This is a genomic window from Bradyrhizobium sp. USDA 4503 (genome assembly GCF_054055815.1).
The window spans coordinates 5,023,504-5,081,174 of sequence record NZ_JBSRXS010000001.1 but is presented as its reverse complement, the minus strand read 5'-3'; the positions used below and the strand labels follow the sequence as shown (position 1 = coordinate 5,081,174).

At 65.4% G+C, this 57,671-nt stretch carries 47 protein-coding genes and 1 pseudogene (1 of these 48 running past the window's edge); 15 read left to right on the top strand and 33 right to left on the bottom strand.

The features are described from left to right. Positions 1-64: 64 nt before the first annotated feature. A complete protein-coding gene (locus ACVMIH_RS24435) occupies positions 65-1,858 on the top strand; it encodes a potassium/proton antiporter (protein ID WP_057019518.1) in 1,794 nt (597 codons plus the stop codon). A 9-nt stretch (positions 1,859-1,867) separates the two neighbouring features. Here ACVMIH_RS24435 and ACVMIH_RS24430 read toward each other — a convergent pair whose 3' ends face one another. The 6 genes from ACVMIH_RS24430 to mepA all read right to left on the bottom strand — a co-directional run bounded on the left by ACVMIH_RS24430 (position 1,868) and on the right by mepA (position 7,322). After that, positions 1,868-3,160, bottom strand: coding sequence for a hypothetical protein (locus ACVMIH_RS24430; protein ID WP_456863611.1), 1,293 nt, complete (start codon positions 3,158-3,160; stop codon positions 1,868-1,870). Positions 3,161-3,254: 94 nt separating this feature from the next. Then, the gene (gene modC / locus ACVMIH_RS24425) at positions 3,255-3,926 is read right to left on the bottom strand and encodes a molybdenum ABC transporter ATP-binding protein (RefSeq protein ID WP_057019517.1); all 672 of its coding nucleotides are present in this window, start codon (positions 3,924-3,926) and stop codon (positions 3,255-3,257) included. Positions 3,927-4,029: 103 nt separating this feature from the next. Further along, entirely contained in the window at positions 4,030-4,725 is a 696-nt protein-coding gene (modB, locus tag ACVMIH_RS24420) for a molybdate ABC transporter permease subunit (RefSeq protein ID WP_057019516.1), read from the bottom strand. A gap of 2 nt (positions 4,726-4,727) precedes the next feature. Then, positions 4,728-5,513, bottom strand: coding sequence for a molybdate ABC transporter substrate-binding protein (gene modA, locus ACVMIH_RS24415; RefSeq protein ID WP_057019537.1), 786 nt, complete (start codon positions 5,511-5,513; stop codon positions 4,728-4,730). A gap of 205 nt (positions 5,514-5,718) precedes the next feature. After that, positions 5,719-6,228, bottom strand: a complete 510-nt coding sequence (locus ACVMIH_RS24410) for a hypothetical protein (RefSeq protein WP_057019515.1) — start codon at positions 6,226-6,228, stop codon at positions 5,719-5,721. Positions 6,229-6,359: 131 nt separating this feature from the next. Further along, positions 6,360-7,322: a penicillin-insensitive murein endopeptidase gene (gene mepA / locus ACVMIH_RS24405; protein ID WP_057019514.1), complete on the bottom strand. Its 963-nt coding sequence runs from the start codon at positions 7,320-7,322 to the stop codon at positions 6,360-6,362. Between the two features lie 195 nt (positions 7,323-7,517). On the opposite strand from mepA, the gene ACVMIH_RS24400 reads away from it, so the two are divergent. Beyond that, a complete protein-coding gene (locus ACVMIH_RS24400; protein WP_225163662.1) occupies positions 7,518-7,955 on the top strand; it encodes a L,D-transpeptidase in 438 nt (145 codons plus the stop codon). A gap of 353 nt (positions 7,956-8,308) precedes the next feature. Beyond that, positions 8,309-10,510 carry a putative bifunctional diguanylate cyclase/phosphodiesterase gene (locus tag ACVMIH_RS24395; protein ID WP_156436469.1) on the top strand — a complete coding sequence of 734 codons (2,202 nt, stop codon included), beginning with the start codon at positions 8,309-8,311 and terminating at the stop codon, positions 10,508-10,510. A gap of 218 nt (positions 10,511-10,728) precedes the next feature. Here the strand turns inward: ACVMIH_RS24395 and ACVMIH_RS24390 are convergent, their stop codons facing one another. From ACVMIH_RS24390 to ACVMIH_RS24380, 3 genes are read right to left on the bottom strand one after another with little or no spacing between them, the layout of a single operon-like run. Next, complete coding sequence (locus ACVMIH_RS24390; protein WP_057019512.1) at positions 10,729-11,175, bottom strand: DUF1801 domain-containing protein; 447 nt, start codon at positions 11,173-11,175, stop codon at positions 10,729-10,731. 35 nt (positions 11,176-11,210) lie between these two features. Next, positions 11,211-11,993 carry a sulfite exporter TauE/SafE family protein gene (locus ACVMIH_RS24385; protein WP_456863608.1) on the bottom strand — a complete coding sequence of 261 codons (783 nt, stop codon included), beginning with the start codon at positions 11,991-11,993 and terminating at the stop codon, positions 11,211-11,213. Between the two features lie 11 nt (positions 11,994-12,004). After that, positions 12,005-12,610 carry a TetR/AcrR family transcriptional regulator gene (locus tag ACVMIH_RS24380; protein WP_456863605.1) on the bottom strand — a complete coding sequence of 202 codons (606 nt, stop codon included), beginning with the start codon at positions 12,608-12,610 and terminating at the stop codon, positions 12,005-12,007. A 108-nt stretch (positions 12,611-12,718) separates the two neighbouring features. Here ACVMIH_RS24380 and ACVMIH_RS24375 point away from each other — a divergent pair, with 108 nt between their 5' ends. Then, positions 12,719-13,630 carry a sterol desaturase family protein gene (locus ACVMIH_RS24375; RefSeq protein ID WP_456863602.1) on the top strand — a complete coding sequence of 304 codons (912 nt, stop codon included), beginning with the start codon at positions 12,719-12,721 and terminating at the stop codon, positions 13,628-13,630. A 21-nt stretch (positions 13,631-13,651) separates the two neighbouring features. Here the strand turns inward: ACVMIH_RS24375 and ACVMIH_RS24370 are convergent, their stop codons facing one another. From ACVMIH_RS24370 to lepA, 6 genes are all read right to left on the bottom strand, one after another. Beyond that, complete coding sequence (locus ACVMIH_RS24370; protein WP_456863599.1) at positions 13,652-15,619, bottom strand: methyl-accepting chemotaxis protein; 1,968 nt, start codon at positions 15,617-15,619, stop codon at positions 13,652-13,654. A 179-nt stretch (positions 15,620-15,798) separates the two neighbouring features. Then, positions 15,799-16,716, bottom strand: a complete 918-nt coding sequence (locus ACVMIH_RS24365; protein WP_168858349.1) for an NADP-dependent oxidoreductase — start codon at positions 16,714-16,716, stop codon at positions 15,799-15,801. A gap of 466 nt (positions 16,717-17,182) precedes the next feature. Next, entirely contained in the window at positions 17,183-18,355 is a 1,173-nt protein-coding gene (locus ACVMIH_RS24360; RefSeq protein WP_456863595.1) for an acyl-CoA dehydrogenase family protein, read from the bottom strand. Between the two features lie 161 nt (positions 18,356-18,516). Continuing rightward, positions 18,517-19,743 carry an MFS transporter gene (locus ACVMIH_RS24355; RefSeq protein ID WP_076831136.1) on the bottom strand — a complete coding sequence of 409 codons (1,227 nt, stop codon included), beginning with the start codon at positions 19,741-19,743 and terminating at the stop codon, positions 18,517-18,519. A gap of 254 nt (positions 19,744-19,997) precedes the next feature. Then, positions 19,998-20,327: a hypothetical protein gene (locus ACVMIH_RS24350; RefSeq protein ID WP_456863592.1), complete on the bottom strand. Its 330-nt coding sequence runs from the start codon at positions 20,325-20,327 to the stop codon at positions 19,998-20,000. Positions 20,328-20,427: 100 nt separating this feature from the next. After that, positions 20,428-22,239, bottom strand: coding sequence for a translation elongation factor 4 (gene lepA / locus ACVMIH_RS24345; protein ID WP_057019506.1), 1,812 nt, complete (start codon positions 22,237-22,239; stop codon positions 20,428-20,430). 182 nt (positions 22,240-22,421) lie between these two features. Between lepA and ACVMIH_RS24340 the strand changes: the two genes are divergently transcribed. Continuing rightward, positions 22,422-22,664, top strand: coding sequence for a M15 family metallopeptidase (locus ACVMIH_RS24340; protein WP_456863589.1), 243 nt, complete (start codon positions 22,422-22,424; stop codon positions 22,662-22,664). Between the two features lie 135 nt (positions 22,665-22,799). Next, complete coding sequence (locus tag ACVMIH_RS24335) at positions 22,800-24,413, top strand: glycosyltransferase family 39 protein (protein WP_057019504.1); 1,614 nt, start codon at positions 22,800-22,802, stop codon at positions 24,411-24,413. Positions 24,414-24,597: 184 nt separating this feature from the next. Here ACVMIH_RS24335 and ACVMIH_RS24330 read toward each other — a convergent pair whose 3' ends face one another. From ACVMIH_RS24330 to ACVMIH_RS24310, 5 genes are all read right to left on the bottom strand, one after another. Continuing rightward, positions 24,598-24,924 (bottom strand): HPr family phosphocarrier protein, encoded by a 327-nt coding sequence (locus ACVMIH_RS24330; RefSeq protein ID WP_157343710.1) that lies wholly within the window; start codon positions 24,922-24,924, stop codon positions 24,598-24,600. Then, complete coding sequence (locus tag ACVMIH_RS24325) at positions 24,921-25,322, bottom strand: PTS sugar transporter subunit IIA (RefSeq protein ID WP_021076632.1); 402 nt, start codon at positions 25,320-25,322, stop codon at positions 24,921-24,923. The genes ACVMIH_RS24330 and ACVMIH_RS24325 overlap by 4 nt, the downstream gene beginning before the upstream one ends. 214 nt (positions 25,323-25,536) lie before the next feature. Then, positions 25,537-25,977 (bottom strand): HPr kinase/phosphorylase, encoded by a 441-nt coding sequence (locus ACVMIH_RS24320; RefSeq protein WP_057019503.1) that lies wholly within the window; start codon positions 25,975-25,977, stop codon positions 25,537-25,539. After that, a complete protein-coding gene (locus ACVMIH_RS24315; RefSeq protein ID WP_057019534.1) occupies positions 25,974-27,782 on the bottom strand; it encodes a sensor histidine kinase in 1,809 nt (602 codons plus the stop codon). The genes ACVMIH_RS24320 and ACVMIH_RS24315 overlap by 4 nt, the downstream gene beginning before the upstream one ends. 110 nt (positions 27,783-27,892) lie before the next feature. After that, entirely contained in the window at positions 27,893-28,594 is a 702-nt protein-coding gene (locus ACVMIH_RS24310) for a response regulator transcription factor (protein ID WP_016843287.1), read from the bottom strand. 241 nt (positions 28,595-28,835) lie between these two features. On the opposite strand from ACVMIH_RS24310, the gene ACVMIH_RS24305 reads away from it, so the two are divergent. Then, on the top strand, positions 28,836-29,570 hold the full coding sequence (locus ACVMIH_RS24305; protein ID WP_076831125.1) for a HugZ family pyridoxamine 5'-phosphate oxidase: 735 nt from the start codon (positions 28,836-28,838) through the stop codon (positions 29,568-29,570). Positions 29,571-30,482: 912 nt separating this feature from the next. After that, positions 30,483-32,099 carry a phosphoenolpyruvate carboxykinase gene (locus ACVMIH_RS24300; RefSeq protein WP_057019501.1) on the top strand — a complete coding sequence of 539 codons (1,617 nt, stop codon included), beginning with the start codon at positions 30,483-30,485 and terminating at the stop codon, positions 32,097-32,099. A gap of 269 nt (positions 32,100-32,368) precedes the next feature. Here ACVMIH_RS24300 and rocF read toward each other — a convergent pair whose 3' ends face one another. The 3 genes from rocF to ACVMIH_RS24285 form a co-directional block, all read right to left on the bottom strand. Next, entirely contained in the window at positions 32,369-33,346 is a 978-nt protein-coding gene (rocF, locus tag ACVMIH_RS24295) for an arginase (RefSeq protein ID WP_076831116.1), read from the bottom strand. A 102-nt stretch (positions 33,347-33,448) separates the two neighbouring features. Beyond that, positions 33,449-34,270 carry an acyl-CoA thioesterase gene (locus ACVMIH_RS24290; protein ID WP_057019500.1) on the bottom strand — a complete coding sequence of 274 codons (822 nt, stop codon included), beginning with the start codon at positions 34,268-34,270 and terminating at the stop codon, positions 33,449-33,451. 134 nt (positions 34,271-34,404) lie between these two features. Then, positions 34,405-36,924 carry a glycogen/starch/alpha-glucan phosphorylase gene (locus ACVMIH_RS24285; protein WP_156436465.1) on the bottom strand — a complete coding sequence of 840 codons (2,520 nt, stop codon included), beginning with the start codon at positions 36,922-36,924 and terminating at the stop codon, positions 34,405-34,407. Positions 36,925-37,216: 292 nt separating this feature from the next. Here ACVMIH_RS24285 and ACVMIH_RS24280 point away from each other — a divergent pair, with 292 nt between their 5' ends. Continuing rightward, a complete protein-coding gene (locus ACVMIH_RS24280; protein ID WP_057019498.1) occupies positions 37,217-37,450 on the top strand; it encodes a hypothetical protein in 234 nt (77 codons plus the stop codon). A 280-nt stretch (positions 37,451-37,730) separates the two neighbouring features. Here ACVMIH_RS24280 and ACVMIH_RS24275 read toward each other — a convergent pair whose 3' ends face one another. Continuing rightward, positions 37,731-38,021, bottom strand: coding sequence for a GIY-YIG nuclease family protein (locus tag ACVMIH_RS24275; RefSeq protein ID WP_057019497.1), 291 nt, complete (start codon positions 38,019-38,021; stop codon positions 37,731-37,733). Between the two features lie 186 nt (positions 38,022-38,207). Here ACVMIH_RS24275 and ACVMIH_RS24270 point away from each other — a divergent pair, with 186 nt between their 5' ends. Continuing rightward, positions 38,208-38,639, top strand: coding sequence for a hypothetical protein (locus ACVMIH_RS24270; RefSeq protein ID WP_016843277.1), 432 nt, complete (start codon positions 38,208-38,210; stop codon positions 38,637-38,639). A 106-nt stretch (positions 38,640-38,745) separates the two neighbouring features. On the opposite strand, the gene ACVMIH_RS24265 is transcribed toward ACVMIH_RS24270, so the two are convergent. Both ACVMIH_RS24265 and pyrE read right to left on the bottom strand, forming a co-directional pair. After that, the gene (locus ACVMIH_RS24265; RefSeq protein WP_057019496.1) at positions 38,746-39,543 is read right to left on the bottom strand and encodes a DUF2865 domain-containing protein; all 798 of its coding nucleotides are present in this window, start codon (positions 39,541-39,543) and stop codon (positions 38,746-38,748) included. Positions 39,544-39,739: 196 nt separating this feature from the next. Then, complete coding sequence (gene pyrE, locus ACVMIH_RS24260) at positions 39,740-40,303, bottom strand: orotate phosphoribosyltransferase (RefSeq protein ID WP_057019495.1); 564 nt, start codon at positions 40,301-40,303, stop codon at positions 39,740-39,742. Between the two features lie 214 nt (positions 40,304-40,517). On the opposite strand from pyrE, the gene ACVMIH_RS24255 reads away from it, so the two are divergent. Then, a complete protein-coding gene (locus ACVMIH_RS24255; protein WP_057019494.1) occupies positions 40,518-41,144 on the top strand; it encodes a glutathione S-transferase family protein in 627 nt (208 codons plus the stop codon). 148 nt (positions 41,145-41,292) lie between these two features. On the opposite strand, the gene ACVMIH_RS24250 is transcribed toward ACVMIH_RS24255, so the two are convergent. The 6 genes from ACVMIH_RS24250 to ACVMIH_RS24225 form a co-directional block, all read right to left on the bottom strand. Next, positions 41,293-41,928, bottom strand: coding sequence for a LysE family translocator (locus ACVMIH_RS24250; protein ID WP_076831097.1), 636 nt, complete (start codon positions 41,926-41,928; stop codon positions 41,293-41,295). Positions 41,929-42,232: 304 nt separating this feature from the next. Beyond that, a complete protein-coding gene (gene polA, locus ACVMIH_RS24245) occupies positions 42,233-45,271 on the bottom strand; it encodes a DNA polymerase I (protein WP_229189679.1) in 3,039 nt (1,012 codons plus the stop codon). A gap of 256 nt (positions 45,272-45,527) precedes the next feature. Beyond that, on the bottom strand, positions 45,528-46,265 hold the full coding sequence (locus tag ACVMIH_RS24240) for a response regulator (RefSeq protein ID WP_076831064.1): 738 nt from the start codon (positions 46,263-46,265) through the stop codon (positions 45,528-45,530). Next, positions 46,262-48,010 carry an ATP-binding response regulator gene (locus ACVMIH_RS24235; RefSeq protein ID WP_057019490.1) on the bottom strand — a complete coding sequence of 583 codons (1,749 nt, stop codon included), beginning with the start codon at positions 48,008-48,010 and terminating at the stop codon, positions 46,262-46,264. Before ACVMIH_RS24235 ends, ACVMIH_RS24240 begins: the two co-directional genes overlap by 4 nt. Further along, a complete protein-coding gene (locus ACVMIH_RS24230) occupies positions 47,980-49,977 on the bottom strand; it encodes a sensor histidine kinase (protein WP_168859052.1) in 1,998 nt (665 codons plus the stop codon). Before ACVMIH_RS24230 ends, ACVMIH_RS24235 begins: the two co-directional genes overlap by 31 nt. A 103-nt stretch (positions 49,978-50,080) precedes the next feature. Continuing rightward, positions 50,081-51,037: a TRAP transporter substrate-binding protein gene (locus ACVMIH_RS24225; RefSeq protein ID WP_456863581.1), complete on the bottom strand. Its 957-nt coding sequence runs from the start codon at positions 51,035-51,037 to the stop codon at positions 50,081-50,083. A 216-nt stretch (positions 51,038-51,253) separates the two neighbouring features. Here ACVMIH_RS24225 and ugpB point away from each other — a divergent pair, with 216 nt between their 5' ends. Continuing rightward, the gene (gene ugpB, locus ACVMIH_RS24220; RefSeq protein WP_456863578.1) at positions 51,254-52,573 is read left to right on the top strand and encodes a sn-glycerol-3-phosphate ABC transporter substrate-binding protein UgpB; all 1,320 of its coding nucleotides are present in this window, start codon (positions 51,254-51,256) and stop codon (positions 52,571-52,573) included. A 158-nt stretch (positions 52,574-52,731) separates the two neighbouring features. On the opposite strand, the gene ACVMIH_RS24215 is transcribed toward ugpB, so the two are convergent. Continuing rightward, entirely contained in the window at positions 52,732-53,895 is a 1,164-nt protein-coding gene (locus tag ACVMIH_RS24215; RefSeq protein ID WP_057015126.1) for an IS4 family transposase, read from the bottom strand. Between the two features lie 330 nt (positions 53,896-54,225). Between ACVMIH_RS24215 and ACVMIH_RS24210 the strand changes: the two genes are divergently transcribed. The 3 genes and pseudogenes from ACVMIH_RS24210 to ACVMIH_RS24200 all read left to right on the top strand — a co-directional run. Further along, positions 54,226-55,194 carry an aminoglycoside phosphotransferase family protein gene (locus ACVMIH_RS24210; protein WP_456863575.1) on the top strand — a complete coding sequence of 323 codons (969 nt, stop codon included), beginning with the start codon at positions 54,226-54,228 and terminating at the stop codon, positions 55,192-55,194. A gap of 245 nt (positions 55,195-55,439) precedes the next feature. Next, complete coding sequence (locus ACVMIH_RS24205; RefSeq protein WP_456863572.1) at positions 55,440-57,062, top strand: ABC transporter substrate-binding protein; 1,623 nt, start codon at positions 55,440-55,442, stop codon at positions 57,060-57,062. A gap of 7 nt (positions 57,063-57,069) precedes the next feature. Next, positions 57,070-57,671: pseudogene (locus tag ACVMIH_RS24200) on the top strand (ABC transporter permease); it runs 413 nt beyond the window's last position.

The following is a 57,671-nucleotide window of genomic DNA, read 5'->3' as shown; positions in this document are numbered from 1 at the left end:
GTTGGCGTCCCAGTGTGGCGACGATAAGGATGCAATTGCAAGTATTTGAGACCTCCGAAGGCGCATGGCATCCCTCGACTCCGTCAGTATAGCGATCCTGCTCGGTGCGGTGCTGGTGATGGCCGGCATCCTGTCGAGCCTGCTGGCCTTGCGGTTCGGCGCTCCCTTGCTGCTGGTGTTCTTGCTGGTCGGCATGCTGGCGGGCGATTCCGGCCCCGGCCGGCTGCAGTTCGACGACGTCCGCACCACCTATCTGGTCGGCTCGGTGGCGCTGGCGCTGATCCTGTTCGACGGCGGATTGAAGACGCGGTTTGCCAGCATCCGCACCGTGCTGGTGCCCTCGATGGTGCTGGCGACCGCCGGCGTGCTGTTGACCGCGCTGATCACAGCGCCGGTCGCCCGTTTCGTGCTCGACCTCAACTGGACCGAGTCATTGCTGGTCGGCGCCGTCGTGGCCTCGACCGACGCGGCTGCCGTGTTCCTGCTGGTGCACACCCAGGGTCTGCGGCTACGCCCACGCGTCGGCGCGACGCTGGAGGCGGAATCCGGCACCAACGATCCGTTCGCGATCTTCCTCACCTTGATGCTGGTCGAGTTCATCTCGATCGGCCAGAGCTCGGCCTCGCACATCGCGCTGGAGTTCATCCAGGAGGCGGTGTTCGGCGCCATCATCGGGGTGATCGGCGGCCGGCTGGTGGTTATCGCGCTGAACTATGTAGCGCTGCCGCAGGGCCTGCATGCGCCGTTCGTCACCACCGCGGCACTGGTGATCTTCGGCGGCTCGCAGATCGTGCATGCCTCGGGATTTCTCGCGGTGTATCTCGCCGGTATCATCATCGGCAACCGGCCGACCCGCGCGCATAATTCGGTGGTGACGTTCCTCGACGCCGCGACCTGGCTGGCGCAGATCGTGATGTTCGTGCTGCTCGGCCTCCTGGTCTCGCCGCATCGCCTGCTCTCCAGCGCCGGCGGCGCCGTGCTGGTGGCGTTCGCGCTGATGCTGGTGGCGCGGCCGTTGGCGGTGTTGATCTGCCTCGCACCGTTCAAGTTCAACTGGCGGGAGAAGGTCTTCATCGCCTGGACCGGCCTGCGCGGCGCGGTCGCGATCTTCCTCGCCTCGATCCCGATGCTGGTCGGCCTGTCGAAGGCCTATCTCTATTTCGACGTCGCCTTCGTCGTCGTCATCATCTCGCTGCTGTTGCAGGGCTGGACACTGGCGCCGGCGGCACGGCGGCTGCACGTCGCGCTGCCGCGCGCCGAACGCGGCCCGCGCCGCGTCGAGCTCGATTTGCCCGGCCAGCTCGAGCAGCAGCTGGTCGGCTATCCGGTGCGGCCGAAGAGCCTGTACTTCCGCCGCGGGCTGATCCCGTCCTGGTCGAAGCCGACGCTGGTGATCCGCGACGAGCGGATCCTGACGCCGACCGAGGCCGATCCGGTCGCGCCCGGCGACTACATCTACCTGCTGGCGCCGCCGGAGCGCGCCGAGGCGCTCGACCGCTTCTTCGTCGACATGGCGCCGTCGAGCGCGCCCGATCCGCATCTGCTCGGCGACTTCATGGTGTCGGCGGAGCATACGCTCGGCGAACTCGCCGAGATCTACGGCGTCAAGGTCGACGAGCACCAGGCCAAGCTGACGCTCGCCGACTATTTCGACGTCAATCTCGACCGCGCGCCGAAGGAAGGGGCCGAACTGGCGCTCGACGAGATCGTGCTGGTGGCGCGCAGCATCAGCGGTGGCCGCGTTAACGTCGTCGGCCTGCGCCTGCCGGAGGAAGAGGAGAAGGTCGCGCCGCAAACGCGGATGCAGATCGTCAAGCGCAAGCTCGCCGATATCTGGGCGTCGGTGGCGGGGGTCTGAGGCGCGCCGTTACGTCTTGCGCAGGAAGCTCGAATCCGGCGCGAACTTCCTGATCATGTCGGATAGCCCGTCGTCGGCCGGCGGACCGGATGGGCCCTTGGACGCCGCGTCCGGCTTGGTCTCGCCCTTGATTTTCTGGCCGGAAATCTCGGCCAGCGCCGCGAGCAGCGTCTCGTCGAGATTGTCGGCCGCTGTCTTCGCAGGTGGTGTCGTCGCAGCTGGCGTCGTGGCGGGCGCAGCGGGAGCCGGCGGAGGTGGCGTCGGTGGAGTGGGCGCGACCGCACGGATTTCGGGCTCGCGCCGCGCCGGCGGCGCTGACTCCGGTGCCGGCTTGGACGCGTCCTTGAACGCATCCTTGGGGGCGTCCGCCCGCCGGGCGGCGGCCTCGCTGACGGCGGCGATCAACGATGCTTCGAGAGCGGCGGGCGTGTCGGCCGGCATGGGCGGCGGTGCAGCCGGCATCGGCGGCGTTGTGACCGGTACCGGCGGCGGCCCGGCGGGCTTCGCGTCCCGGGTGGCGCGACCGAACAGCGGTTCCCGCTGGCTCGCCGCCTGCGGTCGGCTGTCGGTGGCCTTGCCCGGCTCCTTTCCAGGCTCCTTGGCAGGCTTGAAGAGACCCGCGCGTTCGGCGGCCATCTTGGCGGAAGCCTCCTCGACCGTGGCGAGCAGGGACGCTTCGAGCGCGTTTGCGCGATTGCTTGGCGAAGCCGCCGCCTTGGCGGCAGGGATGATCACCGGCTTTGGCTGCGGCGGGGGCGGCAGCGGTGGCGGCCGAGATGCTTCGACTGGTGCGGGCGGCGGCGGGATCGGCTGACCGTCCCCGGCGCGCGCGATGATGCCGTCGACGATCGCCGCCAGGCGGCCCTTATCGGGGGCGGCCAGATAGCTCGCCGCCAGCTCATCGACATATTGCGGGCCGTAATCGGCGAGCACATTGGCGATCTGGGCGAGATCAGGATCGCTGTCGACAAGCCGGCGCCAGGCCTCGCGGTCGTAAGTCTCCCGGCCGTAGGCTGCGTCCCCCTTCTTGTCGGGCCAGGCCACCCGGCGCGACTGACGCTGCCCGGTATCCTGGCCTGCGATCGGATCGAGGGTCGGCGGCTGCAGCCCGTCGCTGAGGCGCGGCGGGGTAAATCCCGAGGCGCCGGCCGGCACGGCGGCATCGGCCGGACGCCGGGGCCGCTCGTCGACCTGCAGCGCGATCAGGCCGACGCCCATCAGCAGGAAGCCGAGCGCGGCCCACGAAATCGTGGCGCACAGCAGCCCGCCGATCAGCAGCAACACCCAGCCAGTCAGTCGCACAAATACACCCTTCCCTATGCCCGATCGGACGTCCCGACGCGGGCCTGGCAGACAAGATAGGCTATCTTATGCCGACTTTCGGAAAAACGGCCAGCTAGGCGCCCGCCGTCAGCACCTTGACACCGCCGAACGCGGTCACCTGGCCGCCGCGCAGCATCACGATCTGGGTGGCGAGCTGGCGCAGCTCGGCCGCGTCGTGGCTGACATAGACCATCGGGATGCCGGCTTCGTCGCGCAGCCGCACCAGATAGGGCAGGATCTCGAGCTTGCGGCTTTCGTCGAGCGCCCCCAGCGGCTCGTCGAGCAGCAGCAGCCGCGGCTTGGACAGCAGCGCCCGGCCGAGCGCGACGCGCTGGCGCTCGCCGCCGGAGAGCTTTCCGGGACGGCGGTCGAGCAGGGCGCCGATGTCGAGCAGGTCGACGACGCGCCGGTGTTGGGCGGGATCTTCGGTGAGGCCGTTCATGCGGCGGCCGTAGTCGAGGTTCTGGCGGACATCGAGATGCGGAAACAGCCGCGCGTCCTGGAACACGTAACCGATGCGGCGGCGCCAGCTCGGGACGTGGATGCCGGTCGCGGTATCGTCGACGGTCTCGCCGTCGATCACGATGGTGCCGCGGTCGGGACGCAACAGTCCCGCGATGGTGTTGATCAGCGAGGTCTTGCCGGAGCCGGACGCGCCGAACAGGCCGGTGACGCGGCCCTCGCTGGTGAACGAGGCTGCAAGCGAGAACTCGCCGAGCTGCTTGGTGATGTCGACGCGCAGCATGGCTAAAGCGCGATGAGATTGAGTTGAATCGTCATCGCGCTTTAGCTCCTTGTTTGAGCATGGCCTCTTCGCAAAACCGCTTCACACTTTTCCGGATCATGCTCTATTGCCCATGCAGGCGCGCGGTGGCGCGACGCGCGAACACTTCAGCCGCGACCAGTGCGCCGACCGCGAGCACGATCGAGATGATCACGAGCCGCGCGGCGGCGGGGTCGCCATCCGGCGTCTGGATCAGCGAATAGATCGCCGACGAAATGGTCTGGGTCTCGCCGGGAATGTTGGAGACGAAGGTGATGGTCGCGCCGAACTCGCCGATCGCCTTGGCAAAACCGAGTACCATGCCGGCCAGCACGCCGGGCAGCGCCAGCGGCAGCGTCACGGTTGCGAACACCCGCCACGGCGCGGCGCCGAGCGTCTCGGCCGCCTGCTCGAGGCGGCGGTCGACCGCTTCGATCGAGAGACGGATCGGGCGCACCAGAAGCGGAAACGACATCACGCCGCAGGCGAGCGCCGCGCCGGTCCAGCGGAATGCGAACACGATGCCGAGATGGTCGGCCAGCCAGCCGCCGACCAGGCCGCGCTTGCCGAAGGTCAACAGCAGCAAATAGCCGGTGACGACGGGCGGCAGCACCAGCGGCAGATGCACGGCGGCATCGAGCAGCGACTTGCCCCAGAAATCGCGCCGCGCCAGCAGCCAGGCGAGCGCTACCCCGAACGGGGTCGCCACCAGTGTTGCGATGACGGCGACCCGCAGCGACAGCAGGATCGCCGTCCATTCGGTCGGCGAGATCTCAAACACGCTTAGGTCGTCGGGCTGATCAGGAACTTGAAGCCGTATTTCTCGAGGATCGTCTTCGCCGCGGAGGAGCGCAGGAAGGCCAGGTACTCGGCGGTCTCCGGTTTCGCGGTCGTGGTTGCTGCGACCGGATAGATGATGGCCGGATGGGTGTCGGCCGGGAAGGTGCCGACGATCTTGACGCCTGGCTCGACCTTGGCGTCGGTCGAATAGACGATGCCGAGCACGGCTTCGCCGCGCGCCACCAGCGTCAGCGCGGCGCGCACGCTCTCGGCCATCGCGAATTTCGGCTCCGCCGCCTGCCATGCGCCGAGCTTCTCCAGCGCGGCCTTGGCGTATTTACCGACCGGCACCGCCTTGACGTCGCCGGTCGCGATCCTGCCGTCGCCGGCGAGCTTGGCGAGATCGAAGCCGGGTCCGATGTTGACGTTGTCGAGCTTGGAATCCTTCGGCGCGATCAGCACGATCGAGTTGCCGAGCAGGTTCACCCGCGTCTGCTCATTGATGTTCTTCTGCTTGATCGCATAGTCCATCCAGTCGGTGTCGGCGGAGACGAACACGTCGGCCGGCGCGCCCTGCTCGATCTGTTTTGCCAATGCCGAACTCGCGGCATAGCTGGCGGTGATCTTGACGCCGCTCTTGGCGGTATAGGCCGCGTCGATGTCGTCGAGCGCGTTCTTCATCGAGGCGGCGGCAAAGATGGTGAGCGTCTTGTCCTCGGCGCTCGCGGGCGAATGCATCGCACCGAGCAGGATGACGAAGGCGGTGAAAAGTCCGGCAAGCCTTGAAATTGAAAGTCGTGACATGGAAAGCGCTCCGTGCGGGTTCACGCGCGAACGGGCGCGCAAATCAGGCGTTGAGTGGGGTCTGGCCTGCGACGGACGGAAGCGCTGTTCCGCTGGTCCCCGATGGACTTACGGTCCTCAGGGATATCGCGCTGCAAACATAGCAGGTTGAGGCTTACGGTAAAGGCGACCGTTTGTCTAACCGCTCGTCCTATTCGTCCGCCGGCTGGATCGCGATCGACAGCGAGTTCTCTTTTGAGCCGCTGACCTGCAGCACGAAGGGGCTGGCGGCGAGGTCGTATTTCACGGTCTTGCGGATACCGTCGCAATCGGTCGCGCCGCTGAACGCCTTGGGCTTCAGGAGATGCCCGCCCTGCACCAGGTCGACCCAGGCCCCGGCCGACAGGCTGACGGTATAGAGCCCGGCCTTCGGCGCGGCCTTGAAGTTGGTGAAGCCGGCGGAGGTGCCTTCCTTCGGCGTGCGCTCCGGCGGGGTCGGCAATTTGGCGTCGCCGGGGGCCACCAGCGCCAGCGTGATCGCGGTCGCCGGCAGCGCGGCCTGCTCGCTTCCCGATACGACCCGGGCACGATTGGGTGCGGTCAGCGCGGCGCGTGCGCGCTCGATCGACCATTTGAACTTGTCACAACCGCTCGGCTCCTCCGCCGCGAAAGCGGAGGTCGAGACGAGTACGAGCGATGCGGCGAGGAGCGATTTGCGCATGTCTGGTCCATTCATGACGACGGATAGAATAGATCAGCCGCCCCGATCCATCGCCCGAACGCGCTTACGGCGCGACGGCACGAGATCATATCGCAGTTCGAGCCGGCCGGCATAGCCGCCTGACGAAGATGTCATTGCCCTGGCAGCTGCTGTTTGGCGTCGGGGGCGTTCAGCACCGTCCTGCAGTCAGCCGGCATCTGCGCGAGCGTCATCGGCGGGCGGGGTTTCGGCGGCTTCGGCGGAGGCTTCGGATGCAGCACCGAATCCTTGAACCAGAAGGCGAGATCGGACGGCTTGCAGCCTTCGCCCTCCGCTTGCGGCTTCTGTCCCTCGCAGCTAGGGCTGCCGGGCGGACATCGCATGCGAATGTGGAAGTGGTAGTCGTGGCCCCACCACGGCCGGATCTTCGACAGCCAGCCGCGATCGCCCGTGGCCTCGCGGCACAGTGCCTTCTTGATCGCGGGATTGACGAAGATGCGCTGCACCGCCGGCTCCCGCGCCGCGTCGCGGATGACGAGCACGTGGCCCGGCGTGAAGACGCGTGGATCGATGTCGAGCCGGTCGTCGCGCACCATCATCACCGCCGACATCTCCTCGCGGTCCTCGCGCGACAATTTGCGATCAGGCATCGGCGTCAGCCAGATGTCGGCGTCGAGTCCGATCTGGTGGCTGGCATGACCGGAGAGCGCGGGGCCGCCGCGCGGCTGGCCGATATCGCCGACCAGGATGCCCGGCCAGCCGGCGTCCTTGTGCGCGTTGGCCGCAAGCCGCTTCAGCAGCGCGATCATGTTGGGGTGACCCCAGTAGCGGTTGCGCGACAAGCGCATCACCTGCCAGGTCTCGCCGTTGAGCGGCATCTGCGCGGCGCCGGCGAGACAACCCTTGGTGTAGCCGCCGATCGACCGGGTCGGCAACGCCGCCGGCAGCACCTTGCGCGCGAACAGCTGCTTCGCCCCGATCTTTGGATCATTGGGGTTGGCGAGCGGCGGCAGCGGCTGTGGATTGAGCGAGCCCCTGTCCTGCGCCCGCGCGGAGATGGTGCAGGCGACGAGGGCTAAGATCAGGAGTGGGAAGAGACGCAGGCGGGGTGTCATTCGGATCACTCTGTCGGCGCAAGGCTAGCATGGATTCGGAGCAGGCGGACCGCGCTTTCATCCCATTCGCTTGATCGCCCACAGGGTGGATTAAGATTACCTGCGGCTTCCAGGCTCCGATGTGAGCCACGCCACTTTACAAGCGCACGTTGTGGGCGACATCATGTCCGCAATAATTTCAGGGTAGGCGTTATTGTGACGAGCGTATCGTGCGTACGGCTGGCGTTTGCCGCCGCGATTGCCGCGCCGATTTTGGCGCTCTCGCCGGCGCGGGCCGACGTCGTCGTTCACATCGATAAATCATCGCAGCGCATGGCGGTCAGCGTCGATGGCGCGAGACGGTACAACTGGCCGGTGTCGACCGGCCGCCGCGGCTATGGCACGCCGAGTGGGGTGTTCCGTCCGCAGATGCTGGCGCGCCGCTGGTACTCGAAGAAGTACTATAACTCGCCGATGCCGCACTCGATCTTCTTCCACCGCGGCTTTGCCATCCATGGAACATACGAACTCACGCGCCTTGGCGGGCCGGCCTCGCATGGCTGCGTGCGCCTGCATCCCTCGCACGCCGCAATGCTCTATGGGCTGGTCGAGCGCAACGGCCGAGGCGGCACGCGCATCGAAATCACCAACTAAGGTATGATCCGGCAAAATCCGAAGGCTGAGGCGCACCGCGGATTAACCGCGCGATAACCCTGCCGCACGCTGACGAACATTGATGCGCTTGAAGCGTCTTCGGCGCATTCATTGTGCAATCGCGCGCCGGTTTACGCTTCCTTCACCAAGCGCCGGCACTTCCACGCTGCGAATCTGTGCCGTGCGCCGCCGGCGCGCCGGGAGCAAACTCGCGCCCGGCGTGAATTCGCCTGCAAAGCAGGCATGCAAGGGTTTCTCAGGCACCGCAGCTACTCGCCAAGAGATACCAATTTTTCAGAGACTTATCGCAGATATATCGCCGAACTGGAATGCGCGTGGGGCGTGCGATACCGATGATGCGGCCGAAGAAAAAGACCAAGAAACCGAACCAGGCCAAACTGTCCCGTCCTCGGGGCCGTCGTCCCACACCGATGCCGAAAGTGTCGGGCAGATCGCGCCGCCCCGCGGTCGAGATCGGCGAACTGGTGCGCCAGCGCGCGCAGGCCGAAGCCGCGATCGCCGAGGCGCGCAAATCCAACGCGCGGCTGCGTGAGGCGATCGACATCCTGCCGCAGGGCATCGTGTTCCTGGATCCGGAAGGCCGCTACACACTCTGGAACAAGAAATACTCGGAAATCTACAAGCGCAGCTCCGACCTGTTCGAGCACGGCGCGCGCCTCGAAGACACCATCCGCATCGGCGTCGCGCGCGGCGACTATCCCGAGGCTGCCGGCCGCGAGGAAGAGTGGATCGCCGAACGGCTCAGGAAGATGTACCAGCCCGGCGAGCGGCACGAGCAGGTGCTGGCCGACGGCCGCGTGGTGTTGATCGAGGAGCGGCTGACCGCAGATGGCGGCATCGTCGGCCTGCGCGTCGACATCACCGAACTGAAGCAGCGCGAGGCGTCGTTCCGCCTGCTGTTCGACGGCAATCCGGTGCCGATGATCCTGTGCGCGCTCGACGGCGAGCGGATTCTCGCCGTCAACGACGCCGCGATCGCGCATTACGGCTACGTCCGCGCCGAATTCGAGCGGATGACGATCAGGAGCCTGCAGGCGTTCGATGCCGAGCTGCCTTGGGCGGCAGGCCGCAGCAGCGACGAGCAGGCGGCGCGGACCTGGAAGCATGTACGCGCCGACGGTACGCTGATCGACCTTGCGATCTATTCGCGCCAGCTGATGCATGGCGACCAGCCGGCGATGCTGCTCGCGCTGATGGACATCACGGAACGCAAGCGCGCCGAGGCGCGGCTCGCCTTCATGGCCCAGCACGACAGCCTGACCGGCCTGCCCAACCGCAATCTGCTGCGCCAGCAGATGGACGAGATGCTGCAGCACACCCGCCGCTCCACCGACAAGGTCGCGGTGCTGATGCTGGGTCTCGACAATTTCAAGGCGGTCAACGAAACGCTCGGCCACGGCATCGGCGACAAGCTGCTGCGCGCGGTCGCCAAGCGCCTGCGTTCGACGCTGCGCGAGGAAGATGCGCTGGCCCGTCTCAACTCCGATGAGTTCACCATCGTGCAGGGCGGCGTGATGCGGCCCGAGGACGCGGTGTTGCTGGCGCGGCGGATTTTGGACGCGATCGGCGAGCCCTATCTGCTCGAGGGGCACTCGGTGGTGATCGGCGCCAGCATCGGGATCGCGATGTCGCCCGGCGACGGCGAGGATTCCGAAAAGCTCCTGAAGAGCGCCGACATGGCCTTGTCGCGCGCCAAGAGCGAATTCCGCGGCACCTTCTCCTTCTTCGAGGCGGAGATGGACGCGCGTGCCCAGAGCCGCCGCAAGATCGAGATCGACCTACGCGATGCGATCCAGAACGAAGGCCTGCGGCCCTATTACCAGCCGCTGGTCGATCTTGCGACCGGGCGCATCACCGGCTTCGAGGCGCTGGTGCGCTGGCCGCATCCGGAGCGCGGCATGATCTCGCCTGGCGAGTTCATCCCGGTGGCCGAGGAGACCGGGCTGATCAATCCGCTGGGCGCGCTGATGCTGCATCGCGCCTGCATGGACGCGGCGCAATGGCCGGATGACGTGCGCGTCGCGGTCAATTTGTCGCCGCTGCAATTCCGTACCGGCAATCTGCTGGCGCTGGTCACCGACGCGCTGCGGCAATCCGGCCTGCCGGCGCGGCGGCTCGAGCTCGAGATCACCGAGACGCTGTTGCTTGAGAAGAGCAGCCAGGTGCTGGCGACGCTGCATGCGCTCCGCGCGCTCGGGGTTCGGATGTCGATGGACGATTTCGGCACCGGCTATTCCAGCCTCAGCTATCTGCGCAGCTTCCCGTTCGACAAGATCAAGATCGACCAGTCGTTCGTGCGCGACCTCGGTGCGAACCCGGACGCGCAGGCGATCGTGCGCTCGATCGTCAGCCTCGGCATCGGGCTCGGCGTCACCATCACCGCCGAGGGCGTCGAGACCGAGGCGGAGTTGAGCCGGCTGCGCGCCGAAGGCTGCCACGAGGGCCAGGGCTTCTTGTTCAGCCGCGCCCGGCCGAACCCCGAGGTCATCAGCCTGCTCAAGGCGCAGCGCGTCGCGACGGCGCTGGTGGCGTAGTGGAGCCTAGAGGCAGAGATGTTACCTCGATCGAGCGTCGGGCTCCCCTTACCTCGCCCCGCGTGCGGGGAGAGGTCGGAACGCATCGTTAGATGCGTTCCGGGTGAGGGGGATTCTCCGCGAACGCAGCTATTACCGAATGTGCGGAGACGGCCCCTCACCCAACCCTCTCCCCGTAAGAACGGGGAGAGGGAGCGCACCGCCGTCGCCTTCACGCCCTACGATTCTTTCTTGTTGAGATGATAAGTCAGCGCCAGCGCCACGCAGTGGCGCAGCGCGGGCTCCGGCAGCTTGCCCGCGACATCGAGCAGGATGGCGCGGTTGCCGCTGTAGCTGAGCTCGGGATAGAGCTCGCGAAAGGTCTCGACCAGATTGGTCTGGCAGTGAAAGTAGACCGCGACCTGGTCGGCGGCCGGTTTGACCTGATCGATCCGGACCGTGCTGCCGCTGCCGGTCTCCGGCGTGAGGTAGCTCGGCTGGCCCCACTTCAATGTCTCTTCCAGCGCGCCGACGCCTTTGGTTGCCTTCGCGGTCTCGAAGATCAGCCGCCGCAGCGCCAGCAGCTTGGCTCTGACCGGGGCAGGGTACGTGTCGAACAGCGCAGCTGCCGGTTTGGCGTGCGGCCGTCGCGCCGCCTTGCTGGTCGATGCTGCCGGCTTGCGCATAATGGGCTCCGTGAGGAGGACGTACCTATATCTATCTACCACAGCGCCTTGAAGGTCATATAGACCGCCATCAGCGAGACGAAGACGATCATCGCCCTGCGTAACCGCGCGCGGTCGATGCGGTTGGCGGCGCGGGCGCCGAGATCGGTGCCGGCCAGCAGGCCGACGATCACGCCCGCCAGCACCGGCCAGGACGCCAGCGAGCCCTCGCTCCAATAGATCCAGGCCGAGGGGATCGTGGTCGGGATCAGCGACATCACGAGGCTGGCCATCTGCGCCTGATGCTGCGATATGCCGAGCACGGCGCTTAAGCCCACTACGGTCGCCAGTCCGCCGCCGATGCCGAGAAAGCCCGACGACAGGCCCGCGAGCAGCCCGACAATGAGCAGCGCCGGCCAGGATATTTCGCGCGCGGTGCCCTTGTCGTCGTGCTTCACCTGGTCGCGTCCGCCGCGCAGGATCAGCATCGCGTCGAGCACGACGAGATACGCCACGTAGGTCCAGCGCAGCGCGGGCTCGGCGACATGGTTGGCGGCGAGCGCGCCGGCCGCGCCGCCGGCGACGAAGCCGAATGTCAGCAGCGCGATCCAGCGCAATGGGGTGCGGTTGCCGCTTTGCCAATAGCGCCGGATCCCGGTGAGGCTGGTCGGCGGCACTTGTGCGACCAGCGAGATGCCTTGCGCGACATGCTGCCCGGCGCCGAGCAGCAGCACCGAGAACACGACCAGTCCGCCGCCGGGGCTGACGCCGAGCAGCCCGGCGGTCAGACCGCCGGCGAGGCCCGTGCCGATGCCGGCGAGGAGGTCGGGGACGATCACCGCATCCCCCGTCAGCGCTTGGCGGCAAGGCCGGCAAGGAAGATGTCGAAGGCGTGCATCGCCTCCGCGGTCGAGACGGTTTCGCCCCACAGCCGTTGCAGCACGATGCCCTGGAACATCGCCACCATCGCCCGCGCCGCGCCGCGCGGCTGCACGCCGTGGTCGATCGCGCCGCTCTTCTGGCCGCGCCGCAGCAAGTCCACGATCAGGGCGATCGGCTGGCGGATTCCGCTCGTCACCTGGTCGCGGACCACGTCGTCGCGCAGCGCCTCGGCCCAGAGCTGCAACGCGACGCGGCGGGCGCGCAGGCCTTCTTCCTTCTGCAGGTCGCCGAGAAAGCCGCGGGCGATCGACCGCAGGCTCTGCAACACATCGTCCGATGGATCCTTGAGCGCCAGCAGCGCGCTGTCGCGGCCATGGCGGCTTTCGCCGATCGCCTGGATCAGCTCCTCCTTGCCCGTGAAATGCCCGTAGATGCAGCCGGCGCTGAGCCCGGACTGCTTGATCACGTCCTGGATCGTAGTCTGGTGAAATCCCTGGCGGGCAAAGCAGATCTCCGCGGCCTGCAGAATCTCCTCGCGGCGGATCGCGAGCGTCTCGGGTTTCACCTTCGGCATAGTCGGGTCCTTGTCAGGTCGCGGCCGGCCGATGCGGCGGGCTTGACGATCATTCGTTGCCATTATAAAGAACGAATATTCGTTTTGTAAAGAGGGGAGGCTGACGGCATGATCGGCTTTGCAAAGCTTCTGTGGCATCCGGGCGCGGCTGAGATGGCTCATGTCGAGCTGCCGTCGACCGGCGCGCGCATCGCGTTCCTGCTCGCGTCGTTCGCGATCGTGCTGCTGTTCGAGGCCGCGTTTCCGCTGTTCAGCTATGGCCGCAGCGACCGGCTGCGCAATATCGGCCGCAACGCCGCCATCACCGTGATCTTCGTCGGCGTGAACCTGCTGCTCAGCCCGCTGTCGCCGCTGGCCGCGCAATGGACGCTTGATGCGAAATTCGGCCTGTCGCACTGGCTCGGCCTGTCACCCCTGAACCAGCTCCTGCTCGGCATCATCGGGCTCGACCTGTTTGCCTATTTCGCCCACGTCTCCATGCACAAGCTCGGCTGGATGTGGCGCTTCCATCGCATGCACCATGCCGATCGCTTCGTCGACGTCACCACGGCGTTCCGCGAGCATCCCGGCGAGACACTGTGGCGGATCGGCTGGCACATCGCCGGCGTCTTCGTGTTCGGAACGCCGGCCTGGGTGCTGGTTACCTATCTGACGCTGTCGGCGCTGAACGCCCAATTCGAGCACGCCAATATCCGCCTGCCCGAGCGGCTCGACCGCTGGCTGCGGCTCGTCTTCGTGACGCCGAACATGCACAAGATGCATCATTCGCGTCATCAGCCGGAGACCGACAGCAATTATTCGAACCTGCTCTCGATTCGGGACCGGCTCGGCGGCACCTATAATCGTGGTCCACGCTTCGCGGAGCTGCGCTATGGCCTCGACGGCTTCGATGATCCCGAGAAGCAGTCGCTGCGCGGCCTGCTGAAGATGCCGTTCATGCGCGATTGGGGGCGGGTCGACGCTCGGCCGGACGACAAGTCCGACCGGTCCGCTCCGCCGCCCGTGCTGCCCTGGCCATGACTTGAAGCCCGGCGCCGCCGCTCAGGCGGCGTTGCGCAGTCCGGCGAGGAAGGTGTCGACGCTGTGCGACAGCGCGGCGGCATGATCGCCGAGCTGGCCGGACGTATCCAGCACATTGCCGGTGAGGGCGCGGGATTGGCTGGCGGCCTCGCTCGCGCCCGCGATATTGGCGGAGACCTCGACGGTCCCGGTGGACGCCTGCTGCACGCTGCGGGCGATCTCCCGCGTCGCCGAGTCCTGCTGCTCGACGGCGGCCGCGATCGCGGTGGCGATACCCGAGATCTCGCGGATGGTGCCGCTGATGTCGCCGATCGCGCTGACGCAGTTGCCGGTGGCGGACTGGATCGCGCCGACCTGGCCGGCGATCTCCTCGGTCGCCTTCGCGGTCTGGCTCGCGAGGTCCTTCACCTCGGCGGCGACCACGGCAAAGCCGCGGCCGGCCTCGCCGGCGCGCGCCGCCTCGATGGTGGCATTGAGGGCCAGCAGATTGGTCTGGCTCGCGATCGCGCTGATCAGGCGCAGCACGTCGCCGATCTTCTCTGCCGATGCGGCGAGGCTCGTCACCATCTCGGTGGTCTCCATGGCCTTGGTCACGGCGCTGTCGGCGACGCGGCTGGAATGGGTGACCTGGCGGCCGATCTCGGTGATCGAGGACGCCAGCTCCTCGGTTGCGGCGGCGACCGCGTTGACGCTGGCCGAGGCTTCCTCGGACGCGGCGGCTGCCGCCGAGGTCCGTTCGGAGGCGCCGTTGACGCTGGCGGTGATCTCGCCCGCGACGCGCTGCATGTCGCCCGAGGACCGCGCGACGGCGGCGACCATGCCCTTGACGTCGGCTTCGAAACGATCGGCCATCTGCCGCTGCAAGGCCTGCTTGTCGGCCTCCGCCTTCACCTTGTCGGCCTCCTGCGCCTCGCGCAGCGAGGAGGTTTCGACCATGCTGCGGCGGAACACGTCGACCGCCTTCGCCATCGTGCCGAGCTCGTCGCGGCGCTCGCTGCCGGGTATGGTGACGCTGGTGTCGCCGCTGGACAGGCGGTTCATGACCGCGGTGATCGCGGTGAGCGGCCGCGACAGGCCACGGCCGAGCAGGAACGCGAGCAGCACGGCGGCGGCCATGATCGCGACCACGCCGAGGATCAGATTGCGCTGCGCGCTTGCCGCGGCGGCTTCATAGTCGCTGGTGTCCTTGACGATCTCGAGCACGGCGACCGGTTCGCCGGCGTAGTTCTTGATCTGGCCGAGATAGAGCTCCACCGCATGGCCGTCGAGAACGGCGTCGCGCAGCAGCGCCGCACCGTTCATCACACGCTTGAGCTCGTCCTGGGTCGCGACCACGGTGTCGCCGAAGGTCGAGGACAGCCGCTTGAAGCTCTGGCCGTCGAAGGAGTGCACCGCGAGGTCGATGCCGAAGCGCTTCTTGGCGCGGTCGACGAATTCCTTGCCGAAGGCGGCGCCGACGTCGACATTGGCCAGCGTCTTGCCCTCGTGCATGATCGGGGTCATGCCGAAGATCGAAAGCGCTTCGCGGCCGGGCTCGACGCCGACGATCGGCTTGCCGGTCCTGTTCGATTCCACCACCGTGGTGCGCCGCGTCGAGGCGTCGTCGCCGAATACCTTCGGCGCGTGGACCCGGTAGAAGCCAGTTGCCGGGGGCTGCCAGAACGAGATCAGCGGGATGCCCTGCGCCTTCATCGCTGCCCAGGAGGCGCCGAGCAGCCTTCCGAGGCCGTCGCGGTCGCCCTTGGCGATAGCATCTTCGACCGGCGGCAGGGCGGCGATGACAGCCGAGACCGCAAGCGCGGCGCGCCCCTCGTAGTCGATCGCCGCAATCACGCTGTCATATTGCAGCTTGAGCTGCTGATCGAGCGCGAGCCGCGTCAGCGCCCGCTGCTGGCTGATGGAGAAGCCGCCGAGGATGGCGCAGGCGACCGCGACAGTCAGCGAAATCGCCAGAATCAGGCGGGCGGCAATCGATCGAAGCGTGAACATGGGACCAGCGAAACTCCAGGCATTAGCGCCGTCCGCAAAGTCGCAGAAAAAGCTTAACAACCGGATGTTGCGCCGCCGGTATTCGTGCCGCGACCATGGCCGCCGGTGCTACTTTCGTACTGTTCAACGTCCGGCCTGACAGGGCCGGCCGGCTGCGCGCATCAACAGGCATGTGTCACTCAGGGGCGAACGCGGATGATCGTACTCCCTTTGCGTCGACCGGTCGGATTTAAGGCAGCGACGGCCTCGTCGAGAGTCGTGACGTTGCCGATGTTCGTCCGCAGGCGTCCGTCCCGCACCCGCTGGACGATCTCACTCAGTTGGGAACGATCGGACTCGACGACGAAGTCGACCGCCAGGCCGTCGGAGGGTCGCGCCTCGGCCGGCCCAACGATCGTCACGAGTATTCCTCCGCCTCGAATCAGTTTTGCCGACCGCTTCTGGATTTCACCGCCAATGACGTCGAACACCAGATCGACTTTGCCGACGTCCTCAAGGGCGTCGTTGTCGAGATCGACGAACTCCTGCGCGCCGAAGTCGAGCACAGTCTGACGGTCGGCGGACCGCCCGGAGCCGATCACATACGCGCCGGCCTCTCGCGCGAGTTGCGTCACCATCGACCCGACCGCGCCGGCCGCGCCGTGTGCGAGGACACTCTGCCCCGCCTGGAGGCGGCCGTGCTGAAATAGTCCTTGCCATGCCGTCAGGCCCGAGACCGGAAGGCTTGCGCCCATTGTGAAGTCGACGTCGCCCGGTAGCGGCGCGAGGTTGCGCGCCTCGATCGCCACATACTCGGCCAGCGTGCCGTCGCGATACCAGTCCGCTAGACCGAACACCCGCTGTCCCACCGATAGCCCTGTAGTGCCATATCCGAGAGCGGTGACCACTCCGGCCAGCTCGTGCCCCGGGATCGACGGTGTTCGGTCACGATCGAGGCGATCGGTCCAGGTCGAGGGCCACGCCAGCTCAGTCGGGACAAATCTCGACGCATAAACCTGAACGACGACGTCGTTTATCGCTGCCTGCGGCTCGGGCCGGTCCACCAGCTTCATCCCGGCCGTTCCCGCGGCTTGGTCCGTTACAACGATGGCCTTCATGGGAATACTCCTTGTCTCTTGGTGGAACTGCTGCAGAGCGCGCGGACGCGCCGACTAACCAAGAACTGCCAAGGCAGTTCGGTTGCTTAGTACGAACGAATAGATGCGCTGCGCCTGCTCATAAAACAGCACCAAGATTGCGAATTTTGGCTGTACCAAGCGCGACGGCTGCCCTCTGCGAGCTCAATGCGTTACCGCACCGCTGAAAAATCCGGGCAGTCGACAGAATCCATTTTGCACAGTCGGGGACAGAATTCAGATTGCGAGGGCCGCCAGTCGTCATGCCCACTGTTGGGCCCAAAACCGACATGCCATGATTACCCGGCGATGTCGTGTTTTAGGGAGCAGAGCCGACACAGCGGACTTATGAGTCAACGCCCTGATGCAATCTGACTTGATCGCGCTTCAGTTCCTGTTCAAGTATGATCTTTTCGGAAAACCGCTTCGCACTTTTCCGGATCATGCTTTAGCGCGCGGTCGGCGGAGCGCCGAGATTGCCTGCCAAAATCGCCTTGCCGGCGTCCTCGTACTGGGTGTCGCGGGCCTGGATTTGCTGCGCGATTGCGTGCATGTCGCGAAACCGTCGCTCGAACGGATTCTTGGCGAACACCGCCGTTGCCCCCGACATGTGATAGGCGATGTCGACCACTGCGGCCGACTGGTGGATGGTCCAGGTCGAGGCGATGCGGATCGCGACGCGATGCGCCTCGGTGATCGGGTCGCCGCGGACGAGATCGTTCCAGACCTCGTGGGCCGTCGCGTACAGATAGGCGCGCGCGGCGCGCAGGCTGGCCTCGGTGCGCCCGATCTGGCCCTGCACGGCATTGTTGTCGCGCATCGCCTTGAGGCCTTGCGGGGTCTTGCCGCGGGCAAGCTCGGTCGCCGCGTCCAGCATGGCGCGGGCGACGCCGAGCGAGGTGGCGGCAAAGCCCATGCTGAACACCATGTTGGTGGAGAGCTTGTAGAGCGGGCCGCCCTCGCGGCACGCGGCGGGATCGTCGCGCAGCGCGGCGAATTTTTCCGGGATGAAGAGGTTGTCGACCGAATAGGAATCGGTGCCGGTGCCTTTCAGACCGATCACGTCCCAGACGTCGTACATCACGGCCTGCGACATCGGAAACAGGATGGTGCGGACCTCCGGCGAACCGTCAGGCTTCCTGCGCGGCGAGCCGTCGGCCTCGACGACGCGGACATGGGCGCCGAGCCAGCTCGCCTGCCGCGAGCCCGAGGCAAAATCCCAGCGCGCGCTGGCGCGATAGCCGCCGGGCTCGGCGCGCACCTCATGGGCGATAGCGCCCCAGGCGAGGATGCCGGGCGTGGTGTTGAAGATCTCGTTAGCTGCGTCGGGTTCGAGATAGGCCGCGGTCATGGCGCAGACGCTGCACTGGCCGAGGCACCAGGCGGTCGATGCATCGGCCTTGGCGATCTCCTCCTGCATCTGCATGAAGGCGTCCAGTGTCGCCTCGGCGCCGCCAAAACGCTTCGGCAGCAGCGCGCGATACAGCCCGTTCTCGACCAGTGCCGCGGTGACGGATGGCGTCAGTCGCCGTGTCCGTTCGATCTCGTCGGCTTCACTCGTGATCAGCGGCGCCAGCGCGCGCGCCCGCTCGACAAGGTCGAATCCCTGCGGCTTGTTCATGCGTGTCCTCGGCGCCTTCTGTCATTCTTGTTGGGCAGGCCGGGCGATGGTGGCTCATCCGGCAGGAGAGGGCAAGGGAAGGCAAGGCGGGACGGCGCCGATGCAGATCAGCTATCCATCCGCTGTGCCGGTGCGCGCGAGTGTGACGAATGCAGCCGCGCTCAGGCGGCGGCGCGGCCGAGATCGAGCGACGGCTGGCGCTTGGTCGAGAAACTCAGCGCCACGGCGACCGCGGCGAGGCCGATCGCAAAGGAACCGGCGTGCAGCCACGTATAGCCGTGGAACGTGTCGAACACGTAACCGCCGGCCCACGGCCCGAGCGCCATGCCGAGGCTCGCGAAGGCCGACACCGCGCCGAACACCGTGCCCATGATGCGCGCGCCGAAGAACTCGCGCACCAGCACGGCGTAGAGCGGCATCACTCCGCCATAGGCCAGCCCGAACACGACAGACAGCGCGTAGAACTCGCCGAGCTGCGCCACCGCGAGATAGGTCGCGATCGACAGCGCCTGCACCAGGAGGCCGCCGACCAGGACCGGCTTGGCGCCGAGCCGGTCGGCGAGCACGCCGAGCAGCAGCCGGCCGCCGAGCCCGGAGAAGCCGGCGAGGCTGTAGACTGTGACCGCGGTGAGCGGCGCGATGCCGCACACCATGGCGTAGGACACCATGTGGAAGATCGGTCCCGAATGCGCCGCGCAGCAGGCGAAATGCGCCAGTGCCAGCGTGATGAATTGCGGCGTGCGCAGCGCCTGCGCCGCGGTCCATTCAGTTTGCGGCACGTTCGCGGCGGTCGGGATTGCGACGTCCGTTCCCTGCGGCGCCGGGCGCACCAGGAACGATGCGGGGATCAGCAACGCCCATGCGGCGATGCCGATCACGAACATCGCAAAGCGCCAGTCATAGGCCGTGATCAGCCAGCTCGCGGACGGCGCGACGGTCAGCGGCGATACGCCCATGCCGGCCGACACCAGCGCGACCGCGAGGCTGCGATGCTTGTCGATCCAGGCGCTGGCGAGCGCCATCATCGGCGCATAGAAGCTGCCGGCCGCGATCCCGATCAGCACGCCGAAGCAGAGCTGGAATTGCCACAGGCTCTGCGCCTGGCTTGCCGTCACGAGGCCAAGCCCGAGCAACAGGCTGCCCGCCAGCACCACGATGCGGGTGCCGAAGCGGTCGGACAGCGCGCCCCAGGCGAACGCCGCAAAACCCATGCAGAGGAAATCCAGCGTCGCCGCCGCCGAGACGCCGGCGCGCGACCAGCCCATCGCATCCGAGATCGGCTGCAGGAACACCGCGAGCGACAGCATGGTGCCGAAGCCGACGCAGGTCATCAGCGCGCCCGCGCCGACGACGACCCAGCCATAGTCCAACCGAGCGGCCTTGCTCATGCGTTTCCCCGGCGTTGTTGTTTGTTGTGGTGCGCGCAGGGAGGATGCTGGCCTATCTGAGGTCCAGGGGCAACATGACGGGCAACATGCCTCTCATTCCGGGATCAGCGGATTGTGCGTTGCATGCGCAAGATGTCGCAGCCGAGGTGCGGCTAGAGCCTTTTCCGTTCCGATAGAATCGGAACGGGGCTCTAGATTCTTGCTTTGACGCGTTTTCTTCACGCGAACCGGGAGCCACTTCGCTCGAAAACGCTCTAGCCGCACTGCCAGGCGCGCCCGATCGGCGTCCAGGTCCAGCACGGGCCAAAACTGCCGCCATTGTAGCGGCCGCGGTAGAATCCGGGGCGGCCGAAATAGTACCAATCCCCGCCATACCAATATTGCGGCGAATAGTCCGGGTAGCCGCGGGCGGCGCCGCGCGGGCCGAACACCGGAGTGGTTTGGTTCGGCGGCTGCCGGTAGCCGGGCAGGAAGCCATAGCCGTGCCAGCGGGTGCCGTGCCGCTTCTTCGAGGAGGCGGCGGAGCTCAGGTCCGGCTGCAGCAGTGCGAGGATGACGATAAGGAGGAACAGGATGCGCAACATGATCGCAGTCTAGTCGGAGCGCGATGCAGTGGCGATTCAAATCATGGTGCGTTTTGTTGCTGGGACAAGAATGGGCAACAGTCGCGCCGGTAGCGCCGCCTCAGCTGTCCACCTTGAGCGCGGCGATGAAGGCTTCCTGCGGGATGTCGACCTTGCCGAACTGCCGCATCTTCTTCTTGCCTTCCTTCTGCTTCTCCAGAAGCTTGCGCTTGCGCGTGATGTCGCCGCCGTAGCACTTCGCGGTGACGTCCTTGCGCAGCGCGCGGACGGTTTCGCGCGCGATCACCTTGCCGCCGATCGCCGCCTGGATCGGGATCTGGAACATGTGCGGTGGAATCAGCTCCTTCATCTTCTCGACCATGGCGCGGCCGCGGCCCTCGGCGCGGGTGCGATGCACCAGCATCGACAGCGCGTCGACCGGCTCGGCGTTGACCAGGATCTGCATCTTGACCAGATCGGCCGGCTTGTAGTCGGTCAGATGATAGTCGAACGAGGCGTAGCCCTTGGAGACCGACTTCAGGCGATCGTAGAAGTCGAACACCACTTCATTGAGCGGCAGGTCGTATTTCACCATCGCGCGGGAGCCGACATAAGTGAGCTCCTTCTGCGAGCCGCGGCGGTCCTGGCACAGCTTCAAGACGCTGCCGAGATATTCGTCGGGCGTGAGGATCGTCGCCTCGATCCACGGCTCCTCGATCTCGGCGATCTTGACCACGTCGGGCATGTCGACCGGGTTGTGGATCTCGAGCTCGGTGCCGTCGGTCAGCTTCATCTTGTAGATCACGCTCGGCGCGGTCGCGATCAGATTGAGGTCGAATTCGCGCGACAGCCGCTCCTGGATGATTTCCAGATGCAGCAGGCCGAGGAAACCGCAGCGGAAGCCGAAGCCGAGCGCGGCGGAAGTTTCCATCTCGTAGGAAAAGCTTGCGTCGTTGAGCCGCAGCTTGCCCATCGCCGCGCGGAGCGTTTCGAAGTCGTTGGCGTCGACCGGAAACAAGCCGCAGAACACGACCGGAATCGCCGGCTTGAAGCCCGGCAGCATCTCGCTGATCGGCTTCTTGTCATCGGTGATGGTGTCGCCGACGCGGGTGTCGGCAACTTCCTTGATCGCCGCGGTGATGAAGCCGATCTCGCCGGGGCCGAGCTCCTCGACCTGCTCCATCTTCGGCGTGAAGAAGCCGACGCGTTCGATATCGTAGGCCGCGCCGGTGCCCATCATGCGGATGCGGCTCCCCTTCTTCATCACGCCGTCGACGACGCGGATCAAGACGACCACGCCGAGATAGACGTCGTACCAGCTGTCGACCAGCAACGCCTTCAGGGTCGCGTCGCGGTCGCCCTTCGGCGGCGGCAGGCGGGTGACGATCGCTTCCAGCACGTCAGGCACGCCGACGCCGGTCTTGGCCGAGATCATCACGGCGTCGGACGCATCGATGCCGATCACGTCCTCGATCTGCTGCTTGACCTTCTCGGGCTCGGCCGCGGGCAGGTCGACCTTGTTCAGGACCGGCACGATCTCGTGATTGTTGTCGAGCGCCTGATAGACATTGGCGAGCGTCTGCGCCTCGACGCCCTGGCTGGCGTCAACCACGAGCAGGGAACCCTCGCAGGCCGCCAGCGACCGCGAGACCTCGTAGGCGAAGTCGACATGGCCGGGCGTGTCCATCAGGTTGAAGATGTAATCCTTGCCGTCCTTGGCGCGGTAGTTCAGCCGGACGGTCTGCGCCTTGATGGTGATGCCGCGCTCGCGCTCGATATCCATCGAATCGAGCACCTGCTCCTTGCCCGCCATTTCACGATCCGACAGGCCGCCCGTCATCTGGATCAGGCGGTCGGCAAGGGTCGATTTGCCATGGTCGATATGGGCGACGATGGAGAAGTTGCGGATGTTCGAAATCGGGGCAGTTGTCATGGGCGCGGGATAGCATCCGCACCCCCGCGCGGGCAACCAAATTGCGGTATTTTGCAGCGGTGTGACGACGAATCACGGCGCCGTTTCCGGCTGGGTTGCCGTGACCGATTCCCGGGCATGTTCCTGCCAGGTTCGGCGGCCCGAAAATCGTCTTTCGCGTCGCCGACACCGGGCGGATGAGCATGCACGGCTACGCCGCCGCCATCGACCTCAACCTGAAAGTTCGGGATGACCGGCTGTGGGCCGGCAAAGGCAAGACCATCCCCTGCAACAACTGGATGCCGCGCGAGATCGTCGACATCTTCGAGCGTCACGGCTTCATCTGGGCGGCAAATGGTGTCACTACGATACCATGCATTTCGAGCACCGGCCGGACTTCCCCGAAAGTGAATCCGCTGGCTGGAGGCGTTCTCACGCCAAGCTGATTTCACTGGCCACAAAAACGCGCTAAAGCGCGCTGAAATGCGGATGAGCACTCATCGCGCTTCCGCTTTCATTCGGGCATGATCCTTCCGGGAAACCGCTTTCCACTTTTCCGGGGCATGCCTCAGGCACAGGCCATGTCGACCGCCTCCACGCTCCCCGCCGCCCGGCGCACCAAACGCAAGCTGACGATCCGGCGGATTGCCGCCTGGATCGCCTCGCGCGCCACCGATCCCAGGACCAGCCTGTGGTTCGTGATCGGCTTCGCGCTGGTTCATGCGGTGCTGTGGACGCTGATCCTGGTCAAGCTCAAGGCCGCACAGGACATCCATATGGATGTTGCGGAAGCCTATGCCTGGGGCCAGCGCTTCCTGCTCGGCTATGGCAAGCACCCGCCGCTGTCGGGCTGGATCGCCGGGGTCTGGTTCAGGATTTTTCCGGTCACCAACTGGTCGACCTATGCGCTTGCGATGACGACGGTCAGCTTCGCGCTGGTGGTGTGCTGGCTGATCGCGCTGCGTGTCGTCGATCGCCGCCGCGCGTTCTTCATGGTGGTGATGCTCGCGCTCTACCCGATCTTCAATTTCAAGGGCTTCAAATACAACGCCGATCTCGCGCAACTGGTGCCGTTGCCGCTGCTGGTGCTGGCCTATCTGAACGCATTCGAGAAGCGCAGCTTCAAGTCGGGTCTCTGGCTCGGCTTTGCCGGCATGCTGGCGCTGATGACCAAGTACTGGGTGGTGACGATGATCGGCGCCGTCGGGCTGGCCGCGCTGATCCATCCGCAACGGACGCAATTCCTGCGCTCGCCGGCGCCATGGGTTGCGATCGGCACGATGGCGGTGGCGATGATCCCGCACCTGGTGTGGCTGGAGGAGGTGGACTTCGTGCCGTTCACCTATGCCGGTGACGTCTACGCGCTGTCGAGCCGCGCACTCAATGTGCAGCTCGTGATCGGCTATGTCGTGCACAATGTCGGGCTGCTCGCGATTCCCGTCGTGCTGGGCCTGGTGGCGCTGCTGCTGGGCTCGGTGCCGTGGCGGCCGTCGGACGTGCTGGCGCGGGTCTGGTCGCGCGGACCCAATCCCGCCGTCAACCTTCCGCAGGCGCTCAACGTCTGGATCATCCAGCTGATCGTCGCGATCGGGCCGCCGCTCGGCGCGCTGGCGTTCACCGTCTATATCAAGACCGATTGGGGCATCCCGCTGTTCTTCCTGGTGCCGCTTGCGCTGGTCGCGATTCCCTCGCTTCGCTTCCCGCGCATGGCGCTGTTCTCGATCACCGCGATCTGGTTCGTGGCCACGATCGCCACGCTGATCGCCGCGCCCAGCATCGCCACGCAGGAGATCGCGTCCAACCATGTCGGCGGCTCGACCTACGCCGCGCGCTCCGAGCTCGCGCGCGAACTCACCCAGACCTGGCAGGACAGATTCCATTCGCGCTGGGCCGTGGTCGTCGCGCGGTCCGATATCGGCGAGCCGATGACGTTCTACAGTCCGGATCATCCGGCATCGCTGGTGCCGGGCGAAGCCTGGTCGTCGGGGCTGACGTCGCTCGACGAAGCCAAGCGTCTCGGCTTCATCGGCGTCTGCGACACCACCGATCCGGTGTTCCTGAAGCCCTGCGAGGCGTGGATGGCGGAGCACGCCAAGGACGCCGAGCCGCTGGTGATGACCACCATGCGCTTCTTCAACGGCCATCCCGGTCCGTCGACGGTCTGGAAGGTCTATCTGGTGCCGCCGGCGAAGTAGCTGTCGCTCCCTCGCCCCGCGCTTGCGGGGTCGAGACGAGCGAAGCTCGCTCTTAGAGGGTTGGGGTGAGGGGCTCTCGCCGCGATGGCGATCTATCGATAGACCTGTACCCCTCACCCGGATCGCATCGTTCGATGCGATCCGACCTCTCCCCGCAAGCGGGGCGAGGTGAGAGGTGACTGCCTTACGTGCCTTCCTCGTTGAACTTGCTGGCGACGAGCTCGGCGATGGCGTCGAGCGCCTGCTGCGCTTCCTCGCCCTTTGCCGAGACCACGACCGTGGTGCCGGGTCCGGCAGCGAGCATCATCAAGCCCATGATCGAGGTGCCGCCGACGGTCTCGGTGCCGCGGGTGACCCAGATCTCGGCGTTGAATCGCTCGACCAGCTGGACGAACTTGGCCGATGCCCGCGCATGCAGGCCGCGCTTGTTGACGATCAGGAGCTCACGGGAAATGGCGCCCGCTGGCACGCCCGGGCCGACCTGATTTCCGCCCGGGGCCTCGTCGCTCATTTGCCTGCGAGAACGCGGCTGGCGATGGTGACGTATTTGCGGCCGGCTTCCTGGGCCATCGCGATCGCGTCGGGCAGCGAACGCTCCTCGCGAACCTTGGCAAGCTTGACCAGCATGGGAAGGTTGATGCCTGCGAGCACTTCCACCTTCGGGCGGCTCATGCAGGAGATCGCAAGGTTTGACGGCGTGCCGCCGAACATGTCGGTGAGGATCGCAACGCCGTCGCCGCTATCGACGCGGTTCACCGCCTCGATGATGTCGCTTCGACAGAGATCGGAATCGTCCTCGGCCCCGATCGTGATCGCTTCAATTTGTTTCTGCGGACCCATGACGTGTTCGAGCGCCGCTCTGAACTCGTCGGCAAGGCGCCCATGGGTCACCAGCACTAGACCAATCATTGGAAACTCCTCGCGGGCGCCCTTTGGTGCACCGCACGAACGCGCCACTTTGACCATCCAGAGGCCCTACGCAAGAGGGCATCTTGGCTAGTCTCCCGGTTCCTGGCGGTAGAGAGGGGAGGCTGCGCCGGCAAAATCCGACGCGATAGTGGATGTGATATGGTTACCAATTCCCTTCCCACAATTGGCCGCAAGATTACGGGAACATGAACTTTCAGGTTGTCGTCAGCGCGGCGACAACCAGCGGCAGGGGTTGGAAGCCAACGCCGACGGGAATTCGCGGTAACAAAACACCATTAAGGCGAATCGTGAGCGCCTCCGGCGGCGGCAGTCGCTCGGCGTCGTCAGCGGCGAGGTCGACGATCAGCCCCACCACGGCTTCGTCTGCGAACGGACAATGGCGGATTCCGAGGCCTCGGATCTCGATCAGACCAGCCAATTGCTGGACCGGACGAACCCACAATTGTTCGCCGGCTGTGTCGAGACGGACACGGTCATCCCCCACCAAAATGGCCGGCGGAAGCGCTCCGGTGCGCCCGGCGAGAATCAGGTCAAAGGCCAGACGCGACTTGCCGGCGCCCGACGGGCCGCGGATCAGCACCGCACGCTCGCCGACCAGAACGGCGGATGCGTGCACGCTTGAATTGTCGCTCATAGTGTCGGCAGCCTGACCACGAAGCGTGCGCCGGCGATGGTGGGCTTGCCGTCTGCGTCCGCAGGGCCAGCGCGGTTCTCGGCCCAGATGCGTCCGCCATGGGCTTCAATGATCTGCTTGGAGATCGCAAGCCCGAGGCCGGAGTTCTGGCCAAACCCTTGGTGCGGCCGGTCGGTGTAGAAGCGCTCGAAGATCCGCTCCAGCGCGTCCTCGCCGATGCCGGGCCCGTCATCGTCGACCACGATCTCGACCTCGCCGCGGTTGCGGCGGCAGACGATGCGCACCTTGTCGCCCGGCTTGGAGAATGATTGCGCGTTCGACAGCAGGTTCGAGATCACCTGGCCGAGCCGTGAATCATGGCCGGGCACAGAGAGCGTATCGGTCGGTCCGCGGCCCTCGAAGCGGGCTTCGACGGCGACGTCGTGGCCGAGCCTGGTCTCGTTGGCGACGCCGGTCAGCGTCGTCAGCAGCCGCCGCAGATCGACCGGCGCCATGTCCTGGCGCTGCAATTCGGCATCGAGCCGGCTGGCGTCGGAGATGTCGGAGATCAGGCGGTCGAGCCGCCTGACGTCATGCTCGATCACGGCGAGCAGCCGCGCGCGGCTGTTGTCGTTGCGCGCCAAAGGCAGCGTCTCGACCGCGGAGCGCAGCGAGGTCAGCGGATTCTTCAGCTCATGGGCGACGTCGGCGGCGAACATCTCGATCGCCTCGATGCGGCTGTACAGCGCGTTGGTCATGTCGCGCAGCGCGCCGGAGAGATGGCCGATCTCGTCGCGGCGCCCGGTGAAGTCGGGAATCTCGACGCGGGTCTGGATGCGGTGGCGGACGCGCTCGGCGCCGTCGGCGAGCCGTCGCACCGGGCCAGCGATCGTGCTCGCCAATAGCAGCGACAGCATGATCATGACGGCGGAGGCGACGCCGCCGATCTTGAGGATGGCGAGGCGCTCGGACATCACCAGCTGGTCGATGTCGTCGCCCTGCGTGGTCAGCATCAATGCACCGCGCACGGCGCGGAAATGCTGCACCGGGACGGCGACCGACACGATGATCGCGCCGCGCTCGGTGACGCGCACGGCGCTGCCCTTCATGCCCTCGAGCGATTGCGCGACTTCGGAATAACCCTTGCCGCCTTCGGGACCGAGTTCGCGATAGATCGGCAGGTCGCCGCGGTTGAGCCAGGTCTTGATGGTGGCCTTGGTCCTTTCATAGAGCGACGGCTTCTCCGACGGCGGCGGCAGCTCCATGCGCAGCACGTCGCCGCGCGCGAACAGATTGCGGCTGTCGAGGATCAGGCCGCCATCGCGGTCGAAGATGCGGGCCCGCGTCTTGGTCGGCGCGATCAGGCGGCGCAGGACCGGCGCGACCCGCTCGGGATTGATCGGGAAATCCGCCGATTCATCCGGCTGGCCATAACTTTCGCCGGGCTTGAGGTCGAGCAGGCGATCGGGGTCGATCGTGACGGTGTTGCCTTCGACGGTGGCCGAGGCCGCGATCGCCTCCGAGATGATCTCGGCATAGACTTGGAGGCTCTGCGTGCGCGCCTCGATCAGGCCAGCGCGGAATTGCGAGAGATAGAGGATGCTGGCGACCAGCGCGACGAGGCCGGCGAGGTTGAGCGAGACGATACGGCGCGTCAGGCTCGAGAACGACAGCGCGAAGAAGAACTGACCGGCGCGGCGCAGCCAGCCGAGCGGACGGCGCCAGCCCTTGTCCTGCGCCACGTCTTCGGCAACGGCGTCCTGATCGAGGAGCTGTGACGCGTCCTCGGTGTTCAGGCCTTGCTCGAGCTGCGTTCGATCAAGCACTGGCAAAGCTGCCGGTTGGTATGGATGTCGTCCCGCGAAGCAATCGTTCGCCCGAGCTTACCCCAGCCGTGCGGAGCCTGTCAGTTAACAAGCCGCCCGGGAAGCGCAGATCAGGCTTCCTTGAAGCGATAGCCGACGCCGTACAGCGTCTCGATCATCTCGAAGTCGTCGTCGACCACCTTGAACTTCTTGCGCAGCCGCTTGATGTGGCTGTCGATGGTGCGGTCGTCGACATAGACCTGGTCGTCATAGGCCGCGTCCATCAGCGCGTTGCGGCTCTTTACGACGCCGGGGCGGGTGGCGAGCGCCTGCAGGATCAGGAATTCGGTCACGGTGAGCGTCACCGGCTCGTTCTTCCAGGTGCAGGTGTGGCGCTCCGGATCCATCCGCAGCAGGCCGCGGTCGAGCGCGCGGGCGTCCGGCTCCTTCGGCGCGGCGGTCGGATCCTTCGGCTGGCCGCGGCGGAGCACGGCCTTGACCCGTTCGACCAGCAGGCGCTGCGAGAACGGCTTGCGGATGAAATCGTCGGCGCCCATTTTCAGGCCGAACAATTCGTCGATCTCCTCATCCTTCGAGGTGAGGAAGATCACCGGCAGGTCGGACTTCTGGCGCAGCCGGCGCAGCGTTTCCATGCCGTCCATGCGCGGCATCTTGATATCGAGGATCGCAAGATCGGGCGGCGACGTGCGAAACCCATCCAGCGCCGACGCACCGTCCGTGTAGGTCATGATGCGATAGCCTTCGGCTTCGAGCGCGATCGAAACCGAAGTGAGAATGTTGCGGTCGTCGTCGACCAGGGCGATTGTGGGCATGTGCTGCTTTCACAATGAGAGTGGCTTAGACGGCGGGCACTCTGGCGACGCGCCGTAGAATTGGGCTTCGAACGCGGTCAACGAGCAATGCAAGCTGGGCTGAAGTGTGACCGAGTTCCGCAAAAATCCGCTTCTGCGACCCACGCGATGGGTCCCCATATAGCACCCTTAGACCATGAGAAAAGGCCCTTTTTTCATAGGGAACCCACCCGATTCGCCCATAAAATGACCCGATAGGCCCATGCAACCGACCGCCGACTTCGATCCTGCCCACCTTGCCCGCTCGCTGCTCCGCCGCAGCCGCCAGGGCGCCCTCGCCACGTTGATGGCCGGTACCGGCGATCCCTATTGCTCGCTGGTCAATCTGGCCAGCCATCCCGACGGCTCGCCGATCCTGCTGATTTCCCGGCTGGCGCTGCATACCAAGAACGTCCTGGCCGATAGCCGGGTGTCGCTGATGCTGGACGAGCGCGCCGAGGGTGATCCGCTGGAGGGCGCCCGGATCATGCTGGCGGGCAAGGCGGAAGAGGTCGGGGAGGCCGGGCGGGAGCTCGTCCGAAGGCGCTATCTCGCTGCCCATCCGTCAGCGGAAGCCTTTGTGGAATTTAAGGATTTCTCGTTCTTCCGGATCAAGCCAAGCGGTGCCCATCTGGTCGCCGGGTTCGGCCGCATCGTGGACCTCAAACCCGCGCAATTCCTGACCGATCTCGGCGGAGCCGAGGCGCTGCTCGAAGCCGAGCCCGGCGCGGTGGCGCATATGAACGAGGATCACCGCGAGGCCATGAACCTTTACGCGACGCGGCTGCTCGGCGCGGAAAGTGCCGACTGGCTCTGCACCGGCTGTGATCCGGATGGCATGGACATGCAGGCCGGCCGCGACACGCTGCGGCTGGATTTCCCTGAGCGCGTCACCACCGGCACCGAGCTGCGCAAGATGCTGGTGCGGCTCGCCGGCGAGGCGCGCGCCAAGGGATAGCAAGGATAGGAGAAAGACCTGTCCTCACGGCGGCGCTGCGGCTGTGGCGAGGCATGGTGTCGCATGGCTGCGGCGGCGCGATTGCGCGATCGCCGAGGTGAAGTGTCCTTCAGCCGCGCGTCGCTTCCTGCTTGCGTAAGGTTTGACAGCGCGATCATTTCGCGCCGGCGTGTCTCGTCATCGCCTTGTTGGCTCGATCCGCGTGCAAGAATATCTGGCGCTGCTGCATCGGAAAATCATCCGGATCGCGATGTCGACCGATGACGCGCGCGCGTGCGACGCGCTGATTGCGTTATCATCGATCGCCAGGGTCAGCGATCGCCTCGCCGCCGTTGCGGAACGTTCACCGCAGTTGAGCGTTGTATCAATCGGGCTTCGACGAAGGTGTGTTGAGCGCAGTCGAAACTGCTCATCAGCAGCTTCTCACTTGCAGCTCAATGCCGATCAGGTGGTGCCGCGTGCAACACGATGGTCATGCTCGGCTCTGCAGCGCTGCGTCAACGCGCGGCGGCTCATCTCAACGATACATCCTCAGCGCGAAATGCATACCCGGCATTCTCCGCGCCGTCCGCCTCGATCGGCGAACGCGCCGCCCGCCGGCTGGCACTTTTTGTGCATCGCAAAGCTCCGTGCGCGGCGGGAAAGGCGATGAAACGTCGCCCGACTGCCGGCAAAACAACGAGAAAACGAAAGCAAGACGAAAGGGTTTCGCGCTGCGGTACTTGCGCCAGATGATGGGCCTGCCTTGGAATCAGCCAAAAGCCGTTCGATTGGCTTGGCAAGCTTGGCGATCCCCACTATTAGGTCGCCGGACCGAAGCCGAGAGGCTATATTCTGATCACGGTCACCGCGGCGGGGCGCGATTGGCGACATTCGCGCGAACAAGGATACGCGGGTTCGAGGAGGTTCTTCGTGCAAGAGACGGGCGTACATAACGGTGCCTTCGGCGCCGACAAATTCGGCTTAAAAAATCTCAAGGGCGTGCATTGGAATTATGGCGCACCCCAGCTTTACGAGCATTCGCTGCGTAATGGCGAAGCGGTGCTGTCGGCCGATGGCGCGCTTTGCGCGGACACCGGTGTGTTCACCGGGCGCAGTCCGAAGGACAAGTTCACGGTCCGCGACGATCTCACCGACAAGAACATGTGGTGGGCCGGCAACCAGTCGATCACCTCGGAGCAGTTCGCCATGCTCCATGCCGACTTCCTCAAGCATGCCGAAGGCATGACGCTGTTCGCGCAGGATCTCTATGGCGGCGCCGATCCGAAGCATCGCATCAAGACCCGCGTCTTCACCGAGCTTGCCTGGCACTCGCTGTTCATCCGCACGCTGCTCATTCGTCCCGAGGCGTCGGAGCTCGCGAGCTTCGTGCCCGAACTGACGATCATCGACCTGCCGAGCTTCCGCGCCGATCCGAAGCGTCACGGCTGCAAGTCGGAGAACGTCGTCGCGATCGATTTCGCCCGCAAGATCGTCCTGATCGGCGGCTCGCAATATGCCGGCGAGATGAAGAAGAGCGTGTTCACCACGCTGAACTATTACCTGCCCGAGAAGGGCGTGATGCCGATGCACTGCTCGGCCAATGTCGGCTCCGACGGCGACACCGCGATCTTCTTCGGCCTGTCCGGCACCGGCAAGACCACGCTCTCGGCCGATCCCAAGCGCACGCTGATCGGCGATGACGAGCATGGCTGGAGCGAGGACGGCGTCTTCAATTTCGAAGGCGGCTGCTACGCCAAGTGCATCAAGCTGTCCGGCGAAGCCGAGCCGGAAATCTACGCCGCCAGCAAGCGCTTCGGCGCGGTGCTGGAAAACGTCGTGCTCGGCGCCAATGATCGCGTGCCCGATTTCGACGACGGCTCGAAGACCGAGAACACCCGCTCGGCCTATCCGCTCGATTTCATCCCGAACGCTTCGCGCACCGGCTGCGCACCGCATCCGAAGAACGTCGTGATGCTCGCCGCCGACGCCTTCGGCGTGATGCCGCCGATCGCCAAGCTGACGCCGGCGCAGGCGATGTATCACTTCCTGTCCGGCTACACCGCGAAGGTCGCCGGCACCGAGCGCGGCCTCGGCAACGAGCCGCAGCCGGAATTCTCCACCTGCTTCGGTTCGCCGTTCCTGCCGCGCGATCCGTCGGTCTACGGCAACATGCTGCGCGAGCTGATCGCCAAGCACAATGTCGATTGCTGGCTGGTCAACACCGGCTGGACCGGCGGCAAGTACGGCACCGGCCGCCGCATGCCGATCAAGGTGACCCGCGCGCTGCTCACCGCGGCGCTGAACGGCTCGCTCCGCAACGCCGACTTCCGCACCGACAAGTATTTCGGCTTCGCGGTGCCGACCTCGCTGCCGGGCGTCGAGCCGCACATCCTCGATCCGATCAAGACCTGGGCCGACAAGGTCGAGTTCGACAAGACCGCGCGTGCGCTGGTCGGCATGTTCCAGAAGAACTTCGCCAAGTTCGAAGCGCAGGTCGACGCCGAAGTCCGCGCCGCCGCGCCGGAAGTGAAGCTGGCGGCGGAGTAGTTCGCGCAAGCGATACGCGATTTGAAAAGGCGGCCCTCGTGGCCGCCTTTTTGATTTTTACGCAGTCAACGAAGCGCGCACCTTTTCGATCCGGCAAGCTGAGCAGCCAACGGCGCCACATACTCCAGTGTCGTCCCGGCGAACGCCGGGATCCATACTCCGCAGCGGATGTTGTGGTTGGGACTCGTCATTCCACCGGTGCGCAACAATGACCATCGGTGGTTATGGGTCCCGGCTTTCGCCGGGACGACATCGCGCGTGTTGCTCCACTACTCCCCCATCTCCGGCAGCACCGCGTTGCTCGGCGTCTGCCGGTCGGTGATCTGCAGGCCGAACAGGCTGCCGATCAATTCGACGGCGACGCGCGCGGTGCGGCCGCGCTCGTCGAGGAAGGGATTGAGCTCAACGATGTCGAGCGAGCGCACCAGCCCGGAATCGTGCAGCAGCTCCATGATGAGATGGGCTTCCCGATAGGTCGCGCCGCCGGGCACCGTGGTACCGACGCCGGGCGCCACCGCCGGATCGAGGAAGTCGACATCGAACGAGACATGCAGCACGCCGTTCTTCGCCCTGACGCGTTCGATGACGCGGCGCGTGAGCACGGCGACGCCGAACTCGTCGATCTGGCGCATGTCCGCGATCGACACGTTGCGCTGCCGCAGCAGCTTGCGCTCCAGCGGATCGACCGAGCGCGTGCCGATCAGGTCGAGCTGATCAGGCGGGATCGAGGCGCGCGGCAGTCCGCCGAGCAGATCGTCGAGACCGGGCTCGCCGCACAGGAACGCGGCCGACATGCCGTGCATGTTGCCGGTGATGGTGGTGGCCGGCGTGTTGTAGTCAGCATGCGCGTCGACCCACAACGCAAACAGCGGCCGGCCCTTTTCCTGCCAGTAGCGCGCGACGCCGTTGATCGACCCCATCGACAGCGAGTGATCGCCGCCCATGAAGATCGGGATCGCGCCGGAATGCGCCAGCCAATAGGCGCGCTCGGAGAGCGCGCGGGTCCAGGTCTTCACCTCGTCATAGAACCTGGTGTTGGCCGGCACCGGGCCGTCGGCGACCACGGCGGGGATCGCAAGGTTGCCGTGATCATCGACCTGGAAGTCGAGCTGCTCGAGCAGGCGCGCGATGCCCGCGGTGCGCAGCGCGTCCGGTCCCATCAGCGGGCCGGCCTGCGATGCGCCGATCTCGATGGGAACGCCAAGCAGGGCGATGCGCGAGGGCTTTGACGTGTCGGCTTCGGACATGCAGCAGTGCTCCCAAAGGTGTGGAACAGAAGCGACGTGCCAATGTTCCCTCAACCCTTGAAATAGGCAATGCGGTCGTAACAGACCAATGTGGATATTTGGCTACGCCTTGAAATAAGCGATCTGCGTCGTGGTCGCGAGCAGCCGGCCGGACGGCGACCACAATTCGCCCTGCTGGTCGCCGTAGCTCTTGTGGAAGCTCTTGGCGTCGGCGGTGGCGAGCACGCGGGTGGTATCCTCCGCGTCCAGGTCGGCCGCGTCGGCGTGGAAATAGGTGGTCAGCGACACGGTGCCGAACGGCACCAGCTCGTGCCTTGCGTGGAAGACGCGGCCGAAGAACGCGTCCGACATCGACATCAGCGACAGCGCATCGAGCTTGCGCGGCACACGGTCGGCGATCCAGAGCTTTGAATACGGGCTCGACGGCTGTTTCGCGCCGCCGCCGCCGGCGAACTTCGGCTCGCCCTCGGCGAAACGGAAATCGTACTGGTTGGCCCAGGTCATCTTGAGCTTTGGAAAGGACCGCAGATGTTCGAACGGCACGGCGCCCGGAAACCCGGCCGGTTGGTGCGACCAGGACGGGCGGCGCTCGGCGAACACGGCGGTTGCCAGCGTCGCGACATCGCCGCCGCCCTGCGTCATCTCGACCGACCAGTGCTGGCTCGAGCGGTTGGCCTTGACCAGGCGGACATCGAGATCGAACGCGCCCTCGGCGACCGGCGCGCAGTAGTTGACCGTCAGCGCCAGCGGATCGCCCGCGCGCTGCGGGTGCTGCATCAGCGCGCGCAGGATGGTCGCGGCCGTGCAGCCGCCGAACGGGCCGACGAACGCCCAGTAATCGGGACTGGTCCGTCCCTGCCAGCGGCTGTCGCCGGCGGTCACGGCGGTGGCTTCATCGAAAAGGTGCGGGGTCTTGGTGAGCATGCAGGTCTTTCAATATCGACTGGCGCTTCCGTATCGCCATACGCAATGACGAGCAATGACGTTCGTCATGCAATATCGCGAGCATTGCGCTGATTTCAATGACGTCGGGCGTAATCGATTTCCGCGTCCCGGGATTATCCCTTCGCCTCGCGCTGGTTGCCGAGCTGCGGCGAGGCACCCGGATGCATCGGCACGTGCCAGATGTCCTCGGCATATTCGCGGATGGTGCGGTCGGAGGAGAACCAGGCCATGCGCGCCACATTGAGGATCGAGGCGCGGGTCCATGCCGGCGCTACCATCCAGCGGGCGTCGATGCCGCGCTGCGCGTCGTAGTAGGAATCGAAATCGGCCGAGACCATGTAGTGGTCGAGGTAGCGCAGCGCGTGCCCGATCGAGGCGAAGCGTGCGGGATCGCCGGGCGAGAACTCGCCGCTCTCGATGGCGCGGATCGCGCGCTCCAGCCGTGGCGATTTGCGGATCGCGTCGCTGGCGTCGAGCCCCTGCTTGCGGCGGACCATGACGTCGCCGGCCTCGAGGCCGAAGATCGCGATGTTCTCCTCGCCGACATTGTCGCGGATCTCGATATTGGCGCCGTCGAGCGTGCCGATCGTCAGTGCACCGTTCAGTGCGAGCTTCATGTTGCCGGTGCCGGACGCCTCCATGCCGGCGGTCGAGATCTGCTCGGAGAGATCGGCGGCCGGAATGATCACCTCGGCGAGGCTGACATTGTAGTCGGCGAGAAAGGCGACCTTCAGCCTGCCGCCGAGCGAAGCGTCGTTGTTGACGACCTCGGCGACGTCGTTGATCAGCTTGATGATCAGCTTGGCGTAGCGGTAGCTCGCCGCCGCCTTGCCGGCGAAGATTTTCACGCGCGGCACCCAGTCGCGCCGCGGATCGTCCTTCATCGCGTGATACAGCGCGATCGTCTCCAGGATGTTGAGCAGTTGCCGCTTGTATTCGTGGATGCGCTTGATCTGCACGTCGAACAGCGCCGACGGGTCGACCTTGATGTGGTTGCGCTCGCCGATCAGCCTTGCCAGCGCCAGCTTGTTGTGATGCTTGACGTCGCGGAAGCGCCGCTGGAATTCCAGATCGCTCGAATGGGTCTCGAGCCGCTCGAGCAGCGAGAAGTCGTCGAGCACGGCCTCGCCGCAGGTTTCGCGCAGCAGCGCGGTCAGCCGCGGATTGGCCAGCATCAGCCAGCGGCGGAACGTGATGCCGTTGGTCTTGTTGGTGATGCGCGACGGATAGAGATGATGCAGGTCGTGGAACACGGTCTCCTTCATCAGGTCGGAATGCATCGCGGAGACGCCGTTGATGCGGTGCGAGCCGACGAAGGCGAGCTGGCCCATCCGCACGCGGCGGCCGCTGCGCTCGTCGATCAGCGAGACCGAGGCGCGATATTCGATGTCGCCGGGGAAGCGTTCCTCGGCGAGCGCGAGATGGGCCACATTGATGCGGTAGATGATCTCGAGATGCCGCGGCAGCAGCCGCTCGAACAATTCGACCGGCCAGGTCTCGAGCGCCTCCGGCAGCAGCGTGTGGTTGGTGTAGGACAGGGTCGCGACCGTGATCTTCCAGGCCTCGTCCCAGCGGAAATTGTGCAGGTCGACCAGGATGCGCATCAACTCGGTGACCGCAAGGCTCGGATGGGTATCGTTGAGCTGCACGGCCGCCTTCTGCGCAAGGTTGCGCAGGCCGCCGTCGGAGGCGAGATGCCGCTTGACGAGATCCTGCAACGAGGCCGAGACGAAGAAATATTCCTGGCGCAGCCGGAGCTCGCGGCCTGCCGCGCTCTCGTCGTTCGGATAGAGGAATTTGCAGATTGCTTCCGCGCGCGCCTGCTCGGCGCTGGCCGAGACGTAGTCGCCGGTGTTGAAGACGTCGAGCTCGAGCGGATCGGGTGCATGCGCCGACCAAAGGCGAAGCGCGTTGACGTGCTGGCCGCGCCAGCCGACGATCGGCGTGTCATAGGCCATGGCCTCGACGGTTTCCGCCGGATGCCAGGTGGCGCGGTCGCGGCCGCGCTCGTCGATGTGCTCGACGTGGCCGCCGAAGTGAACGTTGTAGACCACCTCCGGCCGCTGGAATTCCCAGGGATTGCCGAAGGCGAGCCACTCGTCGGGATATTCCTGCTGCCAGCCCTGGTTCATGATCTGGCGGAACAGGCCGAAATCGTAGCGGATGCCGTAGCCGGTCGCGGGGATCGCCAGCGTCGCCATGCTCTCCATGAAGCAGGCCGCGAGCCGGCCGAGGCCGCCATTGCCGAGCGCCGCATCCGGCTCGCATTTGCGCAGGTCCGAAAGATCGACGCCGAGGTCGCCGAGCGCCGCCTCGAACAGCGGCAGCAGTCCCATATTGTTGAGCGCGTCGGTGAACAGGCGGCCGATCAGGAACTCGAGCGAGAGATAATAGACGCGCTTGGCGCCGGCGTCGTAGCTCTGCTTCTCGGCCGTCAGCCAGTGGTGCACGATGCGGTCGCGCAGCGTCAGTGCCGCGGCCTTGTACCAGTCGCGTCTGGTCGCAACGGTGGCGTCCTTGCCGATCGCAAGCCGGAGCTTGGCCAGGATCGCGCTCTTGATCTCGGTCAGCGCCAGCTCGTCGATCGGCTGGTTCAATGCCGGGTAGTTTGTCTGTTCCTGCAACGCGCCCAATCCCTGCCGTTCAACCGGAACATGATGCGGTGATGCGCATCATGACCCCATCTCATTGGTGGAGCATGGTTCCCCGGAGATCCCGGTTCCGCGGCCTTCCGATTACGCTCCAGCGCAATGATACCCGCCTTGCAAGGCAATCGAAACCGTCAGGGACGATGCCATACACAGCGCTGCCGTGATTTTATGCAAGGACCGGGCCGCTTCGGGAACCTTCCTGACCAGCCGTCATGGGTGTTACGATGGCGCTGCAGAAGCCGGGATTTCGCGACAATTGACCGGAGGATGCGTGATGAGACTCTTGATCGAAATCGCGGCCGCGGCGTTGCTCGTGGTGTGCATCACGGCGACCAGCGCAGCCGATGCCGCGGGCAGACCGGGCCGCAGCGCCGACGGCCTGAATTGCGGCTTCAGCGTGGCGCAGAACGCATCGCCCGCCGCGCGCTGTGCCGCCATCAAGCGGCAATGCGGCGGCAAGTTCTACGCAAATGCCTGCGGCGACAAGCTGCTCTCGGCGATGAATTGAGCGGCCGCGCAACGCGCTTTCACGCTCAATCGGGACACCGTGGTGATACGGATTTCCAAGCCTTAACGGAGCCTTTACAAACACAGCTGTCGCTCGTGGGGCGGGCACATTTTTCAGCTCCGACGCATTTCATTCCGAAGCCATTTTCAACGGGCCGCTGACCTGGTCAGCGGCCCGAATTGCTTTTTGGGGCCTTTCATGGCCACCGTTTTTTCATGAGGCGAAGACAGTCACCGCAATGCGTCGCCCCGGCGAAGGCCGGGGCCCATAACCACAGCCGTCAGAGAAGATGGGACAGGTCGCCCCACTCCGGATTGTCTTTCTCGATCAGGCGAATCTTCCAGTCGCGGCGCCATTCCTTCAGCGCTTTTTCCCGTGCGATCGCTTCGTGCGGTGTGGCGTAGACCTCCATGTAAACCAGCCGGGTGACGCCGTACTTCTTAACGAATTGCGATCCGCGCCCGGAGCGGTGAAGCGTAAGCCGATTGCAAAGATCGTTGCTGACGCCGACGTAGAGTGTCCCATGGCGGCGGCTCGCGAGAATGTAGACGTAATAGACTGCGGCATTCATTTCGGGGCACCGATCACGTGAGATGTCCGATAGCGGTGGTTATGGGCCCCGGCCTTCGCCGGGGCGACGTCTACTGATAGCATCAGAACGAATTAAGAACACTTTAGCAAGTCTTTGATATATCATTGTGATTCGGCGGCTGCGCCGACACAATATCTATGGTCTTTCAGTCTCTGCGAGGACTACATGTCCACCATCGCCTTCGATCAATTCGCCCTGACCCGGATTGCCGATTTCGCGCGGTCGCTGTCGCGGCTGCACCAGGCCTCGCGCCGCCAGCCGATCGACGACGACCAGCTCGATCGCGAGTTCAACGCGGTCTGCATGTCGATCTGGGGCTACACCACGGATGATTTCAGCGACGAACTGTTCTCGGACGAGGATCACGCCTGGCTCGACTCGCTCGATGAAGCGCATGCGCGGATCTTCGCCGGCGAGCAGGGTTATGATCTCGTCGACGACCACGGCATGCTGACGGACTGGTGGGGCTATTGCTGGATGATCCTCGCCGAGAAGCGCGGCATCCTCAATCCGGAGAACCGCGCGGCCGCGCGGGCCGCGATCGAGGAGAAATACATGGCCGCGCCGAACGTGATCGGCGTGATCGTGGCGCGCTGATAGTTGTCGCGATGTCATTCCGGGGCGATGCGAAGCATCGAACCCGGAATCCGAGATTCCGGGTCTGGTGCTTACGCACCATCCCGGAATGACGGGCTGACGCCCGTCAGTTCGCTTCGGCGCGCCTTGCCGGCTTTGCGGCGTTGCCCTTCGGCGCAACAGACGACGGCGGCGACGGCGCGACATCGCTTCTGGTTTCCGGCAGCGGCGCGTCGCCGGCGATCTCGGCGCTGACCGGGGCGACCTTCATTTCGCCGAGCCGCGCGCGGACCGCCGAAGTCAGTCCGGGATAGGAGGCAACCGGCGTGAAGTCGAACGACTGCTCGTTGCCGACACGGATGCCGGTATAGGCGACGAGGCCGTCGGTGGTCGCGATCACGTCGCCGGCACGCAGCGAGGCATCGAGCGCGAGGTCGACCGGCGCAAGCCCAGCCGGGTCGCGGCCGTTGCAGGTGCAGTCGGCGCGCAGCGCCTTGCGATAGGCGAAGGCGTTCTCGCTGTCGGCGTAGCGTTCGCCGGCGGTCGATGCGGCGCTGTCGATATGGCTGCCGTAATAGACCTTGGTCGCGCTCGCCGGACAGAACGCCTGGCAGAGCTGCGCGGGCGTGGCGTTGCCGCGCATCGTCAGCGGAAAATATTTCCCGTCGCAGCTGCGCACGCAATACGCCGGTCCGGAACCGGCCACCCGCGGCGCCGAGATGGGCGCGGACGGTTGCCGTTCAGCCTGCTGATTGAGGCCGAACGGATCGGCGAAGAAATTGGCCTGCGGCGGCGCCTGCCGGCCCTGTTGCTTCTGGGAACCACCGAAGAAGAAGTCGAACAGCCCTTCGGCCGAGACAGGCGCGGGCACCACCAGGACGGAACCCGCAAAGGCTGCGGCGGCCAGCATCACGCGGCGCCGCATGCGCCGATCACTCAACTCTGTACGCAACGCCAACTCCACCCGACGCGCCACGGCGACAAGCTGCCCCGGCGGCTTCACCCTAGTGCGCGATGGTAAACGAGCGATTGATTTGGGGTGACGGCGTCACACGAAGGCGAGGTCGCGCGAACCGCCCCTTCCACCTCGCCCCGCTTGCGGGGAGAGGGAGGGAATAAACTCAGTCCTTCAGGAACTCGCCGGCCTTGTACAGCGCGCGGAATTGGAGCCCGGCTTCGGCGAACGTCTCGGTGGCGCCTTCCTCGCGGTCGACCATGGTGAAGACCAGGGCGATCTCGCCGCCGGCCTCGCGCACGGCTTCCACCGCCTTCAGCGCCGAGCCGCCTGTCGTGGTGACGTCCTCGACGATCACGATCCGCTTGCCCGCAAGGCTTTCGCCCTTCGCCAGCCCTTCGACGGACAGCTTCGCGCCGTGCTCCTTCGGCTTCTTGCGCACGAAGAACGCCGCGATCGGGTGGCCCTTCAGCCAGGACAGTTGCGCGATGGCGCCGGCGAGCGGCACCGCGCCCATCTCGAGCCCGCCGACGAAATCAAGCTTGTCATCCTTCAGCGCTTCATAGGTGAGCTCGGCGAGCAGCGCCGCGCCCTCGGGATCGAGCATCGTCGGCTTCAGGTTGAAATAGAAGTCGCTCTTGCGGCCCGACGCCAGCGTGATCTCGCCGCGGCCGAACGAGCGCTTGCGGATGATCTCGGCGAGGCGGGCACGGGAGGCTGATTTGGACAAAGACTTTTTCCCTTGAGGGTTTGAGGCGGGCGGCAATCTATCCACGCTTACCGGCACATTCCAGCGTGGAAATCGGGCCGTCAACAGTGCCCAAGCCGCGATTTCCGCGGGCGTGCTTTCCGCAAAGCGCGGTTGTGCGGCCGTTCCGTTCCCCGTAAGCAGGCGCCAAACACTCGGCCGAACACTTGCCCAAACACTTGCACGGGAAGCGGAAATGACCATCGAGCTGCACACCTGGAACACCCCCAACGGCCGCAAGATCTCGGTGGCGCTGGAGGAAATGGGGCTGCCCTACAAGGTGATCCCGGTGAACATCAGCAAGGGCGAGCAAATGGCGCCCGCTTTCCTCGCGATCAGTCCGAACAACAAGATCCCGGCGATCGTCGATCCGGATGGGCCGGGCGGCAAGCCGGTTAGCATTTTCGAGTCCGGCGCGATCCTGCTCTATCTCGGCGAGAAGACCGGCAAGTTCCTGCCGAAGCCGCTGGCGGAGCGGATCCCGGTCTATGAGTGGCTGATGTGGCAGATGGGCGGCTTCGGCCCGATGCCGGGCCAGGTGCACCATTTCATCGCGCTGGAGAACGAGCAGGACCGCGCCTACGGCCTGAAGCGCTACATGGCCGAGACGCGGCGGCTCTACGGCGTGCTCGACCGCCGGCTTCAGGAGCGCGAATTCGTCGCTGGCGATCTCTCGGTCGCCGATTTCGCCATCCTCGGCTGGGCCTGGCGCCATCCGCGCCACAAGGTCGAGCTATCAGACTTCCCCAACGTCAAGCGCTGGTACGAGACGCTGATGGCTCGCCCGGCGACGAAGCGGGGCATGGAGGCGAAGCTGGATTGATCTTCTCCCTCGCCCCGCCCTTGCGGGGAGAGGGGTGGGGTGAGGGGCTATCTCCCCGATAACGGTGGGAATTGAATTTGCGGATGCGCCCCTCACCCGGCGCTACGCGCCGACCTCTCCCCGCAAGAGCGGGGCGAGGTGAAGAAAGCTAGGCCCGCCGCGCTTCGAGCGCCATCTTCATCGCCAGCCCTGCGAGCACCGTGCCCATCAGCCAGCGCTGCACCAGGAGCCAGGTCGGGCGAGTGCCGAGAAACACCGCGATCGAACCGGCGGCGAGCGCGATCATCGCGTTGACGCTGACGCTGATCACGATCTGGATCGAGCCGAGCGCGAGCGACTGCGTCAGCACGCTGCCGCCGGTGGGATCGATGAACTGCGGCAGCAGCGCCAGATAAAGCATCGCGATCTTCGGGTTGAGCAGATTGGTGACGAAGCCCATCGCGAACAGCTTGCGCGGGCCGTCGACCTTCAGCGCCTTGACCTGGAACGGCGAGCGGCCGCCGGGCCTCACGGCCTGCCATGCCAGCCACAGCAAATAGCCCGCGCCGGCAAAGCGCAGCGCGTCATAGGCGTAGGGAATCGCAAACAGCAATGCGGTGATGCCGAACGCCGCGCACAGCATGTAGAACACGAAGCCGAGCGCCACGCCGCCGAGCGAGACGATGCCGGCCGCGGGCCCCTGCGTGATCGAGCGCGAGATCAGGTAGATCATGTTCGGCCCCGGCGTCAGCACCATGCCAAGGCAGATGAGCGCAAAGCCGAGCAAAGCGGAGGTGTGGGGCATGACGGGTCTCGCGAGGGATGCGCACGCTTCTAGCGTGCCGTCCGCCGCGCGGCCATCGCGGAATTGCTCTCGGAGCAATGTGGCGGGGCGGTGGTGCGCTCCCTCGCCCCGCTCTCTTGTCCGCCGGAGCCCGCCTTCGGGCGAAGGCGGATGCGGGGTCGAGACGAGCGAAGCTCGCTCTGAGAGGGTTGGGGGTGAGGGGTTCTCTCAACGTGCAAGGACCGAGGTGAGACCTGTACCCCCTCACCCGGATCGCAAGAGCGATCCGACCTCTCCCCGCAAGCGGGGAGAGGCGAAGGAGCGGCTAATGCGCCTCGTCCCAATTGTTCGCGGCGCGGGCGTCGACCTGCAGCGGCAGCGACAGGATCACCGCCGGGAAAGGCGCGTCCTGCATCACCTTCTGCACCACCGGCAGCGTCGCCGCGACCTCGTCGTCGGGCACCTCGAAGATCAGTTCGTCATGCACCTGCAAGAGCATCTGCGCCGAGAGCTTTTTCTCGGTGAGCGCGTCCTCGACGCGGATCATGGCGCGGCGGATGATGTCAGCCGCGGTGCCCTGCAGCCGCGCATTGATGGCGGCGCGTTCGTTGAAGGCGCGCACCGAGGCGTTGGACGCCTTGATGTCGGGGTAGTAGCACTTGCGCCCGAACAACGTCGTCACATAGCCGTTGCGGCGGCAGAAGTCCTTGGTCTCGTCCATATAGGCGCGGATGCCCGGGAAGCGCTCGAAGTATTTCTTGATGTAGGCCGAGGCCTCCTCGCGGGCGATGCCGAGCTGGTTGGCGAGGCCGAACGCCGAGATGCCGTAGATGATGCCGAAGTTGATCGCCTTGGCGCGGCGGCGCACCTCGCTCGGCATGTCCTTGATCGGCACGCCGAACATTTCGGATGCGGTCATGGCGTGAATGTCGAGCCCGTCGCGGAAGGCCTGGCGCAGCACCGGCACGTCGGCGATCTCGGCGAGCAGCCGCAACTCGATCTGGGAATAGTCGGCCGACACCAGCTTGTGGCCCGGCGTCGCGATGAACGCGCGGCGGATCTTGCGGCCGTCCTCGGTACGAACAGGGATGTTCTGCAGGTTCGGCTCGTTCGACGACAGCCGGCCCGTGGTGGTCGCGGCCAGCGCGTAGGTGGTGTGGACGCGATGGGTCTGCGGATTGACATAGGTCGGCAGCGCGTCGGTGTAGGTCGATTTCAGCTTCGAGACCTGGCGCCACTCCAGGATCTTCTTCGGGAATTCGTGGCCTTGCTCGGCGAGCTCGTCGAGCACCTGCGCGGTGGTCGACCACGCGCCGGTCTTGGTCTTGCTGCCGCCGGGCAATCCCATCTTGCCGAAGATGATGTCGCCGATCTGCTTCGGGCTGCCGACATTGACCGGCTCGCCGGCGATCTCCTGGATCTCGGCCTCGACGCGCGCAGCGGTCTGGGCGAAATCGCCCGACAGCCGCGACAGCACCTGGCGATCGATCGAGATGCCGCGCCGTTCCATCCGCGCCAGCACCGAGACCAGCGGCCGCTCCAGCGTCTCATACACCGTCGTCATCCGCTCGGCGACGAGACGCGGCTTCAGCACCCGCCACAGCCGCAGGATCACGTCGGCACTTTCGGCCGCATATTCGCTGGCCTTGTCGATCGTGACCTGATCGAAGGTCAGCTTGCCCTTGCCGCTGCCGACGAGGCCGCCGTAATTGACGACGGCGTGGCCGAACCAGCGCTCGGCGAGCGCCTCCAGCGCATGCGAGCCGCGGCCGGCATCGAGCGCGTAGCTCATGAGCTGCGCATCGTCGATGTTGCGCAGGGTGATTCCGTGCTGCGCCAGCATCACCGAGGTGAACTTGACGTCAAAGCCGACCTTCTGGATTCCAACGGACTCCAGCAGCGGCCTCAGCGCCGCCAGCGCCTCGGCGGTCTTGATCTGGCCCGGTGCGAGGCCGGCATCGAACAGGCCCGCGCCACCGCCGGCCTGCCGGTGGCTGAGCGGGACGTAACACGCATCGTTTGGCGCCAGCGCCAGTGCAAGGCCGGCGAGTTCGCCCTGCATCGGGTCGATCGATTCCGACATCGCCTCGATCGCGACATAACCGGTGTCGGGCACGCGGGCGATGAAGGCGTTGAGCTGATCGAGACTGCCGATCGCCTGATACGCCTTGCGGTCGAAGCCAATTTTCCGGATCGCCTCGCCACGGGCCTCGGCCAGCGTCGCCGGCGTGCCCTTGCGGCTCGAATTCTTGTCGTCGCGCGCGCCGGTCGGCTTGGCTTTCGGCAGCGGCGCCGCGGCCGATGCCGGAGCGTCTCCGGGCGCCGGCGTCACATCCGACGGCGGCAACGGCGAGAACACGCTCGCGCCGCTCTTGTTGCCGGGATCGGCATCGACATTGGCCGGGTCGATCTGCGCGTAGTCGGCGACGCGGCGGGTGAGGGTGGTGAACTCCATCGCCTTGAGGAAGGCGATCAGCCGGCGCGAGTCGGGCTCGTTCACGGCGAGGTCGTCGAGCGGCACTTCGAGGTCGACCTTGTCGTCAAGCAGCACCAGCTGGCGCGAGATGCGCGCCTTCTCGGCGTTCTCGAGCAGCGCCTCGCGCCGCTTCGGCTGCTTGATTTCGCCGGCGCGGAACAGCAGCTGATCGAGATCGCCATATTCGATGATCAGCTGCGCGGCGGTCTTGATGCCGATGCCGGGCACGCCGGGCACGTTGTCGGTGGAGTCGCCGGCCAGCGCCTGCACCTCGACCACCTTCTCCGGCGGCACGCCGAACTTCTCGATCACCTCGTCGCGGCCGATGCGGCGATCCTTCATCGTGTCGTACATCACGACCTTGTCGTTGACGAGCTGCATCAGATCCTTGTCCGATGACACGATCGTCGTGGTCGCGCCGCGCTCGCTGGCAAGCCGCGCATAGGTCGCGATCAGATCGTCGGCCTCGAAGCCGACCTGCTCGAGGCAGGGCAGTTCGAAGGCGCGCACCGCCTCTCGGATCAGCGCGAATTGCGGGATCAGATCGTCGGGCGCCGGAGGCCGGTGCGCCTTGTAGTCGGGGTAGAGCTTGTTGCGGAACGTGATCTCCGACTTGTCGAACACGATCGCCAGATGCGTCGGCCGGTTGTCCTCGGGCATGTCGCGGAGCAGCTTCCACAGCATGTTGCAGAAGCCGAGCACGGCGTTGACCTGCAGCCCGTCGGATTTGCGGTTCAGCGGCGGCAGCGCGTGGTAGGCGCGGAAGATGTAGGACGAGCCGTCGACCAGGAAGACATGGTCGCCCTTCGCCGTGGCCTTGGCGGCGACGGGCTTGGGGTCGGTCTTCGATGCGGGCTTGGCGGGGGCTTTGGAGGCTGTTTTCGGCATGGCCGAAACTTAGGGATTTTTGCGCGGATTGACAGCCTTTGCTGTGTGGATTCTGGGTGTGTCGCACAGCCAAATCGATAAATTCGAGGATGATGCAGGGCGTAGTCCCGTCATCCTGAGGTGCGAGCGCAGCGAGCCTCGAAGGATCGACGGCCACCAGCCGGGGCCGTGCATCCTTCGAGACGCCGCTGCGCGGCTCCTCCAGCGACAAAGGCGAAGCCTTTGCGCGGGGATGACGGGGACGGCTTTCGCAACGCTACGCCTTGTCGCCGGTCGGCGAGAACAGGTAGCCGCCGCCGCGGATGGTGCGGATCACCGACGGCTTGGTCGGGTCGAATTCGATCTTGCGGCGGATGCGCATGATGCGCAGGTCGACGGCGCGGTCGAAGGCTTCCGCGTCGCGCGCATTGGCGAGTTCCAGCAGCCGCTCGCGCGACAGCACCCGCTTCGGGTTGGCCGCGAACACCTTCAGCAGGCCGAATTCGGATGCCGTCAACGGATGCTCGTTGCCCTCGTCGTCGCGTAGCGCCTGGGCCTCGAGATCGAGCCATTTGGTGCCGAACCGAACCAGCTGCTCCTTTTCGGCCTTCGCGTTCGCCGGTTCCGGCGCCGCCGCTTTCGCCGGCCCGCTCCGCCGCAGCACCGAGCGGATGCGTGCCATCAGCTCGCGCAATTCGCAGGGCTTGGCCACGTAGTCGTCGGCGCCGAGCTCCAGCCCGACCACCCGGTCGATCGGGCTGGCAGTAGCTGTCAGCATGATGACGGGGACGTTGATCTTGCTCTTGAGGTCGCGAATGATCGACAGCCCGTCCTCCTCGGGCATGTTGAGGTCCAGCACCACGAGATCGGGCGTGCAGCCCTCGATCTCCTTGCGCAGGCTCTTGCCGCCGTCGCACAGCGTCACGCCGAAGCCGTGCATCTTGAGGTAATCGCCGACCATTTCTCGGGCCGGCGCCTCATCGTCCACGATGAAGATATGCGGGTTCTGGCTCATGATGTCTCTGTCGCCGGCAGTGTAACCGTAAAGGTCGACCCCTGTCCGGGGCCCGGGCTCTGCGCGGTCACATGGCCGCCATGCATGTCGATGATGCGCTTGACGATGGAAAGGCCGAGCCCGGTCGAGCTCTCGCCCGCGGTCGGCTTGGCCGACAGCCGCTGGAACCGGCCGAACAGCCGGCCGAGATCCTCGGGGCTGAGGCCGGGGCCCTGGTCGGCGATCCGGATCACGGTGTCGTCGCCCTCATGGCTGACCGTGACCGTGATCTTGCCGCCGATCGGCGAGTACTTGATGGCGTTGCTGACGAGGTTGTCGATCGCCTCGCGGATGCGGTCGGCGTCGCACATCGTGACGAATTGCTGCGGCCCCGAGACCGAGATGCTCTGCTGCTTGTTGACCGCCGAAGGCAAATTCGCCTCGGTGACCTCGTTGACGAGGGCCGCGACGTCGACCGGCTCGCGGCGGATGGTGATGTCGAAGGCGTCGGCCATCGCGTCCGAGATCAGATGGTCGACCATCGAGGTCAGCCGCTTGGTCGCGTCCCTGATGTGCTCGACCTGCGATGTGACGTTTTCCTTCGGCGAGCCGGCGCCGATCAGTTCGGTCAGCATCTCGGTGCGTCCGAGGATCACGCCGAGCGGGTTCTTCAGATCGTGAGCGACGGTGCCGAGGATTTCGTTCTTGAAGCCGTTGGCGCGCTGCAGCCGCAGCCATTGCGCCGAGAGCCGCCGGTTGGCCTGCATCAGCGCGCGGGTGCGCTGCGCGACGCGGTCCTCGAGCTGGGTGTTGGCCTCGTGCAGCTGCTGGTAGAGGATCACATTGTCGAACGCGATCGACAGCCGGCTCGAGAAGATCTCGACCAGCGCACGGTCGGTGTCGGAGAGCTGGCGCTCGGCCTGCAGCAGCACCACGACCTCGCGGCCGCTGCCGGTGCGCGAATAGAGCACGCTGCGGTGGTCGGCGAACTCGTTCTTGCGGCGCTGGAATGCTTCCTCCACCATGTGCCGCAGGTCCGGATCGAGCGCCTTCGACGAGGTGGTGCCGATGAAGCGGCTGTAGCAGCCCGAGCAGGCCAGCACCGAGAAATCGGCCGCCGCCGAATTGCCGTCGTCGCGCAGCACCAGGATGCCTGCGCAGTCGACGTTGAGCAGCGAGGCGAGCTGGGTCAGCACGCCCTCGGCCAGCCGCTGCATCGACTTGAAATCGTACAGCGTCGAGGCCGCGTCGATGATGATCTCGAGCCCGCGCCGCGTCTGCACCATGCGCTCGAGCTGCTGGTAGCTGCGCAGCGCGGCCGTCAGCGACGTGAACAGCTTGTCGGCGGTGAGCTCGGTCTTCGCCTTGTAGTCGTTGATGTCGTATTGCACGATGACGCGCCGTTCCGGCGCCTGGCCGGGCTGGCCGGTGCGCAGGATGATGCGCACGGTCTCGTTCTTGATCTCGTTGCGGATGAACTCGACGAGCTCGAGGCCGGCGACGTCGGTCTCCATGATGACGTCGAGCAGCACGGCCGCGATGTCGGGGTTGTCCCGCATCAGCGTGCGGCCTTCGGCCGCAGAGTAGGCCGAGAGGATCTCCAGCGTCGAACCGTTCAGGTTGTAATCGCTCAGCGCGAAACGGGTGCCTTCATGGACGGCGTGATCGTCGTCGATGACGGCGATCTTCCATTTGCGGGCCGACGAGTCCTCCGGGGGGCTCTCGGTATCGTCGATCAGTTGGAGGACATCGTCCTGTTCGGCCATTGACTGGTTCCGTCGGCTGCTGCGTCAGCGATCGTGGGCTCGCCCTTGGCAGCCCCCTTGGCGATCCTGGGCATGATAATGCGAAAAGTGGTGCCTTGTCCTACCCTTGACTCCAGCATCATGCGTCCACCGAGCTGCTGGGTGACGAGGTTATAGACGATGTGGAGGCCAAGGCCCGTACCACCTTCGTTGCGGCGCGTCGTAAAGAACGGGTCGAACGCCTGCCGCTGCACGTCCGGCGTCATGCCAGCCCCGTCGTCTGCGAAGATGATCTCCACATCGTCGGCGCCGCGCCCGCGCGCCGAGATGGTGATGGTGCCGGAGCGGCCATCGGCAAAGGCATGATTGACGGCGTTGAGGAAAAGATTGGTTAAGATCTGCCCATAGGCGCCAGGATAGCCGTCGATCAGCAGTCCCTCGGGCACATCGACCGAGAGCGCGATCGCGGCCTTCTTGAGCACCGGCCGCAGGCTCGCCACGATCTGGTCGGTGGATTCGCTCAAGGCAAACTGGCGGCGCTCGGCATGCGATCGGTCGACGGCGACCTGCTTGAACGACTGGATCAGCTCGCCGGCGCGCGTCAGGTTCGAGACCAGTTGCTGCGATGCGTCACGCGAGGCGCGGACGAACTCGTCGAGCCTGGAGCGGCGCAGCGGCTCGGTCTTCAAATCGTTCTCGAACATCTCGCTGCGGCGGGCAAAGCTCGAGGCCACCGTCAGGCTGATGCCGATCGGGTTGTTGACCTCGTGGGCGACGCCGGCAACGAGGCCGCCGAGCGCGGCGAGACGTTCGGCATCGATCAGGTTCTGCTGCGCGGTGTTGAGCTCGAGTAGCGCGCTTTCGGCCTCCTCCTTGGCGGTGCGCAGCTCGTCCTCGGTCTTGCGCTTGGCGATCGCGTTTTCGCGGAACACTTCGACCGCACGCGCCATGGCGCCGACCTCGTCCTTGGCCGACGTGCCCTGCACCGGCCGGTCGAGGTCCCCCGAGGTGATGGTGCGCATCGCGGCCATGATCTGCGCCAGCGGCAGCCGGATCGACAGCGCGATCATGACGCCGGCCGACATGATGACGCCGAGGAAGATCACGGCAATCGACAGCACCCGGCGCGAGATCGAGGTCAGCGTCTTGTCGAACGTCTCCTGCGCCTTCTGCTCGCGCTGGCGCATCTTCACCGAGAGATCGTCGATCGCGCCGATCGCATCCGCCTGGCTGGCGTCGATCGAGTTGCGCAGCAGATCGGTGCGGTTGGTGAGCTGCTCGCTGAGCTTGCCGAGCCCGTCGCGCAGCTCGGCGGTCTTGACCTTGAGCCGCGCCAGTGCCATCCGCTGCAGATCGTTCTCGGCCAGATCGGTCATGACGGGAATCGTCCGCTCGATCGTATCGATGTTGCGGCGGGCCTCCTCGGCCGACGAGGAGGCAAGCGAGAGGTAGTAGGCGTTGGCGGCGACCAGCAGCGAGGTGAACGCTTCGCGCGACTTGCCGAGCGCGGGCCAGATCAGTGCATCGCGATGGCCGGTCGCGCCCTCGATGATCGAATAGAGCCCGGCCATGTCCTTGGTCGGCGACAGCACCTGCTCGTCATAGGTCTTGGCGATCCTGGTCTGCACGGTGCGCAGTTCGCCGAAGCCGTCGAGGAAACGGCTGGTGACGCGCTCCAGCTGCTCGACCGAGCCTGACAGCATCGGGTCGGTCGAGGCCCGGTTGGTCAGCGTGCCGAGCACGGCCTCGCGGAGCAGCAGGATTTCAGCGAACAGGTCCGGGCTCGGCTGATTGATGTAGCGATGGATCAGGTTCTGCAGACGGCTGGTCTCGCTTTCGAGCTTGGCCAGGATCTTGTCGGATTCCCGCACCTGGCGGACATCCTCCCAGGCCGAGCCGAGCACCTTCGAGCCGTTCCAGATCAGCACCGCCAGCACGATCACGACCGCGGAGTTGAGCAGGGCGATCGAAAGGATGCGCCAGCGGATCGGGACCGCACGCAGCAACTGGACGATGCGGAAACGGCCCTGCGGCCCGAAGGCCGCCCGCCGTCGCTTCGTCCCGTCCTGCTCTGGTGCGTCCAAGATCCGGTTACTCCATGTTGCGGATGCGTTCGATCAGCGCTGATACCGCAGGATCGCGCTCGGCCTTGGCGTAGATGCCGGCCATTGCAGCTTCGAACGGCTTGCGGTCGATGTCGGTCACGATCTTGACGCCGGCGAACTCCGCCTGCTGGCGCGAGCGCTCCTCGAGCTCGCGCCACCTCTCGCGCATGTAGGCGCTGGAGCGTTGCGCGGCCTCGCGGAAGATCGTTTGCTCCTCCGGCGAGAGGCTGGCCCAGGCCTTTTGCGACATCAGCAGCACGTCCGGACTGAAAGTGTGCCGGGTCAGCGTGTAGTAGCCGGCATATTTGTAGTGGCCGGTGGTGACGAAGGACGCCCAGTTGTTCTCGGCGCCGTCGATCAGCCCGGTGGCGAATCCGGTCAGCACCTGGCCGTAGGGCATCTGGACCGGCTGGGCGCCGAGCGCACGCACCATGTCCGACATCCGTTCGGATTGCTGCACGCGCACCCGCAGTCCCTTGAGGTCGTCGAGCGAACGCACCGGGCGCACGCTGTTGTAGATCGAGCGGGCGCCGGAATCGTAGAAGGCCAGCCCTATGAAGCCGTGATCCCCGAGACTGTTCAGGATCTCGCTGCCGATCGGTCCATCCAGCACGGTTTGCAGGTGTTCGGGCGATCGAAACAGGAACGGCATTGCCAGCACGTTGACCGACGGCACCATTGTCCCGATCAGCGCGACATTGGTCCGGTTCAAATCGATGGCGCCGGCCCGGGTCTGCTCCAGCGTCTCCTTCTCCTCACCGAGCTGGCGGGAATGGAAGACCACGATGCGGTGCCGGCCGGCGGTGCGTTCGGCGATCAGGCGGTCCATGTAATTCAGCGCCTGGACGGTCGGATAGTCCTCATTCTGGGTATCGGCGGTCCGGAATTCGCGCGCAAAAGCGCTCGCCGGGACCGCTGCCCATGACAGCGCGACGGCAAGCATCGTTATCCGCGAAAGGCCGGCGCGGCGGTACACAGGCTACTATTCCCCTTGTGAATTGTGTCCTGGGCGGGAAGAAAAGGTTCAACGCATTTTTAGCAGAATGGCGCTGGTTCGCCATCGGCCAAACGTTAAATCCGCGGTGCAACCTGCGGTGTCGGTTGAATCTGCGGTTGTGGCGCCTTATGAGGGCGTGTTGGCATCCGGGAACGGCTCGTCGTGAAGTTCGCTTTGAAGCTCCTGTACCTCGTCGTCGCGGCTCTTCTGCTTGTGTCGCCGGCGCGGGCGGCCACCGAAATCATGTGGTGGCACGCGATGTCGGGCGAGCTCGGCAAGCAGCTCGAGAAGCTTGCCGCCGATTTTAACGCCTCGCAATCCGACTACCGGATCGTGCCCGCCTACAAGGGCAACTATACCGAGACCGTCACCGCGGCGATCTTCGCCTTCCGATCGCGCAGCCAGCCGGCGATCGTTCAGGTCAACGAGATCGCGACCGCAACCATGATGGCGGCCCGCGGCGCGATCTATCCGGTGTTCGAGCTGATGCGCGATCAGTCCGAGGCGTTCGCGCCGTCGGCCTATCTGCCCGCGGTGGCCGGCTACTATGCCGATGTCGACGGCAACATGCTGTCGTTCCCATTCAATGCCTCGACGCCGATCCTCTACTACAACAAGGATATGTTCCGGTCCGCCGGGCTCGATCCGAGTGTGCCGCCGAGGACCTGGCCGGAGCTCGGCGTCGCGGCCAAGCGGCTGCGCGCGGCGGGCGCGATGTGCGGACTGACCACGTCGTGGCCGTCCTGGATCAATGTCGAGAACTTCTCCGCCTTCCACAATCTGCCGATCGCGACCAAGGCCAACGGGTTTTCCGGGCTCGACGCCCAGCTGATCTTCAACAATCCGCTGGTGGTTCGCCACATCGCGCAGCTCGCGCAGTGGCAGGCCGACAAGGCCTTCGACTATAGCGGCCGCGGGCAGGCGGCCGAGCCGCGCTTCCAGAAAGGGGAGTGCGGCATCTTCATCGGCTCGTCGGGCACGCGCGCCGACATCAAGGCCAATTCCAAATTCGAGGTCGGCTACGGCATGATGCCGTACGAACCCGACGTGCAGGGCGCGCCGCAGAACTCGATCATCGGCGGCGCGACGCTGTGGGTGCTGCGCGACCGGCCGCGCGCGGAGTACGCCGGCGTGGCGAAGTTCTTCGCCTATCTGTCGCGGCCGGAGGTGCAGGCCACCTGGCACCAGAACACGGGCTACCTGCCGATCACCCGCGCCGCATTCGATCTCACCCGCGCGCAGGGTTTCTACGATCGCAATCCCGGCGCCTCGATCTCGATCGAGGAGGTGACGCTGAAGCCGCCGACCGACAATTCGAAGGGCATCCGCCTCGGCTCGTTCGTCCTGATCCGCGACGTGATCGAGGAGGAACTCGAGCAGGTGTTCGCCGGCAAGCGTTCGGCGCAAGCCGCGATGGACAACGCCGTCGAGCGCGGCAACCGCCTCTTGCGCCAGTTCGAGCGCGCCAATCCGGATAGGTGATGAGGTTATGCGTTGCCTTAACCTCCCCTTGAAGAGGGGAGGTCGCTTTGCTCGCCAGAGCAAAGCGGGTGGGGATCTTCTCTCACCACTTGCAGCGTCGCTTGCGGCTGACCCCCATCCCGACCTTCCCCCTTTCAGGCAGGGGTGTCCGGGGAAATTCAGGCATAGCGGAGCTCCATCTGGTCAGGTGAGATGGTTGATTTCCGACGGCTGGGGTTGATGGGCGGAGGTTTGTCGATGGCAGCGAGGGATCGACGCGTGAGCAGGAGCTGGCCGACGAGTTCGGCGAACCTGAGCGGGAGCATTTTGATGCAGTTGGTGTGAGCGGCGATGCGCAGCAGCAGGTAGGCAATCATCGCAGCGAGCACCTGAAGGCGGATCGCGTTGTCGTTGGCGCCGAGGAACTTGCGAATATCGAGATGCTGCTTGATCCAGCGGAACAGCAGCTCGATTTGCCATCGGCTCTTGTAGAGGGCGGCGATCTCGACGGCGCTACGGGCAAGGTCGTTGGTCAGGAGTGTGATCTTGCCGCCTTTCTCGCGTCTGATCTTGATGCGGCGGAGCGGGATTGGAAGGCGCGAATCGCCCTTGCTGGTGAGCTTCACCTCGTCATCGGCAAGGATTTCGAAGCCATCCCCGTTACGCTTGCGGATGGCGCGATGCCTGAGCGAGCGAAGACGGATGCTCGTCTTCGCCCGGGTAACGAAGAAAGCCTTGCTATCATTGATCTTCTGCCACCAGTCGAAACGGCAATAGCCCTTGTCAAACACATAGGTGGTGGCGGGCTGGATTGGGGTCTGTCGGCCGATCTCGATGTCATTGACGTTCGCGGCCGTCATCTCGACGCAGGTCGGGACATCGCTCCTTGGGTCGTAGACGACATGCAGCTTCATGCCGCGGATGCGGCCGTTCCACGTCGCCCAACTGCAGACCTTGCCGAGCGGGATCGGACTGGCGTCGATCAGACGCACCATCTCCATGCCTTCACTCCGCAGCTGGCGACGCGCCATCGCCGACAGCGCCGCAAAGGTTTGCGCGAAAATGCCGATCGGACGGCGGGCATTGGCATCGGACAACGTCGAGCGCGACAGCTTGCCGGTTCCCAAGTGATAGTGATGCTGCGAATTGGCGTTGAAGCCAGTCACTACCCCGCGCAGACTGCTGTTGCCGCTAAGCTGGGCATAGATCAGCGCCACCAGATGATCCCAGCTCCTGAACGACTTGTCGTAGGCATCCCCGTCCAGACGATCCACAACCGTCTGAAACTGCCGTCGATTGATCGGTTCAAGCAGCCTTCCAAAAATGCTACCGCGATATCGCATGCTCGGCCCTCTGTGTCTCGACAACCAGAAAAGACCGATTTGCCTCGGTCCTGCCGAGCATGCACCGCGACACAGTGAATCATTCCCCGGACACCCCTGCCTGAAAGGGGGAAGGAGAAGACGGCTGTGTAGCCCGGATGAAGCGAAGCGAAATCCGGGGCCGGTCTTTCAGGCGGCACAGAATCCCGGATTACGCTTCGCTTCATCCGGGCTACGAAATAGCTTCCCGTCATTGCGAGGAGCGAAGCGACGAAGCAATCCATTCGCTGTACAAGCGGTGCCATGGATTGCTTCATCCGGCGGCGCTTCGCGCCGACCGGGTGGCTCGCAATGACGGCCCGAGAGATGATCGCTTCCCTTCCACTCCTCACCAACTACGACAGCTACCGCGCCTGGCGCAGCGACACGTCGCGCTGGTTGCCGGTCGCGCGCGATATTGCTGATGGCCACGGGCTGTCGTGCGTCGCGCCGCATGTGTTCTCGACCGGCACCAATCTGGTTGTCGGGCTGGACGATAACCTGATCCTCAAACTCTTCCCGCCGTTTCTGCGCCCGCAATTCGTGTCCGAGCGCGGCGCGCTTGCCGGGTTGCGCGGACGGCTCGGCATTCCGATTCCCGACCTTGTCGCGGAGGGCGAGCGTGACGGCTGGCCGTACCTCGTCATCACCCGCCTGTCCGGCACCGTCGGCTCGGAGGTCTGGCCATCGCTGTCGGAAGCCGAGCGAGAGCGCGTGCTCGCCGAGATCGGGGCCGTGATTGCGGAGGTGCAGCGCGTGCCGCCCGGCAGCCTGCTTGCGATCGAGCCGCGCTGGGAGGCCTTCATGCGCGGGCAGATCGCGCAGTGCCGGGCGCGGCACCAACGGCTCGGCCTGCCGGCGAAATTGCTCACCTCGCTCGACGATCTGCTGCGCGACGCCACTGAGTTGATCCCGATGAACGCGCCGCCGGTGATCCTGACCGGCGAATACATCCCGGAGAACTTTCTGCTCGGACGCCGGGCCGACGGCTGGCACGTCGCCGGCCTGTTCGACTTCGGCGACGTCCGGGCCGGATGGGGCGAGTACGACCTGCTCGGTCCCAGCGCCTTCATGGCCGCCGGGCATCCGCGCCGGGTGCGCAGCCTGTTCGACGGTTTCGGCATCTCGCGCACTGATGTGACGTTCACGCTGAAGCGGCGGCTGATGGCGCTCTTGATGCTGCACTCTGCCAGCGATCCGCTCCGGCACATCTGCATCGACGGCTGGCCGGACCGGGTCGACGACTTCGTGCAATTGCAGGAGCTGATCTGGCCGGATTAGCGCGCTTCAGCGCGGCCTCTATTGCCGGCCACAAAGCAAGCAGAAGCCGTTTCATGCTCATTTATTGAGCATATAGCCTGTCTTTGTATGCAATTGGCGATCTGAGATTTTGCCCGACCGGGATACCGGCCGACGTTTTACCTCGCTCCGGCAAGGCATTAGCAGGACATAAGATTTCGTTAAGGGTTGGCACAATCCTTGCGATCTGAGTTCCAAGGCCGTTTCCCAAGGCGTTGGAGCATCACATGAAGCGTCGCGATTTCCTCAAATCGGTGTCCGGGCTGGCCGCGGGGGCGCTGGCGCCGACCGCGCCCGCGATCTGGTCGCCGGCCAAGGCCGACGCGCGCTCCGAGACGCTGCTCATCGTCTCCGAAGGCGGTCCCAACAATCTCGATATCCACGGCGTCGGCACCAACGTGCCGGGCTACGAGGTGTCGTGGAATTGCTACGACCGCCTGATCAGCCACGAGATGAAGAGCGGTCCGGGCGGCGTGCCCTATTACGACCGCGACAAGTTCAAGCCCGAGCTCGCCGAGGACTTCAACATCGGCGACATGTCGGTCACCTTCAAGCTGCGCAAGAACGCCAAATTCCATGACGGCACGCCTGTCACGGCGAAGGACGTCAAATGGTCGCTTGATCGCGCCGTCAGCGTCGGCGGCTTTCCGACCTTCCAGATGAGCGCGGGCTCGCTGACCAAGCCCGAGCAGTTCGTGATCGTCGATGACACCACGGTGCGCGTCGACTTCCTCAGGAAGGACAAGCTGACGATCCCCGACCTCGCTGTGATCGTGCCCTGCGTCGTCAACTCCGAACTCGTGAAGAAGAACGCCAGCGAGAAGGATCCGTGGGGCCTCGAATTCACCAAGCAGCAGACCGCGGGCTCCGGCGCCTACAAGGTGACCAAATGGACCGCCGGCACCGAAGTCGTCATGGAACGCAACGACGATTGGGTCTGCGGCCCGCTGCCGAAGATCAAGCGCGTGATCTGGCGCATGGTGCCGCAGGCCGGCAACCGCCGAGCGCTGCTCGAGCGCGGCGATGCCGACATCTCCTATGAGCTGCCGTTCAAGGATTTCCAGGAGATGAAGGCGAACGGCAAGCTCAACGTGGTGTCGCTGCCGTTCTCCAACGGCATCCAGTATATCGGCATGAACGTGACCAAGCCGCCGTTCGACAATCCCAAGGTGCGGCAGGCGATGGCCTACGCGATGCCGTATCAGAAGATCATGGATGCGGTGCTGTTCGGTCTCGCCAACCCGATGTTCGGCGCGGCCAAGGACAAGCCGACCGAGGTCGCCTGGCCGCAGCCGACCAAGTATTTTACCGACGTGGAGAAGGCCAAGGCGCTGCTCGCGGAGGCCGGCTACGCCAACGGTTTCGAGACCACGATCTCGTTCGACCTGAATTTCGCAGGTGTCAACGAGCCGCTTTGCGTGCTGGTGCAGGAGAGTCTGGCGCAGCTCGGCATCAAGACCACGATCAACAAGGTGCCCGGCGCCAATTGGCGCACCGAGCTCACCAAGAAGGAAATGCCGCTGTTCACCAACGTGTTCTCGGGCTGGCTCGATTACCCCGAGTACTTCTTCTACTGGTGCTATCACGGCAACAATTCGATCTTCAACACGATGAGCTACAAATCGCCCGAGATGGACAAGCTCATCGACGGCGCACGCATTGCCGCCGCGAATGGTGACACCGCGGCCTACGACGCCGACGTCAAGGGTTTCGTCGATCTCGCCTTCGCCGACATCCCGCGCATCCCGCTCTATCAGCCCTTCGTCAACGTCGCGATGCAGAAGAACGTGACGGGCTACCAATACTGGTTCCACCGCCGCCTCGATTATCGCGCGATGGCGAAGGGGTGAGGCGCTCATGCTTGCGATGATCGGCAAGCGGCTGCTGTTCGCGATCCCGTCGCTGATCGGGGTCGTGATCGTGACGTTCCTTTTGACGCGTGCGCTGCCGGGCGATCCCGCGGCGTATTTTGCTGCGCCCCGCGGCCACCAAGGAGGCGGTCGACCAGATCCGGAAGAAGCTCGGTTTCGACAAGCCGCTGATCGAGCAGTTCGTCCGCTACACCAACGATCTCGCCCGTGGTGATCTCGGCACGTCGCTCACCACCGGCCAGCCGGTGGCGGCCGAGCTGCGCAACCGTCTGCCGGCGTCGGCCGAGCTTACCTTGCTCGGCCTTGTCGTCTCCATCGTGATCGCGATCCCGCTCGGCGTGCTGGCGGCGACGCGGCCGGGCTCCTGGATCGACCATCTCTGCCGCGTCACCACCACGGCCGGCGTGTCTCTGCCGGTGTTCTTCACCGGGCTCGTGCTGGTCTATCTGTTCTATTTCCGGCTCGGCTGGTCGCCGGCGCCGCTCGGCCGGCTCGACGTGTTCGCTAGCGCGCCGCCGACGGTCACGGGCTTCTATCTCATCGACACGCTGATCGCGCGGGACTTCGAGGCGTTTCGTTCTGCGCTCA

Coding starts and splice junctions, on each gene's coding strand:
- ACVMIH_RS24435 (WP_057019518.1), top strand. CDS start 65: ATGGCATCCCTCGACTCCGTCAGTATAGCGATCCTGCTCGGTGCGGTG.
- modC (WP_057019517.1), bottom strand. CDS start 3,926: ATGCTGCGCGTCGACATCACCAAGCAGCTCGGCGAGTTCTCGCTTGCA.
- ACVMIH_RS24410 (WP_057019515.1), bottom strand. CDS start 6,228: ATGCGCAAATCGCTCCTCGCCGCATCGCTCGTACTCGTCTCGACCTCC.
- mepA (WP_057019514.1), bottom strand. CDS start 7,322: ATGACACCCCGCCTGCGTCTCTTCCCACTCCTGATCTTAGCCCTCGTC.
- ACVMIH_RS24395 (WP_156436469.1), top strand. CDS start 8,309: ATGATGCGGCCGAAGAAAAAGACCAAGAAACCGAACCAGGCCAAACTG.
- ACVMIH_RS24390 (WP_057019512.1), bottom strand. CDS start 11,175: ATGCGCAAGCCGGCAGCATCGACCAGCAAGGCGGCGCGACGGCCGCAC.
- ACVMIH_RS24380 (WP_456863605.1), bottom strand. CDS start 12,610: ATGCCGAAGGTGAAACCCGAGACGCTCGCGATCCGCCGCGAGGAGATT.
- ACVMIH_RS24375 (WP_456863602.1), top strand. CDS start 12,719: ATGATCGGCTTTGCAAAGCTTCTGTGGCATCCGGGCGCGGCTGAGATG.
- ACVMIH_RS24370 (WP_456863599.1), bottom strand. CDS start 15,619: ATGTTCACGCTTCGATCGATTGCCGCCCGCCTGATTCTGGCGATTTCG.
- ACVMIH_RS24365 (WP_168858349.1), bottom strand. CDS start 16,716: ATGAAGGCCATCGTTGTAACGGACCAAGCCGCGGGAACGGCCGGGATG.
- ACVMIH_RS24360 (WP_456863595.1), bottom strand. CDS start 18,355: ATGAACAAGCCGCAGGGATTCGACCTTGTCGAGCGGGCGCGCGCGCTG.
- ACVMIH_RS24355 (WP_076831136.1), bottom strand. CDS start 19,743: ATGAGCAAGGCCGCTCGGTTGGACTATGGCTGGGTCGTCGTCGGCGCG.
- ACVMIH_RS24350 (WP_456863592.1), bottom strand. CDS start 20,327: ATGTTGCGCATCCTGTTCCTCCTTATCGTCATCCTCGCACTGCTGCAG.
- lepA (WP_057019506.1), bottom strand. CDS start 22,239: ATGACAACTGCCCCGATTTCGAACATCCGCAACTTCTCCATCGTCGCC.
- ACVMIH_RS24340 (WP_456863589.1), top strand. CDS start 22,422: ATGCACGGCTACGCCGCCGCCATCGACCTCAACCTGAAAGTTCGGGAT.
- ACVMIH_RS24335 (WP_057019504.1), top strand. CDS start 22,800: ATGTCGACCGCCTCCACGCTCCCCGCCGCCCGGCGCACCAAACGCAAG.
- ACVMIH_RS24330 (WP_157343710.1), bottom strand. CDS start 24,924: ATGAGCGACGAGGCCCCGGGCGGAAATCAGGTCGGCCCGGGCGTGCCA.
- ACVMIH_RS24325 (WP_021076632.1), bottom strand. CDS start 25,322: ATGATTGGTCTAGTGCTGGTGACCCATGGGCGCCTTGCCGACGAGTTC.
- ACVMIH_RS24320 (WP_057019503.1), bottom strand. CDS start 25,977: ATGAGCGACAATTCAAGCGTGCACGCATCCGCCGTTCTGGTCGGCGAG.
- ACVMIH_RS24310 (WP_016843287.1), bottom strand. CDS start 28,594: ATGCCCACAATCGCCCTGGTCGACGACGACCGCAACATTCTCACTTCG.
- ACVMIH_RS24305 (WP_076831125.1), top strand. CDS start 28,836: ATGCAACCGACCGCCGACTTCGATCCTGCCCACCTTGCCCGCTCGCTG.
- rocF (WP_076831116.1), bottom strand. CDS start 33,346: ATGTCCGAAGCCGACACGTCAAAGCCCTCGCGCATCGCCCTGCTTGGC.
- ACVMIH_RS24290 (WP_057019500.1), bottom strand. CDS start 34,270: ATGCTCACCAAGACCCCGCACCTTTTCGATGAAGCCACCGCCGTGACC.
- ACVMIH_RS24280 (WP_057019498.1), top strand. CDS start 37,217: ATGAGACTCTTGATCGAAATCGCGGCCGCGGCGTTGCTCGTGGTGTGC.
- ACVMIH_RS24275 (WP_057019497.1), bottom strand. CDS start 38,021: ATGAATGCCGCAGTCTATTACGTCTACATTCTCGCGAGCCGCCGCCAT.
- ACVMIH_RS24270 (WP_016843277.1), top strand. CDS start 38,208: ATGTCCACCATCGCCTTCGATCAATTCGCCCTGACCCGGATTGCCGAT.
- ACVMIH_RS24265 (WP_057019496.1), bottom strand. CDS start 39,543: ATGCGGCGCCGCGTGATGCTGGCCGCCGCAGCCTTTGCGGGTTCCGTC.
- ACVMIH_RS24255 (WP_057019494.1), top strand. CDS start 40,518: ATGACCATCGAGCTGCACACCTGGAACACCCCCAACGGCCGCAAGATC.
- ACVMIH_RS24250 (WP_076831097.1), bottom strand. CDS start 41,928: ATGCCCCACACCTCCGCTTTGCTCGGCTTTGCGCTCATCTGCCTTGGC.
- polA (WP_229189679.1), bottom strand. CDS start 45,271: ATGCCGAAAACAGCCTCCAAAGCCCCCGCCAAGCCCGCATCGAAGACC.
- ACVMIH_RS24240 (WP_076831064.1), bottom strand. CDS start 46,265: ATGAGCCAGAACCCGCATATCTTCATCGTGGACGATGAGGCGCCGGCC.
- ACVMIH_RS24235 (WP_057019490.1), bottom strand. CDS start 48,010: ATGGCCGAACAGGACGATGTCCTCCAACTGATCGACGATACCGAGAGC.
- ACVMIH_RS24225 (WP_456863581.1), bottom strand. CDS start 51,037: ATGCTTGCCGTCGCGCTGTCATGGGCAGCGGTCCCGGCGAGCGCTTTT.
- ACVMIH_RS24215 (WP_057015126.1), bottom strand. CDS start 53,895: ATGCGATATCGCGGTAGCATTTTTGGAAGGCTGCTTGAACCGATCAAT.
- ACVMIH_RS24210 (WP_456863575.1), top strand. CDS start 54,226: ATGACGGCCCGAGAGATGATCGCTTCCCTTCCACTCCTCACCAACTAC.
- ACVMIH_RS24205 (WP_456863572.1), top strand. CDS start 55,440: ATGAAGCGTCGCGATTTCCTCAAATCGGTGTCCGGGCTGGCCGCGGGG.